The following is a 50,754-nucleotide window of genomic DNA, read 5'->3' as shown; positions in this document are numbered from 1 at the left end:
GCCACCGCCCGGTCGCCGGTATTCACCGACGAATTCGGCGCGGCAGCCCTGGGTAACCCAGACTCCGTAGCGGGACTGGCCCCAGGTCTCACCTTCCACACAGGGGGAGCCGGACAACTGGCGGATCATGCGCGCGCGCCCTTCCAGCCGGCACTCGTTGCTGCGGTTCTTGATCGATTCGCAGCGCACGATGCCATTGCCGCCACGATCATCGTAGCGATCGTCGTAGCCATAGTTCTGCGCCTGCACGCCGCCAGCGGCAGCCATCATCGGCAACAGGGTGCACGCCACGGTGCGCCAAGTGAGTCCCTTGCCCATCCCTCGTCTCCAGGTGAATACGGTGGAGGCAAGCATCGGGGATTCTCGGCGTGGCGCACAGAGGGAGCTGCGACGGCGGTTTTTCCCCCATTCAACCAACCCAACCGCAACTGACTGCGGCTGCGGCTGCGGCGACTCAGCGGCCGAAGTGCAGCGCGTCGACCGCCGCGCCGAGTGCTTCAACGCGCACGGTGCTGTGCTGGCCGGTACGGCGGTGGTGCTCGCTGGCCCGCGAGGCAGCGGCGTCGAAGGCGGCCGCACCGGTGCTGAACTCTTCGGTCGCGCGTGTCTGTGGATCCAGGACGGACCAGCGCTGGGCGGTGCATTGGACAGTGATGACCATGGTGGGCTCCTGCGTTTCTGGGGAATCCGGAACCGGCGCAAGGCCGATCTCCGATACCCGACCAGCCTAGCCAGCGCCTCGGGGAAGACCTATCGGATTTATCCGAAAACTCCCTGCCGGCACCTCAGAAAGCGCCCTCCATCACATCCCTGAGGCCATTTAGGGAACTCATTCCGTGACCCTTGTCACGGAGTCAGCGGCGCTTCACACTATCGTCATCAACAGGGGCCCCTTCCACATGCGCACCTCGCTTCCACTGCAGCGTTCGACGCTGCTGAAGTTCTATTTCGCCGCCAGCTACGTGATACTGATCGAGGAACTGGTCCGCGCATCGCTGAGTTGAGGATTGGCCAGCAATGCTTGCCGGTGCTGCGGGGACCGAACAAACTGTCGGTTTACGGCACGGAGCCGCATCCATGAAAGTCCTGTTCCTGATCCCGTTGCTGGCCCTGGCCGCCTGTGCCAGCCCGGAAAAACCGGTCACCCATGACACCATCCCACCTGTGGTCGGTGGTGACCGCGATGCGCACGGTTGCATCGGTTCGGCCGGCTATCAGTGGTGCGAGCACAGCCAGCGCTGCGAGCGTCCGTGGGAACTGGCACAGGCACAGGGCCTTGCCAACACCGCCGAAGCCATCGATGCCTACTGCGCTACCCCGGCAACGCCGGCGCGCAGGTAACGGGTGCTGCCAATGACTGACCTGACCCCACTGCCCGCGCTGACACCTGGCCGCTACCGCCACTTCAAAGGTGGCGAGTACGAGGTGATCGACATCGTCCGCAGCAGTGAAACGCTGCAGCCGATGGTGCTCTATCGCGCCCTGTACGGTGAAGGCGGATTGTGGGTGCGTCCCTATCCGATGTTCATTGAACAGGTGTCCGGCGAGCACGGCCCGCAGGCACGCTTCGCCCGCATCAGCGACTGAGCGGCGCGGCTCACGCCGTGCGCACGGTATCGCCGCGCATGCTGGAGCATCACTGCGAGACGGAGCCCGCATGCGCCACGCCCTGTTGATCGTCCTGTCGCTGGCCAGCACCCCGGTGCTGGCCGCAGAACCTCCAAGCTTCGACCGTCCCGGCATCGGCTTCGGCATTGACACGGTGCCGCGTGGCGGCCTTGCCGTCGAAGTGGGCCTGCCCAGCTATCAACGCGATCGTGATCGCGACGGCCTGCGTACGACATCGCTGTCCAGCGACCTGTTGCTGCGCACCGGGTTGGCGCCGGGCTGGGAACTGCAGCTGGCGTCCACGCCGTGGCAGCGCCAGCGCGAACGCGGCCCTGGCATGCCACGCACGCAGCAGCGCGGCGCCGGCGACAGCACCGTCGGAGTGAAATGGGCAGGGCCCGGCAGTACCGAACGCACGGCTTGGGCACTGCTGGCCAGCGGTGTGATCGCGCGTGGCGATGCCGCCTTCAGCGACGGCCGCCAGTACGCGCTGGCCGCCAGCGTCGATCACACCTTCAACAACCGCTGGAGCGGTGCGCTGTATGGCAGCCACCAGCGCGGCGCAGGCCAGCGCAGCACAACCTGGTCGCCAAGTCTCGCGCTGAGCGTGACCGAGCGGCTGGGCACCTATCTCGAAGTCGGCTTCACCCACGCCAAGCAGCAACCCGACCAGGCCATCGCCGGTGCAGGCCTGACCTGGATGCTGCGGCCGAACGTGCAGTTGGACGCCTCTTTCGATCTCGGCCTCAATCGCAACAGCCCTGACCTGCAGCTCGGCACCGGCATCGCGTTCTATCTGCAGTGACCTGCTGAACCGATCGTGCGCGTCGGCGCATCGCCCCCGCGCTACAATCCATACCGCCCAGTCGGTTTCGTCCCCCCATGCCAGAATCCCCTCCCCGCTCCCGCCGCAAGGCGCCTGACAGCGTGCGCCAGGCGCTGCTGCACGCGACCGCCCATACCATCGGCCAGAATGGGCTGGCGGCCCTCACCGTGCAGGACGTCGCCGACGCGGCCGGTGTCAGCAAGGGCGCGCTGTTCCATCATTTCGGCAGCAAGCAGGACCTGATCGAGGCGACGCTGACCTCGCTCATTGCCGACTTCGAGGACAGGGTCCGCGAGGTGCTGCGGCAGTCCGCGCCGCGCCATGGCGGCTTCAGCCGTGCTTACGTGCAGGTGAATTTCGAACATCTGCTGCAGCAGGAACAGATCAACGACATCGGGCTCACCATGGGCAACATGCTGGAGCCAGCGCTGCTGGTGTACTGGCGCACATGGCTGCGCGGCATGCTGGCCGAGTTTCCGGATGAAGCCTGCGATCCGCGCCTGTACGCCGCGCGTTGCGTTGCCGATGGGTACTGGGCCACCGCCTATGGGCGGCCCTTGGATGAAAACGAACGCCAGAACGCCCAGGCCATGGCCCTGGAGGCACTGAAGCTGTGCGAACCGGCATGAGCGGGAGACTCCGATGAACCCCTATTTCTACCTGGCCGGCGCGATCGTGCTGGAAGTGATCGCCACCTCCCTGCTCAAGGCGTCGGAAGGCATGACCCGCCTCGGTCCCACGCTGGGCGCGCTCGCCGGTTACGGTGTGTGCTTCTACCTGCTGTCGCTGACGATGAAGTCGATCCCCACCGGCATTGCCTATGCCATCTGGTCCGGCGTCGGCATCGTGCTGATCTCGCTGATCGGCCTGCTGGTGTTCAAGCAGCGCCTGGATGCACCAGCACTGATCGGCATCGGCCTGATCTGTGCCGGCGTGCTGGTCATCAACCTGTTCTCTCACAGCAGCGCGCATTGAGCGCGCCGCTGCACGACCTGCCGGGCTAGGCAACCTTCTTCGCGACGGTCATGCCGAGCACGAAAAGCACGACGGCAATGATGATGCCGGCCCAGAACAGGAACTTGGCGATGCCCACCGCGGCGCCGGCAATACCGCCGAAACCCAGCGCGCCGGCGATCAGGCCGATGATCGCGAAAATGATGGCCCACTTGATCATGTCGATCCTCTCCCTGACGGGAATACTGAAGGTGCGATCAGGTTAGGCAGGCCGCGATGCCACACGCGTGAACAGGTCGCAGGCGCGGCGTGAAACGATCCGGCTCAGCGCGGCCGGAAGCGCAGCAGCGCCACGGCGAAGGCGAGAAACACGCTGCCGACCAGGCGTTCGAACCAGCGTTGCGCAAAGGGCTTTGCCAGCCAACGGCGCAGCCCATGTCCACCCGCCGCGTACATCACGTACCAGAACAGTTCGCAGGTAGCGAAGGTGGCCACCAGCACCGTGTACTGCACGGCCTGGCCACGCGCGGGGTCGACGAACTGCGGCAGGAACGCGGCGGCGAACAGCAGCAGCTTGGGATTGCTCAGCCCCACCAGCAGACCACCACGGAACACTGCCCAGGCACCATGCACCGGCGCCAGCGCTGCATCGACGTCTGTCGCCACCGGCGCCTGCCGGCAGCTGTCCCGCCAGGCCTTGATGCCCAACCAGGCCAGGTAGGCCACACCCAGATAGCGCAGCACATCGAACAGCATCGGCGACGAGCGCAGCACCGCGCTCAGGCCGGCCGCGGACGCCGCAAGCACCAGCAGCATCGCCAGCAGGCAACCGGCCATGGCGGGCACGCTGCGACGGAAGCCCAGGCCGACGCTGCGCCCCAGGATGTGCAGCATGTTCGGACCCGGCGTGCCGCACAGCACGAACACTGTCGCCAGGAACCACCACCAGGTATGCAGGGCCATCACTTCGTCCACCGGAATAATCCCTGCAAGGATAGTGCGCAGCGGCTGTCACCACCATGCACAGTCCAGGGTCGATTCGACGGTTACAGCTGCTGCGGCTCAGCCGCTGGCAACGCGCGACGCACGCAGCTCGGCCATCGCGATGCGCAGCACCCGCAGCGCCGAGCGCAGGAACACGACCAGCAGTGCGACCGCGACCAGCAGGTCCGGCCAACCGGCACCGAACAGCGCCACCAGCCCCGCCGCCAGCACCACCGAAATGCCCTCGAAGATATCGTTGCGCGCGCATTCCCAGGCCGATGCCAGGTTCACGTCGTCATTGCGATAGGGCGTCAGCAACCACAGGCAGAAACCGTTCGCGGCCAGGTTCAGCAGCGCGGCCAGGCCCATGCTTTCGAACAGGGGAACCTGCGGATGCGCCAGCCGCCATCCGATCTGTACCGCCACTGCCACCGCCGCCGCCAGGATCAGCACGCCCTTGAACAGCGCTACCCGCGCCTTGGCCGCCACGCCGGCACCCACCACCAGGAGGCTCAGCAGGTAGGTGGCCGCGTCACCCAGGTTGTCCAGCGCACCGGAGAGCAGCGAGGACGAGTGGCTGTACCACGACGCGCCGACCATCATCAGGAAGGTCGCCAGGTTGATCAGCAGCACGATCCACAGCACCCGCCGGTGGCGCGCCTGCATGGCTGCCACATCCAGCGTCTTGCCGCAGCCACAGCATTCGCCCATCGCCCTGCCCTCTGCCTGTCGTGGCCTATTATCGCGCCGATCAGGCGTGTCGGCAGCGGTTGCGACGGGCCCATCTGCAATTGTGCGCCCCGGCCAAGCTCGCACGCAGCAGCCTGGCCCCGGTTGTGCTGCAATGGCCCTCCCCGGCACGGAGACACGCATGAAGACGCTTGGCCTGATCGGTGGCATGAGCTGGGAAAGTTCGGCGCAGTACTACCGCCTCATCAATGAAGAGGTACGCGCGCGGCTGGGCGGCGCGCACTCGGCGCAGCTGCTGATGTGGTCGCTGGATTTCGCCCGCATCAAGCAGCTTCAGCACGACGGCGACTGGGAGGCCCTGGGCAACGGGATGGTCGATGCGGCCCAGCGGCTGCAGGCCGGTGGCGCCGAACTGCTGCTGATCTGTACCAACACCATGCACAAGCTCGCTGGTGAGATCGAGGCGGCCTGCCCGCTGCCCCTGCTGCACATCGCCGACCCGACCGCCACGGCGATCGTGCAGGCCGGTCTGCAGCGTGTGGGCCTGCTCGGCACGGCCTTCACCATGGAGGAAGACTTCTACCGCGGCAGGCTGAGCGAGCGCTTCGGCCTGGACGTACTGGTTCCGGAGGCCGACGACCGCCGCGATGTGCACGCGATCATCTACCAGGAGTTGATCGCCGGCGTGGTCAGCGAGCGATCACGGCAGGTGTACGTCGAGGTGATCGAACGCCTGGTTGCCCGCGGTGCCGAAGCGATCATCCTGGGCTGTACCGAGATCATGCTGCTGGTACGTACCGAAGACAGCCCGGTGCCGCTGTTCGACACCACGACCCTGCATGCGCGCGCGGCGGTGGACGCGGCGTTGGCATGACGCACATCGCCGTGCACCCGGTCACGCAGTCGGTTCGGGCTGCACTTCCAGCGAAGTGACCAGCCATTCCACCACCGCTGGCGAATCGCACAGGAAGAACACGGCGTCGCCGCTGCGGGCTTCGGTCAGCATCCGGTAGACGCTGATCGCCACGCCAAATTGGCTGGCGATGAAAATCTCACTGCTGCGCGGTCCGTCGGCCTGGCGGGAAACCAGCCGCAGGGCACGCCGGGCCGCGGCCGTATCTTCCGGCTCGGCTTCGCGGGTCAATTCCAGGCCACGCAGGCCCCAGGCAACAAAAACACGCTTGCCCTTGAACGTCGTGTCCAGGACCTGCACTTCGACCGCGCCCGTGCCGGCCGACCGATGAATGACGATACTGCTGATCAACGCAACCCCCTGTGGTCGTCGTGGTCCGCACATCCTTGTCCGCACCCGCGCCAGCAGCCACGGGCGAGGCCCGAAGGTCGCATTCGAAAGCGCTGGAACGTGTAAAAAACTGTAAACCGATGCAATCGGATGTGCCGGGGATGATACGGGATGTAACGCCCTGCATGCGCTGCCGGACACTTATAAATCCGTCCTGAGCCAGCGCGGGCCCCGGTCGTCGCAGAGCGCCGCACGTGCGCCATTCTTGCGTCCCATTCCCAACCCGAGGTTTCAATGAGCCTTCGCCTGCTGCTGCCCCTGGGCGGTTCTGCGCTTGCCCTGCTGCTGGCCGCAACCACCGTCTCGGCCCAGGATTACGACAGCGAGTCATCGCCGCGCACGACCTGCGAATCACATTTCAACAAGACCCAGCAGTGCCCGTTCGAAGGACGCGCGCGACTGGCGCGGCAGCTGTCGGTGACGCGATGCGTGGAAGACGACAACTGGGGACAGCGCCGCGGCATGCTGTGGGTTACCGATGGCTGTCGCGCCGAATTCGTCGCCGAAGAGCGTGGGCGAGGCCGTTGGCCCGGGCGTGACCGGGACCGTGATCGCGATGGCGAGCGCCTGGTCTGCGAATCCTACGAAAACAAGGAGAAACAGTGCCGCATCCGCGTCCGTCATGACGTGCGGCTGGTCAAGCAGAAGTCGGTCACCACCTGCACCGAGGACCGCAACTGGGGCTGGGACCGACGCGGCGTATGGGTCAGCGACGGCTGCCGCGCCGAATTCCGCGTCTACTGAGTGCGCTGGCTGCGCACCCATCCTCGCTAGAATGAGGCTCTCACAGCAGGAAACACCGCATGGAACGCTGGTATCGGGCAACGATGATGTCCTTGCTGCTGCGCAGCCGTCCGCGATGACCCGGCAGGCTCCAGCACTTCGGATACGCGCGGCCGAGTGCACGGATCTTCCGGCACTGATCGCCCTCGATAGCATTGCGGCCGATGACCCACGCCGTGCCGCGCAGATCGGCCAGTGGCTGGCGGACGGCCACATGCACGTTGCCGAGCTCGATGGCACGCTGGCCGGCTACCGGGTCCAACATCGGCACTTCTTCGGTGAGGCCTTCATCGAGATGCTGATGGTGGCCCCGCCGCTGCGCAGACACGGCATCGGCCGTGCGTTGCTTCTGCATGCCACGTCGATCAGCGCGGGCACCCGGCTTTTCACCTCGACCAACCAGTCCAATGCCAGCATGCAGCGGCTGCTGACAGCCACTGGCTTCGTGCAGTGCGGGATCGTGCACGGCCTCGACGAAGGCGACCCGGAGCTCATCTACCGCTTCGCCACTGACGATGTGAGGTAAGGCGCGACCTTCGCTTCCAGCAGCGCCATCAACGCCGGAGCCATGCAGCGATAGTCGTCGGGGATATCCAGGCAGTGCAGCGGCGTATGTTCAAGCAGGCGCGCGAAATTCGCCTGCAACCGGTGCTGGTGCTTGGGCTCCATCACGAAGATGACATCAGCCCAGCGGATATCCGCTGGGCTGATCGGCCGGCGCGCGTGCGGGCTGGTGCCGGCCGAGCGCGCACTGATACCAGGCCGGCGCTGCCACATCGCTTCGGCGGTGGGGCTGCGCAGCTGGTTGCGGCTGCAGACAAACAACAGGTTCAACATTCCTGATCCAGCAGTTGCCGCGGGCTGAGGACCGGATAGGTGAAACCCAGCTGGCGCGCCCGCAGCAGCTTGTCGCCACGCGTATACATCAGCTTCCAGTTCTTTTCCGGCTTGAAGATCGGCACGGGTGCCGTGTGGTCGCCGCCGTGATGGCGCGACTGCGAGCGCCTCCAGGCGCGGTTCCTTTGCGTTTCCATGATCGTGTTCTCGTGGGTACCGGGTTCAGCAGCCGCGGTAGTACGAGTGCGCGCAGGATACAACGCCGCAACAAAAAAGCCCACGCATCGCTGCGCAGGCTTGTCTGTTACATCACAGTGGTCGGGACGGCCGGATTCGAACCGACGACCCTCTGCCCCCCAGGCAGATGCGCTACCAGGCTGCGCTACGCCCCGACTGATGCTGCGATGTTCCCGCCAGTGCGGCGGGCCGTGAAGTATAGCGGATTACGGCGGAAATGGGTCAGCGACGCAGCAGTTGCAGCACTTCTTCCAGTTCCATCCGCACCTGCTTGATGATCTGGTTGCTCAAGGCCGATTCCTCGCGCGCATCCGGACCATCCAGGCGCAGGCGCGCGCCACCGATGGTGTAGCCCTGTTCGTACAACAGGCTGCGGATCTGCCGCACCATCAGCACGTCGTGGCGCTGGTAGTAACGACGGTTGCCACGGCGCTTGGCCGGCTCGAGACTGGGAAACTCGGTTTCCCAGTAGCGCAGCACGTGCGGCTTGACGTCGCACAGTTCGCTGACTTCACCGATGGTGAAGTAGCGCTTGGCCGGAATCGGCGGAAGTTCGCGGTTACTGCCCGGATCCAGCATAAGCTTCCACCCTCTCCTTGAGCTTCTGGCCCGGACGGAAGGTAACCACCGTACGGGCGGAAATCGGAATTTCCTCGCCGGTCTTGGGGTTGCGACCCGGGCGCTGGTTCTTGCGCCGCAGGTCGAAATTGCCAAAGCCCGACAGCTTCACCTGACGTCCCTGTTCCAATGCTTCACGCAGCACATCGAAGAACGCGTCGACGAATTCCTTGGCTTCCCGCTTGTTCAGACCGACTTCGTCGAACAGCTTTTCCGCCATCTCCGCCTTGGTCAATGCCATTGCCTGCTACCCCCGAGTGCTGCCCGCTCAGCCGCGGATCCGGGCGTGGTGTTCACGCTCGATGGCAGTGACCGCCTCGGCCACTACCGCTTCCACGTCGCGGTCCGTCAGAGTGCGCGACTTGTCCTGCAAAATCAAGCCCATAGCGAGACTCTTGAATCCCGGCTCGACGCCCTGGCCAACATAGCGGTCGAACAGGTTCAGCTCGCGCAGCAGCGGGCCGGCAGCCTGGCGGATGGTCGCGGCCAGGTCACTCCAGGCGACCTGTTCAGGCACCAGGAAGGCCAGGTCGCGGCGCACCGCCGGGTAGCGCGACAGTTCACCGGCGCGCGGCAGCGCACGGGCGGACAGCGCTTCAAGATCCAGCTCGAAGGCGTACACGTCCACATCGATGTCCATCGCCTTGGCCAGGCGCGGGTGGATCTGACCGATCCAGCCGATCGCCAGGCCGTCGCGGAACACCTCGGCCGAACGCACCGGATGGCCGTAGGCACGGCTGGACGGGCGGAACTCCAGCACCGCGCCACTGGCCGCGGCCAGCGATTCCAGGTCGCCCTTCAGGTCATGGAAATCGACCTTGCGGGTCGGCAGGCCCCACTGCACCGCCTGCGCGTCACCGCAGACCGCAGCGGCCACGCGCGAGGTTTCCAGCGGCGCCGGTCGGCTTTCGCCGAGCGACGCGTCTCCGGCCTGCTGGGCGAACACGCGGCCGATTTCGAACAGGCGCACGCGGCCCAGCTGGCGGGCGGCATTGCGGCCCAAGGTGGCGACCAGGCCCGGCAGCAGCGCCGGACGCATCACTGCCAGCTCGGCCGACAGCGGGTTGGCCAGCGGCACCAGGTTGTCGCGCAGCTGCCACTGGCTCAGCAGTGCATCGTCGACGAAGGCGAAGTTGACGGTTTCCTGCAGGTCGCGGGCAACCAGCTGGCGGCGCACGCTGAGCGTGTCCAACTGCGTCTCGGTCGGCATCGCAACACGCGAAGCACCACCCGGCAGCGTGGTCGGGATCTGCTCGTAACCGTGGATCCGGGCCAGCTCCTCGATCAGGTCTTCTTCGATGGCGATGTCGAACCGGCGGCTCGGTGCAGTGACCTGCCAGCCTTCGCCAGCGATCGCCACCTGCATGCCCAGCGCGCGCAGGATGCGCTCGACTTCGGCGTCTTCGATGGTGATGCCCAGCACGCGGGTGATGCGTGCGCGGCGCAGCAGGATCGTGGCCGGCTGCGGCAGGTCGGCCGCGTTCACCGCCTCGGTCACCGGCGCCGGGGTACCACCGGCCAGGTCCAGCACCAGGCGGGTGGCGTATTCGATGGCGGTACGCGGCAGCGCCGGGTCGACGCCACGCTCGAAGCGGTGGCCGGCATCGGTATGCAGGCCCAGCTTGCGGCCGCGGCCCATGATCGCGGCCGGCGCAAAGTGCGCCGCTTCCAGGAACACGGCAGTGGTGGCATCGGTAACGCGCGTATCGAAGCCGCCCATCAGGCCGGCCAGGCCGACGGCCCGATCAGCATCGGTGACCACCAGGAAACTGTCGTCCAACGCGGCATCACGACCGTCCAGCAGCTTCAGGCTTTCACCGGTGCGCGAACGACGCACACCGATCGTGCCGTGCAGCGTGCCCAGATCGTAGGCGTGCATCGGCTGGCCCAGCTCCAGCATCACGTACTGGGTGATGTCGACCAGCAGCGATACCGGGCGCACGCCACTGCGGCGCAGGCGCTCGGCCATCCACAACGGAGTCTTCGCCGCGGCGTTGACACCTTCGATGACACGACCGAGATAGCGCGGTGCTTCGGCACCGGCATCGAGCTGGATTGCCAGCTCGCGGCTGCCGTGGGCAGCGATCGGCTCTGCGATGAAATCCAGTACTTCGCTGCGCGTGGCTGCAGCAACGTCATAGGCGATGCCGCGGATGCTGAAGCAGTCGGCGCGGTTGGGGGTCAGCTTGATCTCGATGCTGGCGTCCGGGAGGCCGAGGTACTCCACCAGGGTCTGCCCGACCGGCGCGTCGTCCGGCAGTTCCAGCAGGCCGGAGGCATCGTTGTCCAGGCCCAGCTCCTTGGCCGAGCACAGCATGCCGTTGGATTCGACGCCGCGCAGCTTGGCCGGCTTGATCTTCAATTCACCGATCTGCGCACCGACCATCGCCAGCGGCGCGACCAGGCCCGGGCGCGCATTCGGCGCACCACAGACGATCTGCAGCAGCTCGGCCTGCCCCGCATCAACCTTGCACACCTGCAGGCGGTCGGCTTCGGGATGGCGTTCGGCTTCGACGATACGCGCGACGACCACCTGCTGCAGGCCATCGCCAAGCGCGGTCACCTCTTCCACTTCCAAGCCGATGGCGGTCAGCACCGCGCTCAGCTCGTCGCGCGAGGCAGTGGTGGGAACGTGGCTGCGCAGCCAGTTTTCGGAGAATTTCATGGGGTCACCCTGGTGGGCCCGGCGCATGCGCCTGGGCTACGGATTCAAGTGCAGCCGGGCTTGGCCCGGCACGACATGGTTGTGGCTTATGCGAACTGCTTCAGGAACCGCACGTCGTTCTCGAAGAACGCGCGCAGGTCGTTGACGCCGTAGCGCAGCATCGCAAAACGTTCCACGCCCAGGCCGAAGGCAAAGCCGGTGTAGCGCTCCGGATCGATGCCGACGTTGCGCAGCACGTTCGGGTGAACCATGCCGCAGCCAAGCACTTCCAGCCAGCGGGTGCTGCCATCGGGCTGCTGCCAGGCGATGTCCACTTCCGCGCCGGGTTCGACGAAGGGGAAGTAGCTGGGGCGGAAACGCATCTCGAAATCACGCTCGAAGAACGCGCGCACGAACTCGGACAACGTGCCCTTCAGATCGGCAAAGGTCGAGTGCTCGTCAACCAGCAGGCCTTCGACCTGGTGGAACATCGGCGAATGGGTCTGGTCGCTGTCGCTGCGATAGACCTTGCCGGCGGCGATCATGCGCAGCGGCGGCTGGTGTTCGCCCATGTAGCGCACCTGCACACCGGAGGTATGCGTGCGCAGCAGGCGACCGTCACCGAAGTAGAAGGTGTCATGCATGGCGCGCGCCGGATGGTGCGGCGGGAAGTTCAGCGCCTCGAAGTTGTGCCAGTCGTCCTCGATCTCCGGCCCTTCGGACAACTCATAGCCCAGCCGGCCGAAGATGCCGGTGATGCGCTCGAGGGTGCGGGTGATCGGGTGCAGGCCGGCGCGTTCGCCGCTGCGGCCCGGCAGCGTGATGTCGATCGCCTCGGCGGACAGGCGCGCGTCCAGCGCAGCGTCTTCCAGCACCGCCTTGCGCTCGCCCAGCGCGCTGCTCAGCGCATCGCGGGCCTGGTTGATGGCCTCACCGGCCGCCTTGCGTTCGTCGGCCGGCAGCGCACCGAGCTGCTTGAGCTGCGAGGTGATGCTGCCGCTCTTGCCAAGCAGGGCCACGCGCAGCTGTTCCAGCGCGTCCGGGCTCTGCGCGGCGGCCACATCGGCCAGCGCCTGGGAAGTGAGGGATTGGATGTCGCTCATGGGTAGCCGGAACTCCAGTCGGTCTGCCATCGCGATGCACGAAGGGCCGCGCCGTCGCAACCGCTTGCCGGTCGCCCGCCTTCTGCACGGCTGCGCCCGGCACAAAAAAGAATGGGGAAGGACTTGCGCCCTTCCCCATGCATTGCCTCTACCTGACACCGTTCTCCGTGAACGGCAACGGCATCGGGAAGGACTTATGCCGCCAGTGCGCCCTTGGCCTTTTCGGCCAGTGCAGCAAAGCCAGCTGCGTCGTGCACGGCGATGTCAGCCAGAACCTTGCGGTCCAGGGTGATGCCAGCCTTCAGCAGGCCGTTCATGAAACGGCTGTAGCTCAGGCCGTTGATGCGGGCAGCCGCGTTGATGCGGGTGATCCACAGCGAACGGAAGTTGCGCTTCTTCTGCTTACGGCCGATGTAGGCGTACTGCTGTGCCTTGATGACCGCCTGCTTGGCGACGCGGAAGACCTTGCGACGGGCATTGTAGTAGCCCTTCGCCAGATCAAGGATTTTCTTGTGGCGGCGACGCGCCTGTACGCCACGCTTAACTCGTGCCATTTTTCAGTTCCTCAGAGGTAAGGGAGCATGCGGTCCAGACGGCCTGCGTCTTCTGCGCGGACGTGATTCGTCTGACGCAGGTTACGCTTACGCTTGGTCGCTTTCTTCGTGAGGATGTGGCTACGGTTGGCGTGGCCGCACTTGTACTTGCCCGAGGCGGTCTTGCGGAAACGCTTGGCCGCCGCCCGGTTGGTCTTGATCTTGGGCATTGCAATGTCCTTGATGGGATATGACCCTGGTTTCTGACTGATCTGGCGGCGGCCTGGGCCGCTCTTTCCGTCCTGCCATGATCGGCGTACGACCCGTCCTGGGTGGGTCGAGCCGGGCATGATACAGGCAAAACCGCCCTGTAACCAGCCCCCATACAGCTTTTCATCCGTAACCCGGCTGTGCCGGACCCGGAAAAGCAAAAGGACGCCAGCGGCGCCCCTTCACCTTCATCCATTCAGCCGCCAGGCGCCCCGCGAGGCAGCCCGTCAGGCCTCAGGTCTTCTTCTTCGGCGCGATCATCATCACCATCTGACGCCCTTCCAGGCGCGGACGGGATTCGATGACGATGTCCTCGCCCAGATCACCCTCGATCCGGCTGGCCATCTCGCGACCCAGTTCCTGGTGGCTCATTTCACGGCCACGGAAACGGATGTTGACCTTGATCTTATCGCCTTCCTCAAGGAAACCGCGCATCTTGCGCAGCTTGATCTGGTAGTCGCCCTCGTCCGTAACCGGACGGAACTTCACTTCCTTGATCTCGACCTGCTTGGTCTTCTTCTTGGCCTCGCTGGCCTTCTTCTGGGCTTCGAACTTGAACTTGCCGAAGTCCATGATCTTGCACACCGGCGGGTCGGCCTGCGGCTGGATCTCGACCAGGTCCAGGCCTTCATCTTCGGCCATGGACAACGCTTCGTCTCGCGTCAACACGCCGATCATTTCTCCGTCACTGCCGATCACGCGGACGCGCGGCACACGGATTTCCTGATTCTTGCGGTTCTGTTTGTTGTCAGGGGTACTGATATTGCGATCTCCCAAGGGTGTCGAACCCGGCCCGGGCGCCAATGCGCACGGGCCGGACCTTTGTTTACGCGCCCTCGGCCTGGAGCCGCTCGGTGAAGGCCTGAAGGCTCATGCTGCCGAGATCTTCGCCAGAACGCGTACGCACCGCCACAGCGCCGTTTTCCTTCTCGCGGTCACCAATGACCAGCAGGTACGGCACGCGCTGCAGCGTGTGCTCGCGAATCTTATAGCCGATCTTCTCGTTACGCAAATCAGCGCTGACGCGGAAGCCTTGATCCGCAAGGCTTTTGGTCACGGCAGAGACGTATTCAGCCTGCGCATCGGTGATATTGGCCACCACCACCTGGGTCGGCGCCAGCCAGGCCGGGAACTGGCCGGCATGGTGCTCGATCAGGATGCCCAGGAAACGCTCCATCGAGCCGACGATGGCCCGGTGCAGCATCACCGGATGCTTCTTCTGGCTGTTTTCGTCCACGTATTCAGCGCCCAGACGGCCAGGCATCATGAAATCGACCTGCATGGTGCCCAGCTGCCAGGTGCGGCCGATGGCGTCCTTCAGGTGGTACTCGATCTTCGGGCCATAGAAGGCGCCCTCGCCCGGCAGCTCCTGCCATTCCACCCCGCAGCTGGACAGTGCCGAGCGCAGCGCGCCCTCCGCCTTGTCCCAGGTGGCGTCATCGCCCAGGCGCGATTCCGGGCGCAGCGCGATCTTGACCTGGATCTCCTCGAAGCCGAAGTGCTGGTACACCGCCAGCGCCTGCTGGTGGAACGCGGTCACTTCCGCCTCGACCTGGTCTTCGGTGCAGAACACGTGACCGTCGTCCTGGGTGAAGCCACGCACGCGCAGGATGCCGTGCAGCGCGCCGGAGGGCTCGTTGCGGTGGCAGGCGCCAAACTCACCATAGCGGATCGGCAGGTCGCGGTAGCTGTGCAGCCCCTGGTTGAACACCTGCACGTGGCCCGGGCAGTTCATCGGCTTGAGCGCGTAGGTACGCTTCTCCGACTCGGTGAAGAACATCGCGTCCTGGTAGTTGTCCCAGTGGCCCGACTTCTGCCACAGCGACACGTCCAGGATCTGCGGGCAGCGCACTTCACCGTAGCCGGTGCTGCGGTACACCTTGCGCATGTACTGCTCGACCACCTGCCACAGCGCCCAGCCCTTCGGGTGCCAGAACACCAGGCCCGGCGCCTCTTCCTGCAGGTGGAACAGGTCCTGCTGCTTGCCGATGCGACGGTGGTCGCGCATCTCCGCTTCTTCGATGCGCTTGATGTACGCATCGAGCTGCTTCTTGTCGGCCCAGGCGGTGCCGTAGACGCGCTGCAGCTGCTCGTTCTGCGCGTCGCCGCGCCAGTAGGCGCCGGAAATGCGGGTCAGCTTGAAGGCCTTCAGGAAGCGCGTGTTCGGCACGTGCGGACCGCGACACATGTCCACGTATTCCTGGTGGTAGTACATGCCCATCGCCTGGATGTCAGGCGACATGTCCTCGATCAGGCGCAGCTTGTAGTCCTCGCCACGGGCCTTGAAGATCTCGATGACTTCCGCACGCGGCGTCACTTTCTTGATGACGTCGTAGTCCTGCGCGATCAGCTCGCCCATGCGCTTTTCGATCGCCGCCATGTCTTCGGGGGTGAACGGGCGCTCGGAATAGATGTCGTAGTAGAAGCCCTCGGCGATCACCGGGCCGATGACCATCTTCACGTCCGGATAGAGCTGCTTGACCGCGTGGCCGACCAGGTGGGCGCTGGAGTGGCGGATGATTTCCACGCCCTCCTCGTCCTTGGCGGTGATGATGCGCAGGGAGGCATCGTGGTCGATGACGTCACTGGCATCGACCAGCACGCCATCCACCGAACCGGCGATGGTGGCCTTGGCCAGGCCAGCGCCGATCGACTGGGCGACGTCCATGACGCTGACGGGATGTTCGAATTCGCGGCGGCTGCCGTCGGGAAGGGTAATCGTGATCATTGCAATGGCTTCATGCGGGGCCCGCCGGGCGGGCTGGAAAGCGCTCCCGGGCCAACGCCCGGGCAATAAAAAAGCGCCACGAGGGCGCCTGGAATGCAGGGCCTTCGGGGCAGGTCAACAGTGGGCGGTGGTAGTGCTCATGTCGCACGCTCGGCCGGCGCAGTGCGCGGGCCACCTTGGTTTCCAGGATGTGGTTGCCCACGATCTTAAACCAGTGGCCGACAAAGCCCAAGCGGCGCCTGAATGGCGCTGGCTGGCGGCGTGAAAACGCAATGATTACCATGTGCGCGCAGCCAGCCTCAGTGCCGACCTGCCCGCTTCCCCCAGGACCCTGCAATGCGCCACCCGCCCCGACCGGCGCCTGCCGGTCCCGCCCGTGCCCCGCGTTCACCGGCCGTATGCCGGGCTCGGAGCCCGCAATGATCACCGTTGGCCTGTCGACCCTGGGCTTCTGCAGCCTCGGCATGCTGTCGGCGATGTTCTCCGCGCTGGCCTTCTATGCCGCCTCCCCGCATTGCCGCTGGCCGCGGCTGCGCCGTGCCGGGCGCCTGGGCCGGCAGATCGGCCTGGTCGCTGCCGTGGCCGCACTGTGGCTGTGGATGGCCGAACTGGGCTTTGCCGCCGGCCTGGTGGCGATGCTGTGCACCTGGATGCTGGCCGCCATGCTGCTGCCGGCACTGGCCGCGTGGCACCGCCCCGATGTGGAGCCGCGCTGATGTGGTCGCGCGCACTGGCCGGCATCGTCGCCGGCTTCTTCCTTGCCGCTGCGGCGACCGGCCTGGTCGCCTGGCTGCCGCCGGGCCCCTGGCAGAAGGCCCTGGTGCCGAGCCTGATCGCGTTCGTCCCGTTGTGGATGCTGGCGGCGCTGTGGGCCTTCAGTTTCCGCAGCCCGTTGCGCGCCTGGCTGACCCTGGCCGGTTGCGCGGCCCTTGGCTTCGCCGCACTCGGCCTGCTGCGCCTGACCGGCGCGGTGCAATGAGATCGACCGCATGAAATTCAGTTCCCAGACCCTGCGTACGTTCACCACCCTGCACACCTGGGTCGGCCTGGTCGCCGGCTTCGGGCTGTTCGTGGCGTTCTATGCCGGCGCGCTGACCCTGTTCCACCACGATCTCCCGCTGTGGCAGACGCCTGGCGCGGCAACCGCATTGCCCGCCGGCCTGGATGACGCGCAGTACCTGCTCGACGACGTGCTGGCCACGCACGCGGAGGCGCGTCGCCACGTCGGCATGACCTTCCCGGGCGCCGATCATCCGCAGCCGCTGGCCTACTGGCAGGCCGAGGACGGCAGCTGGCGCTATGCATGGCCCGGACAGATCGGCGGCAGCCCGACGCCACCGCAGACCGGGCTGGCCGAACTGGTCAACGAACTGCATTACAGCCTGGGCCTGCCGGTGGCCGGCATCTATGTGATGGGCATCGTCAGCCTGCTGTACGGCATGGCCCTGCTCAGCGGCCTGGTGATCCACCTGCCCAAGCTGCTGGGCGATCTGTTCGCGCTGCGCCCGGGCCGCAATCTGAAGCAGCAGTGGCAGGACGCGCACAACGTGATCGGCGTGCTCAGCCTGCCGTTCCATCTGATGTTCGCGGTGACCGGCGCCCTGCTCTGCCTGGTGTTCATGCAGATGGCCGTACTCAATCCCCTGATCTACGACGGCAAGGCGCTGCAGGCGGTACCGACGGCGATGGATACCGCGCCGCTGCGCGAGGCCAGTGGCATCCCTGCTGCACCGGGTAGTCTGCGCGAACTGCACGCACGGGCGCTGGAAGTGGCGCGCGCGCAGGGCGTGGCCAACTTTGAACCGGCCTACCTGAAACTGGCCAATGGCGGTGATGCCAACGCGACCATCGAGATCACCGGCGAGGCCAGCGGCACGCTTGGCCCGCTCGGTGCTGTCGCGCTGGATGTCGAAAGCGGCCGCGTGCTGGCCAGCCAGCTGCCCGGCCAACGCGATGCCAACCACGCCACGCTCAGTGCCGCCTATGCCCTGCACTTCGGCGAGTTCGGCAACGGTGTGGTGGTCTGGCTGTACTTCCTGCTCGGCCTCGGCGGCGCCTTCCTGTTCTATTCGGGCAACCTGCTGTGGATCGAGTCGCGCCGCAAGCGCCGTCAGCCGCAGCAGTCACGCGCGGCCGTCAACATGGCGCGGGCCACGGTGGGTGTCTGCATCGGCCTGTGCGTGGCGATCTCGGTGGCCTTCGTAGCCGCGCTGGTGCTGGAGCGGGTCGCCCCTGCCCAGGTCGACCACGGCATCCGCTGGGCCTGCTTCGTGACCTGGGCCGCGTGTGCGCTGTGGGCAGCCCTGCGCCGCCCGGCACAGGCGGCGCGCGAGCTGCTGTGGGCCGCAGCGATCAGCACCGCGCTGGTGCCGGTCGCGCACGGCGCCCTCAACGGTGACTGGCTGTGGTTGGCCGCGGCACGCGGCCACTGGCCGTTGTTCTGGATCGATGCGATGGCACTGGCGATGGCCTTCGGCTTTGCCCGCCTGGCATATGCCAGCCAGCGGCGGGCCCGCAACGGTGACCCCAACAGCGTGTGGGCAAACTGACCAGGTCTGCGCGCAGCCTGCGCGGTTACGTGGCGTCCACGTAGCGGGCAACTTCGATCAGGTTCCCATCCGGATCACGGAAGTACACCGACTCGATCGGCCCAAGCGCTCCCGTACGCGGCACCGGCCCTTCTTCAACCGTCACCTGCTCTGCCTGCAGGTGGGCCAGCACCGCCTGCACGCCCATCCGAGTGATCAGGCAGAGATCGGCACTGCCGCGGGTAGGCTGCAACGCGTGGGGCTGCAGCGGCGCGCTGGCCGGGTGCAGGTTGATCTTCTGCTGGCCGAACTGCAGGGCGACGCGACCGGCGCCGAAGCGCACGACCTGCATGCCCAGCACGCGCTGGTAGAAGTTGCAGCTGCGTTCGATGTCGGCAACGGTAAGAACCAGATGGTCCAAGCGGTCGATGATGATCATGCACGCAGCTTAGCGCTGCGTGCGTGGCGCAGATGTGCGGTTTCGGGCCGCAGGCCGTGCCTGGAACCGCCGAACCCGGACTGGCTCGAACATGTTGAAGCGGTCAGTCGCCGACGCGGGCCTTCTGCCATGGCGCGAGCATGGCGTTGAGCAGGCTGGCCTGCTCGTCGTCACCGGTCAGCTCCCACATGAAGACACCGGCCAGACCCTGCTCGCGCGCGAACTGCGCCCGCAACCCGATCGAACGCGGGTCTTCATAGCTGATGAAAATCTTCTCGGTCGGGTTGTACAACCACGGGCTCTGCGCCTGCGGCTGCCAGTGCTTGTTCCAGCCCGGCTGGTCGAGATAGCGTGCCTTGATCACCCGCCAGTCACCGGCATCGGCCGGAGCGCTGTAGGCCTGGTACAAGCCATCTGCCGACTCGCCGGTGACCTTGAAACCGCGCCCATAGAACGGCACGCCCAGCACCAGCTTGCTCGCCGGTACGCCGTGCTCGCGATAGTACTGCACGGCACCGGCGACGTTGTTCCAGCGCCGCAGTTCCGGCGCCAACGGATCGGCAGGCACTTCATGCAGGGGGGCATTGAAGGTCGACACGGAGGAGAAGCCGGTGCCCATGTCGTAGCTCATCAGATTGATGAAATCGAACACCTTGGCCAACGCCGGCAGATCGTAGCTGGCGGCGGGATCGTACGGACCGTCGGTCTGCAGGCGACCAGCCGCCAGTGCCGCGGTCAGCAGCATCGGCTGCCCCGCCTTTTTACCGCGGGCATCCAGCGCCACGCGGAAGGCCTGCGCAAGCTTGGTCAGGTTGGCACGGTCCTGCGGACGGTGCGCCAGTTCCTTCGGGCCACCGCTGACCGGGAACTCCCAGTCGATATCCACACCATCGAAGCTGCCGGCATGACGCTCGAAGAACAACGCCATGCACGAGTCGACCAGGCGCCTGCGGCTGGCCTCGGTCAGCGCAGCGTCGGAGAATCCGCCCGCGCCCCAGCCACCGATCGAAATCAACGTGCGCAGATGCGGATGACGGCGCTTGAGCTCGGCCAATGCGGCGAAGTTGGCCGGCGCCTCGGCTCCGATCGCACAGCGCCCGTCCTCGATGGTGGAAAACGCATAGAACAGATGGGTGAGCCGTTCGGCCGGGATGCTCGATACCGGATAGCGCTCGGCCGAACCGCCGGGGTAGTACGCACCGAAGATCGGCGTTTGCGCGGGTTGCTCCTGCGCGGCAATGGGCAGGGTACCGGCGATCAGCACTGCAAGTACGGCCAAGCTCTGGCGGAACATGGAAACTCCCGGGTCGAAGGCGCAGCCACGTTAGCAAACAGATCGGCCCAGGGTGCGGATGTCCGTGCAAGTCGTCCGCTGGACAGTGGCAGGCCACTGGAAGCTGACACGGACGTGGCTGCGCAAGGTCGAAAGCACTTCGCTGCAGGACAACACACGACCTGCCTGAGCTAAGGTGGCGCTGGAATTTCACTGGCACACGGACATGACCACAGACCACGACGCAGACGGCACACTGCTCGACGACGAGACCCTGGAGAAGCTGCAGGCACTGGAGGCAAGTGCCTACGCTGCCTTCGACGAAGGCGAACTGGCTGATGCAGCGGCCCTGTTCGGCCAACTCGTCGAATGGACGCCCGACATCCCCCACCTGCACTACATGCGCGGGCTGGCGCACAAGTACCTGCGTGACTGGCCCGCGTCGCTGCAGGACAACCTGCGCTCGGAACAGCTGCGCGACGCATTCGACGAGGCCACCGCATGGAATGCCGGGATTGCCGCCACCGGCGCCGGTGACTGGGCCGAGGCGCGCCGGCAATGGACCCGTTGCGGCATCACACTGCCCGAAGGCGAAGGCCCGATCGACGGCAATTTCGGCGTTGCCTGTGTCCGCCTGAATCCGTGGTCCGGCGGCGAGACCGTGTACATGCGCCGGTTGGATCCGGTACGCGCACGGCTGGAGAACGTACCGCTGCCTGAGAGCGGATTCCGCTTCGGTGACATCGTCCTGCACGACGGCGCATCCACCGGGCGTCGCGCCTACGGCGAGCGCGATGTACCCGTGTTCAATGCCATGCAGCGCCTGCAGCAGTCGGACATGGCGACCTACGCGGTGTTCGTGCAATGCGATTCGCAGGACGACATCACCGCGCTGCGGGCGCTCACATTGCCCGCCATCGGCCTGGTCGAAGACTGGACCCGTTCGGTGCGTCACCTGTGCCTGCGCTGCAGCTATGGGGCACCTCACCAGCACGATGACGACAGCCCTGATGATGACCAGGGCTGGGCGCGCGAACGCAATCTCGGCATTGCCGCGCAGGGTCGCGCCGCGGTGGAGAAGCTGATGGCGGTATGGACGGCAGCCGGCAGGGGGCGCGTGCTGGAGGCGATTGAACAGCGCGAGCATCCACTTCCGGACCCGGAGCCCGGTCAGGTGTGGTGGCTGGGGCACGAAGAAGAACAGCCCGTGTAGCGCCGAGCCTTGCAGCGCAAGGCTTTCAGAATTCTTCAGGGGAATTTCCAGCACTTCAGCCGGTGCTCTGGCCCAATCGGGCTCCTTTCGATGGAGCCCGATCATGCGTTCACTCCTGGCCCTTTCCGGCCTGTTGGCATCGCTTCCCAGCCTGCCCTGCACTGCCGCCCCACCCGACCCTGCGCGCCTGCAGGCACTGGAACACGCCATTGCCAGCGATGAACTGAAGCAGATCCGCAGCGTGCTGCTGCAGGTGGACGGCAGGGTCGTCTACGAGGGCTACTTCAACGGTGCCGATGCGCAGACCCTGCACGACGTGCGTTCGGCCAGCAAGAGCGTGACCGCCCTGCTGGTGGGAGCCGCCATCGGCGAGGGCAAGCTGCCGGGCGTACAGGCGCGCGTCTATGACTACTTCCCCGCCTACACCGCGCTCCATGCGGTGGACCCACGGCTGCGCCAGACCACCGTGGAAGACCTGCTGACCATGAGTTCCCTGTGGGAGTGTGATGACGAGAATGCGTTCTCGGCAGGCAACGAAGAGCGCATGTACGTGACCGAACGCTGGCTCGATTTCACCCTGGGGTTGCCGGTCAAAGGATTTGCACCGTGGATGCAGCGCCCGGCGGACAGCCCGCACGGGCGCGCTTTCGCTTACTGCACCGCCAATTCCTTCGTGCTCGGCGCGGTGCTGGAAAAGGCGACCGGTCAGCCGCTGGCAGACTACGCCGCGCGCGTGCTGGAGCGACCGCTGGGGATCACGGCAAGTCACTGGAACCGGTCGCCCGAGGGCATCGGCATGGGCGGTGGCGGGACGCGCTACCGCAGCCGCGATCTGGCCAGGCTGGGCCAACTGGTACTCGATGGCGGCCGCTGGCAGGGCCGACAACTTCTGCCGCCCGACTACATCGCCGCCTTGATCCAACCGCAGGCACAGGCCGGCGATGGCAGTGACTACGGTTATCAATGGTGGGGATTGAAACTGGCGGTCGACGGCAAACCACAGACGGTGTGGGCAATGTCCGGCAATGGTGGCAACTATGTCTTCGTGCTGCCGCAGCATCGCGCCGTGGCCGTGGTTACCAGTCAGGCCTACAACCGCAGCCTGGCCCACCCACAGTCGCGACGGATTCTCACCGAGTTCCTGTTGCCGGCGCTGCGCTGAGGCCCGAGAGATCGGCGGGACGCCAGTCGGCAGCCAGTACCCGGCTGCGTTGGCGCGCGATGTCGGCATCGATGCGCGCCAGCAGTGGCATCCATTCCGAAGTGTTGTGCAAGGGCGCGAACAGCGGCGTGGCGCGCAGCCACGCCGCATCGCGGAAGCCATCATTGACCGCCTGCTGCAGCGCCGCCATCGCCGCAGCGGTGTTGCCTGACGCCTGCAGCAGCAGGGCCCGCTCCAAAGCAGCATCGGACCAGCCATCACCGGCCTGTGCCTGCAGCGACGTGAGGCGGTTGCCAATCCATTCCGGTGGCGGGCCCGGCACTGCGTACAGCATGGCCAGGGTCTGCCCGAACGACTGCTGCGGACGCAGTTGGCGCCCCTGCTCGAAGGCAGCGGCGGCGGCGGCGCGATCCCCGGCCTGCAGCGCCAATTCGCCCTGCAGCCGCAGCAGTTGTGGATGCGGTGTGCCGCGCGACAGCGCTTCGGACAGCGCCTGTCTGGCTGGCCCGGATGCACCGGCTGCAAACAGGCTGCGCGGCCAGGCGATGTTGGCAAAGACGTTGTCGGGGTACAGCTGGAAGTTCCGCGCGTGACGTTGTGCCGCCGCTTGGGTGAAGCCCAGCAGCTCCAGTTCACGTGCCACCTGCACGTCGCGGAAACGCAGGCGCTCGGGCGCCTTCAATGCGAGATTGTCGCGCAGCGCAAGAACAAGATGGCCCTGCTCCTGGTGAAGATAGGCCAGCGATGCGCGCGTGCGCTCATCAGCGGGATCCAGCTGGATGGCGCGCTGGTAATCGGCAATGGCATCGCCCATCCGCCCCAGGCAGTCGTAGGCATAGCCGCGCAATGCGTGCGCCGCACCGTCATCGAAAGCGCGACGGAGTTCGGCGTCCGCCAGGGCAAGGGCTTCGTCCATCTGCGCAGCCGAGCCATTGAACAGGCAGCCCTGCGCGGACAAGGCACGTGACAGCCCGCGTCGTGCGCTGCTGGATTCGGGATCCACCTGCAGTGCCTGCCGGTACAGGGCAATGGCACGCTCGTTGTTGCCGGCCTGGCCGATGCTGGCGTAGTACTCGGCGCGCTGCAGCAAGGCCTGTGCGGCCGGCGGCGATGGCGTAGCGGGCCACAGTAGAACAGTGGCCAGTACGGCAACGGCGGCGGCACCGCCGGCCAGCCAAGGCCACTTGCGGCGTGCAGCTGGCGGCGAGGTCCGCTCCAGCGCGACCGGCGCAGCGCACAGCTGGTAGCCACGCCCACGTACCGAGCGGATATAGCGCGGGCGGCGGCTGTCGTCGCCCAGCGCCTTGCGCAGCAGCTTCACCCGCTGGCTGATCGCATCTTCGCCGACGACCGCTGGTGCCCAGACCTGTTCGGCCAAGGTGTCGAAATCGACGATGTCGGTACCACGCTCCAGCAGCACTTCGAACAGGCGCCAGCTCAGGCCATGGAGCGGCAACGCCACACCTGCGCGGGTGACACGCTGTGCAGGGCAATCGATCTCAAGGTCGAGCAGACGCAGGCTGTCCATGCGCGAAGCATAGCGGCCGGTGCGGCCTGCGGGACGACAGGCAAAGAAAAAGCGGGCCGAAGCCCGCTTTTTCATTTCGGCGTGTCAACCAAGGTTGACACCTACCGGAATCGAGGCGTGTCAACCAAGGTTGACACCCACCGTCGATTACTCGGCGGTGGCGCCTTCGCCTTCCTCGACGGCCTTCATCGACAGGCGGATACGGCCCTGCTTGTCGACTTCCAGCACCTTGACCTTGACCACGTCGCCTTCCTTCAGCACGTCGCCGACCTTCTCGACGCGGTCGCTGGAGATCTGCGACACGTGCACCAGGCCGTCCTTGCCCGGCAGGATGGTGACGAACGCACCGAAGTCCATGATCTTGGCGACCTTGCCTTCGTAGATGCGGCCCGGCTCGACGTCCGAGGTGATCTGCTCGATGCGGGCCTTGGCAGCCTGCGCAGCGATGGCATTGACCGACGCGATGACGATGGTGCCGTCATCCTGGATGTCGATCTGGGTGCCGGTTTCCTTGGTGATGGCCTGGATGGTCGAACCACCCTTGCCGATCACTTCGCGGATCTTGTCCGGGTGGATCTTGATGGTCAGCAGACGCGGCGCGTAGTCCGACAGCTCTTCGCGCGGAGCGGTCAGGCCGTGGGCCATTTCGCCCAGGATGTGCAGACGGCCAGCCTTGGCCTGCTGCAGAGCCTGCTTCATGATCTCTTCGGTGATGCCTTCGATCTTGATGTCCATCTGCAGGGCGGAGATGCCCTCAGCGGTACCGGCAACCTTGAAGTCCATGTCGCCCAGGTGATCTTCGTCACCCAGGATGTCGGACAGGACGACGAAGCGATCGCCTTCCTTGACCAGACCCATGGCGATACCGGCAACCGGTGCCTTCACCGGCACGCCGGCGTCCATCAGGGCCAGCGACGAGCCGCAGACCGATGCCATCGACGAGGAACCGTTCGACTCGGTGATTTCCGACACGACACGGATGGTGTACGGGAAGGATTCCAGCGACGGCATCACTGCCAGTACGCCGCGCTTGGCCAGACGGCCGTGACCGATCTCGCGACGCTTCGGGCCCATCATGCGGCCGGTCTCACCCACCGAGTAGGGGGGGAAGTTGTAATGGAACAGGAAGTTCTCTTTGTACTCACCGGAGACGGCATCGATGACCTGGCCATCACGGGCGGTGCCCAGGGTGATGGTCACGATGGCCTGCGTTTCACCGCGGGTGAACAGCGAGGAACCGTGGGTACGCGGCAGGATGCCGGTCTTCACTGCGATCGGGCGGACGGTGTCCAGCGCACGGCCGTCGATGCGGACCTTGGTGTCCAGCACCGAGTTGCGCATGGTGCTGTATTCCAGCTCGCCGAATTCCTTCGACAGCTCGGCCGGGTTCCAGCCTTCAGCGGCCACGCGGCCAGCCAGCGACTCGACCACGTCCTTCTTGATCGCCGAGATGGCGTCGCGGCGCTGCAGCTTGTCGCGCACCTGGAAGGCTTCGCCCAGACGCGGGCCGATGGCTTCCTGCAGGGCGCTGATCAGCACGTCGTTCTTGGCCGGGGCGACCCAGGTCGACGGCTTGGTGCCGGCTTCCACGGTCAGCTCGTTGATCGCGTTGATGACCTTCTGCATTTCGCGGTGACCGAAGGTCACGGCGCCCAGCATCACGTCTTCGGACAGCAGCGCGGCTTCGGATTCCACCATCAGCACAGCGTTGGCGGTACCGGCAACGACCAGCTCCAGCTCCGAATCCTTCAGTTCGGTCACGGTCGGGTTGAGGATGTACTCACCGTTCTTGTAACCGACCTTGGCGGCGGCGATCGGACCCTTGAACGGGGTGCCGGCCAGCGACAGCGCAGCCGAGGCACCGATCAGCGCCGGGATGTCACCGTCGATGTCCGGGTTCAGCGACATCACCGTGGCGATGATCTGCACTTCGTTCTTGTAGTCTTCCGGGAACAGCGGGCGGATCGGACGATCGATCAGACGCGAGATCAGGGTTTCCTTCTCGGTCGCGCGGCCTTCGCGCTTGAAGAAGCCACCCGGGATACGGCCACCGGCGTAGAACTTCTCCTGGTAGTCACAGGTCAGGGGGAAGAAGTCCTGGCCCTCACGCGCGCTCTTGGCGGCAACGGCGGAGACCAGCAGCACGGTATCGTCGAACTTGACGATGACGGCGCCACCGGCCTGGCGGGCGATTTCGCCGGTCTCAAGCGTGACGGTGTGCTTGCCGTACTGGAAGGTTTTGGTGATTTTTGCCACGGGGGTGTCCTTGGGGATGCTGTCTGCGAATGGACCGGGGGCGACCCTTGCCGCCAACGGATGACCGGTCGTTCCGGTCTGAAAAAGGTATTGCGGTGCTACAAAACAAAACCGCGGCGCATCGCTGCGCCGCGGGGGATTCGTTGCTTAGCGACGCAGGCCAAGCTTCTCGATCAGGGCCTTGTAACGCTCGACGTCCTTCTTCTTCAGGTAGTCGAGCAGGCTGCGGCGGCGGTTGACCATCTGCAGCAGACCACGGCGGCTGTGGTGATCCTTCTTGTGGGTCTTGAAGTGGCCGGTCAGCAGTTCGATGCGGGCGGTCAGCAGTGCAACCTGGACTTCCGGGGAGCCGGTGTCAGCCGAGCTGCGCTTGTTGTCTTCAATGACCTTCTGGGTGTCGATCGACATGTCTTTTTTCTCTGTGATGCGTGGCCGGCAGGAACGCGCTTTCGCGCACCGCCTGGCTCGCCATGAACCAACAAATGGATGAAACCCGCCTTCGGCAGGCTGCCGTAAAACGGCCGCGGAATTGTAACGGCCAGGGGGCTTTGGAACAAGGTCCGGGGCTGAACCGGGCTTCCCCGTTCAGAGGTTGAAGCGGCGCTGCGGGGCCAGCAGACCGCTATCGTCGACCTGGCCCAGGCCCTGCGCCGCCGATCCGGGACCGAACACGGCCACCAGGCCGCGCGGCCAGGAAGGGTCGCGCTGGCGCTGGCCCACGCAGAAACGCTGGGTCTGCTCGGCGTCCAGGTCGACCCGGGGATACTCGGACAGACCGGCTGCAAGCGGCAGCAGCAGCGCGTCCATGGCGGTCTCGTCCTGCGCTTCCACCAGGGCCCTCAGCTGCTCCAGGGTGACCATCGCCGGTTCGTGGAACGGCTCCACCCACAAGCGACGCAGGGCACTGATGTGCGCCCCGCAGCCCAGCGTTTCACCCAGGTCACGGGCCAGACTGCGGATATAGGTGCCCGAGCCGCAGGTGACCCGCAGCCGCAGCCGCTCGGGCTGCTGCTCCAGTATCTCGATGGCATGGACCTTGACCTGGCGCTCGGGCGCCTCGATGGCGTCGCCTCGGCGGGCCTTCACATAAAGCGGTTCCCCGCCCTGCTTGAGCGCGGAATAGATCGGCGCACGCTGCAGGATGTCGCCCAGCAGCGGCGCGATCGCCGCCTGCAGGGTCTCGGGACTGATCGCAGGCACCGGCCGCTCGAGCAGCACCTGGCCCTCGGCATCATCGGTATCGGTGGTCTGGCCCAGCACGATCTCGGCGTCGTAGGCCTTGGCCGAGCCCAGCAGCAGGCCGGCGATCTTGGTGGCCTCGCCGAAGCACAGCGGCAACAGCCCGGTGGCCAGCGGGTCAAGGCTGCCGGTGTGGCCGCCCTTTTCCGCACGGAACAGGCGACGGGCGACCTGCAGCGCGGCGTTGGAGCTCATGCCGGTCGGCTTGTCGAGCAGCAGGATGCCATCCAGGCGGCGGAACTGAATTCGGGTCATGACAGGTACGGGTAGCGCCGGGCCATGCCCGGCGAGCGCGCAGCGCGGTCTGCATCAGACATCGCGCAGCCGGAATGCAACAACGCCGGGCATGCCCGGCGTCGCGCGGTTATTCTTCGTCGCCTTCGCGACGCTTTTCGGCGGCCACGGTATCGGGCAGGTCGCGCAGCAGGTTGTCGATGCGCTCGCCACGATCGACCGAGTCGTCGTAATGGAAATGCAGCTCCGGCACATGCCGCAGCTTCATCGCGCGCGCCAGCTCCATGCGCAGGCCCCAGGCCAGTTCCTTCAGGCCCTTCATGGCTTCAACCGAACGTTCCGGCATCAGCGCGGTGACGAACACCTTGGCGTGGGCCATGTCGCGGGTGATTTCCACGTCGGACACGCTCACCGAGGGCAACCCGTGCTCGCGCACGGCGTTGTGCACCAGGGTGCCGAGTTCACGGCGCAGCTGGGCGGAGACACGGTCGGTTCGGTGGAAAGTCTTGGGCACGCGGCAGGCTCTTGATTCGATTGTGGCCCGACCAAGGTCAGGCACTACAGTTTACGGGATGAAACGAGACCGGCCCGTGAGGGCCGGTCCGTTGCAGCATTACAGGGTGCGCGGCACTTCGATACGCTCGAAGCACTCGATCTGGTCACCCGGCTTGACGTCGTTGTAGGCCTTCACCGCGATACCACACTCGGTACCGTTGCGGACTTCCTCGACGTTTTCCTTGAAGCGGCGCAGCGATTCCAGCTCGCCTTCGAAGATCACCACGCTGTCGCGCAGGACGCGGATCGGCTTGTTGCGCTTGACCACACCCTCGATGACCATGCTGCCGGCGACGGCACCCAGCTTGGAGCTGCGGAAGACGTCGCGGACCTCGGCGATACCGATGATCTCTTCGCGGATCTCCACGCCCAGCAGACCGGAGGCCACCTGCTTCACCTGATCGATCACGTCATAGATGATCGAGAAGTAACGCAGGTCCACGCCGTTGGATTCGATGATGCGACGGGCCGAAGCATCCGCACGCACGTTGAAGCCGATGACGGTGGCCTTCGAAGCGGCGGCCGAATTGGCGTCCGACTCGGTGATGCCGCCCACGCCGGAGTGGATCACGTTGATGCGGATGTCGTCGTTGGACAGCGCCACCAGGGCCTGGCTCAACGCCTGCACCGAACCCTGCACGTCGGCCTTGATGACCAGGTTGAGGACCTGCTGGCCCTCGCCCTTGCCCAGGGTCGCCATGATGTCTTCCATGCGGCTGCCAGCGGTGGCGACCAGGCGCGATTCACGGCGCTTGGTCTCACGCTGCTGGGCAACGTCCTTGGCCAGACGCTCGTCGTCGACGACGACGAAGTCGTCACCGGCTTCCGGCACGCCGGACAGGCCCAGGACCTGCACCGGAATGGACGGGCCAGCGAACTCCGGCTGCTTGCCGGTTTCGTCGAACAGCGCACGCACGCGGCCGTACTGGATACCGCACACCAGGTAATCGCCCTTCTTCAGGCGGCCCTGCTGCACCAGCACCGTGGCGATCGGGCCACGGCCCTTGTCCAGCGACGATTCGATGACCACGCCGTTGGCACGACCCTCGTCGACCGCCTTCAGTTCCAGCAGCTCAGCCTGGACCGAAACAGCTTCCAGCAGGTCGTCGATGCCCAGGCCGGTCTTGGCCGAGATCTCCACCATCTGGGTGTCGCCACCGAAGTCTTCGGCCACGACCTGCTCGGAGAGCAGCTCGTTCTTGACCCGCATCGGGTCGGCGCCGGACTTGTCGATCTTGTTGATCGCCACGATCAGCGGCACACCCGCCGAACGGGCGTGCTGGATCGCTTCCTTGGTCTGCGGCATGACGCCATCATCGGCCGCCACGACCAGCACCACGATGTCGGTCAGCTTGGCACCGCGGGCGCGCATCGAGGTGAACGCGGCGTGGCCCGGGGTATCCAGGAAGCTGATGACGCCCTTCGGCGTTTCAACGTGGTACGCACCGATGTGCTGGGTGATGCCGCCGGCTTCGCCGGTGGCGACCTTGGTGCGACGGATGTAATCCAGCAGCGAGGTCTTGCCGTGGTCGACGTGGCCCATGATGGTGACCACCGGCGGACGCTGCACGGCCTCGCCCTTGTTCTCACCCGCCGATGCCAACAGCGCGTCTTCGGCGTCGTTGTCGCTGGCGCGGATCGCCTTGTGGCCGAGCTCTTCGGTGACCAGTGCCGCGGTGTCGTGGTCGATGGACTGGGTGATGGTGGCCATCACGCCCATCTTGAACAGCGCCTTCACCACCTCGCCGCCCTTCAGCGCGAGCTTCTGCGCCAGGTCGGCCACGGTGATGGTGTCGCCGATCGCCACTTCACGCACGACCGGTGCGGTCGGACGCTCGAAGGCGTGCGGGCCGGAGTTGCCACCGCCGCGCGACATGTCGCGACGGCCGGACGTCGGACGGCTGCCCGGGCGACCACGGTTGTTGCTGTTGTTGCTGTTGCCACGGCGCGCACGATCGGCAGCGGACAGGTGCATCTGACCGGCAAAGCGGTCACCCGGTCCACGCTCGTTGCGCGGCGCGTTGCGGTTGTTGCGGTCGTCGCTGCGCGGCGGCGCTGCACTACGCGGAGCAGCCGGGGCTGCGGCCGGAGCGCGCGGCGGGCGCGGCGCGGTTTCGTCGATCGGAGCACGCACCTTGGGCTTGCTGGCAGCCAGGGCCTCGGCAGCCTTGGCGGCAACCGCAGCTTCCTCGGCCGCCTTCTTCTCGGCCTCGGCACGCTCCTTGGCAGCGACCTCTTCCTCGCGTGCACGGACGATGGCCTCGTCACGCAGGCGGTCCTTCTCGGCCAGGGCCTGCTGCTCGGCAAGGTTGCGTGCGCGCGACTCTTCCAGCTTGCGCAGGATGTCGGCACGCTCTTCGTCCGGGGTCATCGCACGCGCACCATCCTTGACGTAGGTGCGCTTCTGGCGCACTTCCACGTTCACGGTTGTCTTGCTGCGACCGGAACTGACCGTCACTTCCTGTTGCTTGCGACGGTTGAGGGTGATCTTCTTGGCAGACTGATCAGTCTCTTCCGGGGCCTGCTCGGGCTTGCCGTGCGAGCGACGAAGGAAGCCCAGGAGCTTCACTTTCTCGGAGCTGGTCACGACCTGGTCGGGACCGCTGAACTTCATGCCGGCACCAGCCAGCTGTTCCAGCAGTTTTTCGACCGGTGTATTGACCAGTTCAGCAAGCTTGCGGATGGTGGTTTGCTGCGACATTCGGATCCTATGATCTTGTGGGCGCCCCCCCGCATCTGGAGGTGGCGCGGATTCTACGCCCTGATCGGCTCAGGGCCCTGTTCATTGCCGGCTCATTCGCCGCGTTCCAGTCGGGCGATTTCCTCGGCACGCGCGGCCAGGATCAGCGCCGCGGCGCGCTCCTGGTCCAGCCCTTCAATGCCGAAGTCCATGACCTCGTCGGCGGCCAGGTCGGACAAGTCCTCGCTGGTACGCACGCCGTGGCCGGCCAACGCATATGCGGTGGCTTCGTCCATGCCCTTCAGGGACAGCAGATCCTGCGCCGGCTGGCCGTCCTCCAGGCCTTCCTCGACTGCCAGGGCCTCATTGAGCAGCGCATCGCGGGCACGTGCGCGCAGCTCTTCGACGATGTCTTCGTCGAAACCTTCCACGGCCAGCAGTTCGCCGACCGGTACGTATGCAATTTCCTCGACCGTGCCGAAGCCTTCGCTGACCAGGATGCCAGCGATTTCCTCGTCCACTTCCAGCTTGTCCATGAACAGCTGGCGGGCCGAAGCCTGCTCGGCTTCCGACTTGGCGGTCACCTGGTCCTGGGTCATCACGTTGAGCTGCCAGCCGGTCAGGCGGCTGGCCAGGCGCACGTTCTGGCCGCCCTTGCCGATCGCCTGGGCCAGGCGGTCTTCAGCAACGGCCAGGTCCATCGAATGCTTGTCTTCATCGACGATGATCGACTGCACTTCGGCCGGCGCCATCGCATTGATGACGAAGTTGGCCGGGTTCTCGTTCCACAGGACGATGTCCACGCGCTCGCCATTGAGCTCGTTGGACACGGCCTGCACGCGCGAACCACGCATGCCGATGCAGGCGCCGATCGGATCGGTGCGCTGGTCGTGGGCGAGCACGGCGATCTTGGCGCGGTCGCCCGGATCGCGGGCACAGGCCTTGATTTCCACCAGGCCCTGGCCGACTTCCGGCACTTCCAGCTTGAACAGCTCGATCATGAATTCCGGTGCGGCGCGGCTGATGAACAACTGCGGGCCACGCGGTTCCGAACGCACTTCGGCCAGGTACCCGCGGACGCGGTCGCCGGCACGCAGGACATCACGCGGAATGCCCTTGTCCTTCGGAATGAAACCTTCAGCGTTGCCGCCAAGGTCGACATAGATGTTGCCGCGCTCGGCGCGCTTGACCACACCGGTGATCAGCTCGCCCACACGATCGGCCCACGCATCGACAACCTGCTGGCGCTCGGCTTCGCGCACGCGCTGCACGATCACCTGCTTGGCGGCCTGGGCGGCGATGCGACCGAAGTCGGGGTTCTCGATCTGCTCTTCGATGTAATCGCCGACGTCCACGCCTTCGGCTTCGTCGATCGCGTCCATCAGGCGGATCTGGCGATCCGGCGATTCCATCACCACGTCATCGGCCACCACTTCCCAGCGGCGGTAGGTTTCGTAGTTGCCATCCTTGTGGTCGATGACCACGCGGGTCAGCACTTCCTCGTCGGGATAGCGCTTCTTCGCTGCCGAGGCCAGCGCGGCCTCGATGGCATCGAAGATTACTTCACGCGGCACGCCCTTCTCGTTGGCGACCGCGTCCACTACCAGCAACAGTTCCTTGCTCATTGGCTCACTCCGCGCGCGGCTTCTTTGCCGCCGGCTCGTTGGAAGAAGAATTCTTGTTCGGCTTCGGACGCTTCGGTGCCGGACCGGTCGGCTTGCTCGGGGCCAGCCCCAGCGCCACCCAGTCAGGCATGATCCGCGCCTTGTCGATGTTGTCGGCCGACACCACCAGTGCGGTGTTGTCGACGATGAAAGTGATGCTGCCCTGCGCCTCGTCGATCGCGTCGATGCGACCCTGCAGGCGACGGCGGTTTTCCTGCGGCAGCTTCAGGGTGACCTTGGCCGATTCGCCGAGGTGACGACCGAACTGCTCCAGGTTGAACAGCGGGCGATCCACGCCCGGCGAAGACACTTCCAGCGTGTAATTGCCGCTGATCGGGTCCTCGACGTCCATCTGTGCGGAGACTTCGCGGCTTACCCGCTCACAGTCGTCCACATTGATGATGCGCTCGGGCTGTTCCGCCAGCGGCACGTCGATGTAAAGGCGAAGGGTCGCACCGCCGGGGGCCGGCAGATACTCAACGCCCAGCAGCTCCAGGCCCAGCGACACAACGGTCGGGGCGAGCAGATTCGCGATGTCGGTTGCCTTGTCGCTCACAGCCTGCCTTGATCTCTTGGTTGGGTGCCGGCCGTGGCCAGCATGGAAACATGACGCCCCGAAAACGACGAAGGGCCCGCTGGGCCCCTTTTCCGGAAAGACTCCGGTGACTGGATTCCGGTTGCAACGCGCTGAACAAGCGCGTTGCGGCCCTCCTTCCGGGTGGATCTCCAATGGGGAGCGCCGCCGTCAGGGGTACTTCTAGGCCGCTGATGATAGCCCCTGCACCGCGCTGGTGCAAGGCTGCGGCCGTGCTGAAACCTCCGCAGCGCTCGCCGGGCATGGCCCGGCGGATCGGCGGAAGCCAAAAAGAAAAACGCCCTCGAAGCAGAGCTTCGAAGGCGCATTCTTTACTTGGTAGCGGGGGCAGGATTTGAACCTGCGACCTTCGGGTTATGAGCCCGACGAGCTGCCAGACTGCTCCACCCCGCATCAGAAGCGGAATTATGAGGGATAACTTCAAAACCTGCAAGCTTTTCCTCATTCATCGAACTGGTTGGCGCCGATTCGATGTGTTGGTAGCGGGGGCAGGATTTGAACCTGCGACCTTCGGGTTATGAGCCCGACGAGCTGCCAGACTGCTCCACCCCGCACCGGAAGTGTTTGAACCGCTGCCCCACTCTGGCGAGGGAGGCGCTCCGCAACGATGTTCTGGCTGAACCGCTGCAGTGACAACTCAAGCTGCGTATATTACACGAATCGCGCAGCTTTGTGTCAACTTTTATGCAAGATGCGCAAATGCCTGCTGGCACCAGACCATGATCGGGTTCCAGGCCAGGCCCAGCGCCAGCAACGCCAGGGCGTTCACGCCCAGCACCACACCCAGCACGCGGTCCTTGCTGCGCGGCATGGCCTCGCCCACCGGCTCATCGAAGTACATGACCTTGATGACGCGCAGGTAGTAGAAGCAGCCGACCACGGCACACAGCACGCCCAGGATCGCCAGCCACAGCAGGCCACCGTTGACGGCGGCGCCGAGCACGGCCAGCTTGGTCCAGAAACCGAGGAACGGCGGGATGCCTGCCAGCGACGCCATGATGCACAGCACCAGGCCGGCCATCCACGGGTTGCGGGCGTTCAGGCCCTTGAAGTCCTCGATGTTCTCGGCCTCGAAGCCGGCACGCGACAGCGCGATGATCGCGCCGAAGGCCGCGGTCGACATGATCGCGTAGGCCAGAGCGTAGAACAGCGCCGCCGCATAACCCTGCGAACCGCCACCGGCGATGCCCATCAGCAGGAAGCCGATGTGCGACACGGTGGAGAACGCCAGCATGCGCTTGAGGTTGCTCTGTGCGATGGCCATCAGGTTGCCGATCACCAGCGACAACGCGGCAAGGCCGGCAATCATCAGCTGCAGTTCGGTCGACAGCGGGCCGACGCCCATTTCGAGCAGGCGATAGGCCATGCCGAAGGCGGCCAGCTTCGGTGCCGAGCTGATGAACAGCGCGATCGGTGCCGGAGCACCCTGGTACACGTCCGGCAGCCACATGTGGAACGGTGCGGCACCCAGCTTGAAGGCAACACCGGCAATCATGAATACCGCGCCGGTGATCAGCAGCACGCGCTCTTCCGAGTGCGGGATGGCGGCCTGGATGGCATCCAGGTGCAGGCTGCCGGTAGCGCCGTAGATCAGCGACATGCCGTACAGCAACAGGCCCGAAGCCAGCGAGCCGAGGACGATGTACTTCATCGCCGCTTCCGAGGCCAGGCCGCTTTCGCGGTTGCTGGCGACCAGCGCGTAGGAGCACAGGGCCAGCAGTTCCAGGCCCAGGTACACCATCAGCAGGCTGCCGGCGGAGACCAGGATCATCATGCCGGCGGTACCGAACAGGATCAGCACCGGGATCTCACCCTGGAACAGCTTGCGCTCGCGCAGGTAGCCCCAGCCGTAGATCAGGGTCAGGCCGCTGAGCAGCACGATTCCGGTCTTCATCACGTCCGCGGCGGTATCGCGCACGAACATGCCATGGAAGACCTCCCCCTGCCCGCCCACGCCGGTGGCCAGCATGAACAGCACCACGGCCAGTGCGGCGACCGAGAACAGGTGGGTGACGATCTTGTTCCGTTCGCTGACGAACAGGTCGAGGATCATCAGGGCGAAGGCGCTGCCGATCAGCACCAGCTCGGGAGCGAGCGGTGGCAGGTCAGCGGCGGTCAGTGGCAGCAGCGGCGAGGTGGTCATCATCAAATCCTGGAATTACAGCAACTTGCTGGATGCGATCTGCATCGCCAGCTTTGCGATCGAGGGCTCCATCAGGTCGGTCAGCGGCTTGGGGTAGATGCCCAGGGCCAGCACGCCAACGGCGAACACGCCCAGCACCAGCCATTCGCGGCCGTTGATGTCCTTCAGTTCGGCGACGTGGCTGTTGGCCACCTCGCCGAAGAAGACGCGCTTGTACAGCCACAGGGTGTAGGCCGCGCCGATGATCAGGGTGGTGGCTGCGCCCAGGGCGATCCACGGGTTCCGCTGGAACGCCGCGAGGATGACCATGAACTCGCCGACGAAACCGCTGGTACCCGGCAGGCCCGCATTGGCCATGAAGAACAGCATGGCGAAGGTGGCGAACCAGGGCATCACGTTGACCACGCCGCCGTAATCGGCGATGCGGCGGCTGTGCATGCGGTCGTACAGCACGCCGACGCAGGAGAACATCGCGCCGGACACGAAGCCGTGCGAGATCATCTGCACCATGGCGCCCTGCAGGCCCAGGCGGGCCGCATCGACGTTGCCGGCTTCACGCACCAGCCACAGGGCAATGAAGGTGCCCAGGGTGACGAAGCCCATGTGCGCGATCGACGAATAGGCGATCAGCTTCTTCATGTCGTCCTGCACCAGGGCGACCAGGCCGACGTAGATCACCGCGATCAGCGACAGCGCGATGACCAGCCATGCCCATTCCTGCGACGCATCGGGGACGATCGGCAGGTTGAAGCGCAGGAAGCCGTAGCCACCGATCTTCAGTGCGATGGCGGCCAGGATCACCGAACCGGCGGTCGGCGCTTCCACGTGCGCGTCCGGCAGCCAGGTGTGCACCGGGAACATCGGCACCTTGACCGCGAACGCGATCAGGAAGGCGAAGAAGATCCAGGTCTGTTCCTTGCCCGACAGCTGCAGTGCGTAGAGGTCGGCCAGCTGGAAGCTGCCGCCCTTCATGTACAGGTAGATCAGCGCCACCAGCATCAGCACCGAGCCGAGGAAGGTGTACAGGAAGAACTTCAGCGCGGCGTAGATGCGGCGCGGGCCGCCCCAGACACCGATGATCAGGAACATCGGGATCAGCATCGCCTCGAAGAACACGTAGAACAGCATCGCGTCCGTGGCCGAGAAGATACCGACGGTGACACCTTCCAGGATCAGGAAGGCAGCCACGTACTGGTTCACGCGCTTGTCGATCGCGCTCCAGGCACCGATCAGGGCGAGCACGCTGACCAGCGTGGTCAGCAGGATCAGCGCTACGGCGATGCCGTCCACGCCCAGGTTGTAGCCGATGTTGTAGGTCGGGATCCAGGCGTGGGTCTCGACGAACTGCAGCGCGTCGATGCCCGGGTTGTAGCCGCCCAGCAGCGAGAGGCTCGCAACGAAGGTCAGCACCGCGACGCCCAGCGACGCCCAACGGGCGGTCTGCGCATCACGGATCGCAAGGATCAGGGCACCGCCGAGGATCGGCAGCCAGATGAGGACACTGAGTAGAGGCCAGTTCGACACGTCTTCTTATTCCGTACAGGTCATCAACGCAGGTAATGCATCAGCACGCCCAGGAGGGCAATCAGGCCGATGATCATCGCGAAGGCGTAGTGATAGAGGAAACCGGATTGGGTACGGCGCAGCACGCTGGCTGCGACGTCCACAACACGTGCCGAGAGATTGACCACACCGTCGACGATGTTGCTGTCGATCCAGCGCGAGACCTTGCCCAGCTTGACGCTGCCACCGGCGAGGCCATCGATCCACAGCTTGTCGAAGCCGTACTTGTTTTCCAGCACGGACACCACCGGGGCGAAGGTCTTGCGCGCCTTGCCCGACAGGTCCGGCTTCCACAGGTAGAACAACGCAGCCAGCAGGAAGCCTGCCAGGGTCAGCCAGAACGGCGGCAGCATCATGCCGTGCAGCGCGAACGCCACCGGACCATGGAACTCCTCGCCCAGGAAGGCCACGGTGTTCTTGGCCGGATCGTAGAAATCGACGATGCCGGTGAAGAACGTGTTGACCTGGCCCTTGATCGCCGCATGGGCGTGGTGACCGGCCCAGTCGGTGCCATGCAGCATCGGACCGATGCTGAAGAAACCGATGGCGATGGACGGGATGGCCAGCAGGATCAGCGGCAGCGTCACCACCCACGGCGTTTCATGCGGCTCATGCGGACCATGGCCATGGCCGTGGTCGTCATGCGCGTCGGCATGGTGTGCATCGGCGGCATGGTGGTCGTCATGACCATGGCCGTGATCATCGTGTGCATCGCGGAAGCGTTCCTTGCCATGGAAGGTCAGGAACAGCAGACGGAAGCTGTAGAAGCTGGTCACCAGCACGCCACCCAGCACCGCCCAGTAGCCATAAGTGGCCACCCAGCTGTTCTGCATGTGGGCGTGGATCTCGGCAGCCTCGATGATGGTGTCCTTCGAGTAGAAGCCGGAGAAGAACGGCGTACCAACCAGGGCCAGGGTACCGATCCACATGGTGATGAAGGTGATCGGCATGTACTTGCGCAGGCCGCCCATCTTGCGCATGTCCTGCTCATGGTGCATCGCGATGATGACCGAGCCGGCACCCAGGAACAGCAGCGCCTTGAAGAAGGCGTGGGTCATCAGGTGGAACACGGCAGCGGAGTACGCCGACACGCCCAGGGCGACGGTCATGTAACCCAGCTGGGACAGCGTGGAGTACGCGACGACGCGCTTGATGTCGTTCTGCACGATGCCGATCAGGCCGGTGAAGAACGCAGTGGTGGCACCGATGAACAGGATGAAGTTCAACGCAGTCTGCGACAGCTCGAACAACGGCGACATGCGGGTGACCATGAAGATACCGGCGGTCACCATCGTCGCGGCGTGGATCAGTGCCGAGATCGGGGTCGGGCCTTCCATCGAGTCAGGCAGCCACACGTGCAGCGGAACCTGCGCCGACTTGCCCATGGCGCCGATGAACAGGCCGATGCAGATCACGGTGGCGATCGACCAGATCACCGGCTCGTTGAGCAGCTGCATGCCGAACATGGTGCCGTCCCAGACCTGCAGCTGGGCGCGCGGGTCGGCGAGCATGCCGGCCTGCGAGAACACCTGCGAGTAATCCAGGGTACCGAACACCCACAACACACCGGCGATGCCCAGCAGGAAGCCGAAGTCACCGACGCGGTTGACCAGGAACGCCTTCATGTTGGCGAAGATCGCGGTCGGGCGCTTGAACCAGAAGCCGATCAGCAGGTACGACACCAGGCCCACCGCTTCCCAGCCGAAGAACAGCTGCAGGAAGTTGTTGCTCATCACCAGGGTGAGCATCGAGAAGGTGAACAGCGAGATGTAGCTGAAGAAACGCTGGTAACCCGGATCGTCCTGCATGTAGCCGATCGTGTAGATGTGGACCAGCAGCGACACGAAGGTCACCACCACCATCATCATCGCGGTCAGCTTGTCGACCATGAAGCCGACATGAGCCGAGTACTGGCCGACTTCGAAGAACGTGTACAGGTTCTCGTTGAACGGCTGCGCCCCGCCCCACAGCAGCTGGTAGAGCGTGTGCATCGACAGGCCGCAGGCAACCGCGACACCGAGGATCGTGATGGTCTGCGCGCCGAAGCGCTTGACCTGGCGACCGAACAGGCCGGCGATGATGCTGCCGAACAGCGGTGCAAGCACCACTGCGATCAACAGACTCTTGGAGAGAGTGATTTCCATCTGTGGATCAGCCCTTCAACGAATCGACTTCGCCGACATTGATCGTTCGGCGTGTACGGAACAGGGTCACCAGGATCGCCAGGCCGATGGCGGCCTCGGCAGCGGCGACGGTCAGGATGAAGAACACGAACAGCTGGCCGGACGGATCACCCAACTGACGCGAGAACGCGACGAAATTGACGTTCACCGACAGCAGCATCAGTTCGATCGACATCAGCAGGACGATGACGTTCTTCCGGTTGAGGAAGATACCGGCCAGGCTGATGGCGAACAGCACCGCGCCGAGCGCAAGCATGTGGCCAAGGGTAATCACGGCTGGGTCTCCTCGCCGGCAACCGGCTTGCTGTTGCTGTGCACGACCGGCACTTCGGCGCCCATCTTGACCATGCGCAGGCGATCGCTCGCCTTGACCATGGTCTGTTCACCCGGGTTCTGGCTCTTCACACCGGTACGGCGACGCAGGGTCAGCATTACCGCGGCCACAACAGCCACAGTCAGGATGACGGCAGCGAACTCGAACGGCAGCAGGTATTCAGTGAACAGCGTGCGGGCCAGCCAGGTGACGTTGGAACTGTCGGCGGCGAGCGCGGCGGCGTTGTCGGCCGGGAACGGGTTGACCGTCCTGCCCTTCACGCCGATCAGGATCAGCATCTGCACCAGCATCGCCACGGCCACGATCAGGCCGACCGGCAGGTAGCGCACCCAGCCTTCACGCATCTTCGTAGGATCGATGTCGAGCATCATCACCACAAACAGGAACAGCACCATCACCGCGCCGACGTAGACCAGCACCAGCGCAACACCGAGGAACTCGGCGCCGACCAGCAGCCACACGCAGGCGATGGAGAAGAAGGTCAGCACCAGGCACAGGACAGCATGCACGGGGTTGCGCACGCTGATCACCGCAGCGGCCGAAACCGTTGCCGCGATGGCGAAGACCCAGAAAGCGATATTTACCCAATCCATCTTTCGACCTCAGCGGTAAGCGGCATCGGCGGCACGACGCTCGGCGATCTCGGATTCGAGACGGTCGCCCAGGGCCAGCAGCTGCGGCTTGGTAACGATGTTTTCGCCACGATTCTCGAAGTGGTACTCGAGGATGTGGGTCTCGACGATCGAGTCCACCGGGCAGCTTTCCTCACAGAAGCCGCAGAAGATGCACTTGAACAGGTCGATGTCGTAGCGCGTGGTACGGCGGGTGCCGTCCTCGCGCTTGGCCGAATCGATGGTGATGGCCAATGCCGGGCACACCGCTTCGCACAGCTTGCAGGCGATGCAGCGCTCTTCACCGTTGGGATAACGGCGCAGGGCGTGCAGGCCACGGAAGCGCGGCGACTGCGGGAACTTCTCCATCGGGTACATCATCGTGTACTTCGGCTTGAAGCTGTACTTCAGCGTCAGCCAGAGACCGGCCAGCAGTTCGAGCAGCAGCAGGCTCTTGAAGTAATGGGTAATCCTGTTCATCACTTAGACGCCCTTTTGAATCACGCCGAAGAACACCATGACGGCGGTAACCGCAATCCACAGAATGGCCAGCGGGATGAAGACCTTCCAGCCCAGGCGCATGATCTGGTCATAGCGGAAGCGCGGGAAGCTGGCACGGAACCAGATGTAGGCACTGGCGAAGAAGAACACCTTGACGAACAGCCACGGTGCACCGCCCTTCCAGATCCAGTCGACCAGCGGCGAGATATCGCCCGGGTTGACCCAGCCCTGGATCGGGCTCAGCCAGCCGCCGAGGAAGAAGATCGAGATCAGGAAGCTGATCAGGATCATGTTCGCGTATTCGGCCAGGAAGAACAGCGCGAACGCACCGCCCGAGTACTCGACCATGTGACCGGCGACGATTTCCGACTCACCTTCCACCACGTCGAACGGCGCGCGGTTGGTTTCGGCAACGCCCGACACCCAGTAGATGACGAACAGCGGGAACAGCGGCAGCAGGAACCAGTCGAAGAAACCGGAATTGCCGGCCTGCGCCATCACGATGTTGCTCAGATTCAGGCTGCCCGCAGCGATCATCACGCCGACCAGGGCGAAGCCCATGGCGATTTCGTAGCTGATCATCTGCGCCGAGGCGCGCATCGCACCCAGGAACGCATACTTCGAGTTGGATGCCCAACCGGCCAGGATGATGCCGTAGATGCCGAGCGAGGTCATCGCCAACAGATACAGCAGGCCGGCGTTGGCGTTGGACAGCACGATCTGCGAATCGAAGGGCACCACCGACCAGGCCGCGAAGGCCGGAGCCAGGGTGATCAGCGGCGCCAGCAGGAAGATCGCCTTGTTGGCGCTGCTCGGCTGCAGGACTTCCTTGAACAGCAGCTTGAAGACGTCGGCGAAGGCCTGGAAGATGCCCATGCCCACATACATCGGGCCGTGGCGGACGTGCATCCAGCCGATCAGCTTGCGTTCCCAGACCACGTAGAAGGCCACCGAGACGATCACCGGAACGGTGATCACCAGGATCTTCAGGATGATCCAGATCAGCGCGCCGATGTCACCGAGGCCAAGCAGCCACTGGTGCAGCGGATCGACCGCGTTAATCAGCAATTCGTTCATGCAGCCACCACCGAAACACGAGCGGCACCCAGCGGCGCGGTTGCGCCGTGGCCCGATTCAATCCAGACCGAACCCGCAGCGACGCGGGCGTCGACCACCACCGGCAGGGTGGCCTTGCCGGCATCGGTGCCGACCTTGGCCATCTGCCCTTCCTGCAGCTGCAGGCGGGCGGCATCGTCAGCGTTGAGCACGATGCGCGGGGCGTTGTTGAGCGGATGCAACTGCAGCGCCGGCGCGCGACGGACCACCGCATCGGTGCGGTAGATCGCAGCGGTCGAGGCCACTTCCAGGCCTTCGCCGGCAAGGGCCGGCTGGGCCGAGGCAGCGACGGCAACAGTCACCGGTGCCAGGCTGGCGCGCAGGCCGGCCAGGTCGATGAACTCGAAACCGGCCACGGCCAAGTCACCACCGAGCGCACGCAGCACGCGCCAGCCCTCGCGAGCCTCGCCCGGCAGCTTGCCGCCGGCACGGGCCGACTGCTCGCGACCATCGAGGTTGGTCAGGGTGGCATCGATTTCCGGCAGCGCACCGATCGGCAGGATCACGTCGGCGACGTCGCGGGTCGAGGCGCAGGCGAACTGGCTGAAGGCCACCACCTGCGCGCCGAGCAGCGCCTTGCGCGCGGCCGGAGCATCAGCGAAGTCCAGGCCCGGTTCCAGGCCGTAGACAACGTAGGCCTTGCGCGGATCGGCCAGCATCGCGGCGACGTCCTTGCCGGCCGGCAGCACACCGGCGCGGGTCAGGCCGATCGCGTTGGCGCCCTGCGGGATGCGGCACAGCTTGGCACCGGTGGCGGCGGCGAAGTCACGCGCAGCGGCACGGATCGCGGCAGCCTGCGGATGATTCTCGGCGATGCCACCAACGATCAGCACCGTGTTGGTACCGCCCTGCACCGCCGAACGCAGCTCGGCGTTGGCCAGCGCATCGGCGAACTTCGACGGAGCCACGATCTGCTTGCCGGCAACGCTGAACGCGAAGTCGAAGTCGACCGGGTTGACCACGTGGATCTTCGCGCCGTTGGTCGTCTGCGCCTTGCGCAGGCGGGCGTGCAGCAGCGGCAACTCGTGGCGGATGTTGCTGCCGAGCACGACGATGCGGTCCGCGCCTTCGATCTCGGCCAGCGGCAGGCCGAACACTTCGGCGGTGGCGGCGTCGGAGAAGTCGCGGTTGTTGATGCGGTGGTCGATGTTGCTCGAACCCAGGCCCGTGGCCAGGCGGGCCAGCAGTGCGCCCTCTTCGTTCGAGGTCGACGGGTGCACCAGCACGCCCAGGTTGTCGCCCTGGTTGGCCTTGAGGATTTCGGCGGCCGCGGCCAGGCCTTCAGCCCAGCTCACTTCCTTCCACTCACCATTGACCTTGCGCAGCGGCTTGACCGCACGGTCTTCGCTGTACAGGCCCTGGTGCGAATAACGGTCACGATCGGACAGCCAGCACTCGTTGACCGACTCGTTGTCGCGCGGCACGGTACGCAGCACTTCGCCGCGACGCACGTGCAGGAACAGGTTCGAGCCCATCGCGTCGTGGTAGCCCAGCGATTCGCGCGCGGTCAGTTCCCACGGACGGGCGCGGAACTGGAACACCTTGTTGGTCAGCGCACCGACCGGGCACACGTCAACCACATTGCCCGAAAGCTCGGTGGTCAGCGGCTTGCCGTCGTAGGTACCGATCTGCAGGTTTTCACCGCGGTACATGCCACCCAGTTCGTAGGTACCGGCAACGTCGGCGGTGAAGCGGACGCAGCGGGTGCACTGGATGCAGCGGGTCATCTCGGTGGCGACCAGCGGCCCCATGTCCTCGTCGGCCACCACGCGCTTGCGCTCGTTGAAGCGGCTGACCGAACGGCCGTAACCCAGCGACACGTCCTGCAGTTCGCACTCGCCGCCCTGATCGCAGATCGGGCAATCCAGCGGGTGGTTGATCAGCAGGAACTCCATCACCGAGCGCTGGAACTTCAGCGCCTTCTCACTGCGGGTGGCGACCTTCATGCCATCCATCACCGGCGTGGCACAGGCCGGCGCCGGCTTCGGCGACTTTTCCACGTCGACCAGGCACATGCGGCAGTTGGCAGCGATCGGCAGCTTCTCGTGGTAGCAGAAGCGCGGAATCGAAATGCCCGCCTTGTCGGCGGCCTGGATGATCATCGAACCCTTGGGCACCACCAGGGCCTTGCCATCGATCTCGATGGTGACGTGATCCGGTGGCACGCTGGGGGTCACTCCAGGATTATTGGGTTGCGCGCTCATGCAGCGGCTGCCTCCACCTTCTTGCCGTCAACCATCGAATGACCGTTGACGATGTAGTACTCGAATTCGTCCCAGAACTGGCGCAGGAAGCCCTGGATGGGCCACGCCGCCGCTTCGCCGAACGCACAGATGGTGTGGCCTTCGATCTGACCGGCCACGGTCTTCAACTGGTGCAGGTCTTCCATCGTGGCCTCGCCGGCGACGATGCGCTCCAGCACGCGGTGCATCCAGCCGGTACCTTCGCGGCACGGGGTGCACTGGCCACAGGATTCCTTGTGGAAGAACTGGCTGATGCGGCAAGCGAACTTGACGCAGCAGACGCTGTCATCCAGCACCACGACCGCACCGGAACCCAGGCCGGAGCCCAGCGCACGGATGGTGTCGTAGTCCATCGGCAGGCCCTTCAGCTCGGCCGCGGTCAGCACCGGCATGGACACGCCGCCCGGGATCGCGCCCTTGAGCTTGCGGCCCGGCTTGAGGCCGCCAGCCATTTCCAGCAGGTCGTCGAAGGTGGTACCGAGCGGCACTTCGAAGTTGCCGCCCTTCTGCACGCAGCCGGACACCGAGAAGCACTTCGGGCCGCCATTGGCGGTCAGGCTCAGGCCCTTGAACCACTCGGGACCATTGCGGATGATCGCCGGCACCGAACCATAGGTTTCGGTGTTGTTGATCGTCGACGGCTTGCCATACAGGCCGAAGTTGGCCGGGAACGGCGGCTTGTAGCGCGGCTGGCCCTTCTTGCCTTCCAGCGATTCCATCAGTGCGGTTTCTTCACCGCAGATGTAGGCGCCGGCACCGAGGGCGCCGTAGATGTCGATATCCACGCCCGAGCCCAGCACGTTCTTGCCCAGCCAGCCGTTTGCATAGGCATCGGCCAGGGCCTGCTCGAAGTGCTCGAACGGCTCGTGGTGGAACTCACCGCGGAGGTAGTTGTAACCCACGGTCGAACCGGTGGCGTAGCAGGCGATCGCCATGCCTTCCACCACCGAATGCGGGTTGTAACGCAGGATGTCGCGATCCTTGCAGGTGCCCGGCTCGGATTCATCCGAGTTGCAGAGGATGTACTTCTGCACGTTGCCCTTGGGCATGAAGGACCACTTCAGGCCGGTCGGGAAACCTGCGCCGCCACGGCCGCGCAGGCCCGAGGCCTTGACCATTTCGATGACCTGCTCCGGCGGGATCTTCTCTTCGAGGATCTTGCGCAGGGCAGCGTAGCCACCGGTCTTCAGATAGCTTTCGTACGACCACGGGGTGTCGTAATGCAGGGTGGTGTAGACCACCTGGTGCGGCAGCGGCGCGGGGCCGACCGGACCCTTGGATTCGTGGTGATGTGCCATGCCCTTACTCCAGCCCGTCCAGAAGCTCGTCGACCTTTTCCAGGGTCAGACGCTCATGGTAGTGACCATTGATGACCATCATCGGTGCACCCGCGCAGCCGGCCAGGCACTCTTCCTCACGCTTGAGGTAGACGCGGCCGTCAGCGGTCGACTGACCGTTCTTGATGCCCAGCTTCTTCTCGCAATGGCGCACGATGTCTTCGGCGCCATTGAGCCAGCAGCTGATGTTCGTGCAGATGGCCACGTTGTTGCGACCCACCTTCTCGGTCTCGAACATCGAGTAGAAGCTGGCAACCTCGTAGGCCCACACCGGCGGCAGGTCCAGGTACTTGGCCACGCCGGCGATCAGCTCGTCGGTCAGCCAGCCCTGGTTCTGCTCCTGGGCAGCATGCAGACCCTGCAGCACGGCAGAGCGCTTGCGGTCCGGCGGGAACTTGGACAGCCAGTGATCGATGTGAGCGCGGGTTTTGTCGCTCAACACCACCATCGGGTCGACGTCGCGCGCCGCCTCGAAATTACCTGTCGCCTTCATCGGCCGACCTCAGCGAAATGCATAACGTGAAATTGCAGAAACTGCGGCGCCGGCTTGCGCCGGCTGCCTGCAGCGGGCGTTGGCGTGGCGGACGGCATTACCGGTCAACCTCGCCGAACACCAGATCGTAGGTACCGATCATCGCCACCACGTCGGCCAGCATGTGGCCGCGCACGATCGAATCGATCGAGGACAGGTGGGCGAAGCCCGGCGCACGGAGGTGTACGCGGAACGGCTTGTTGGCGCCGTCGGAAACCAGGTAGCAGCCGAACTCGCCCTTGGGCGCTTCAACCGCGGCGTAGGTCTCGCCGGCCGGCACGCAATAGCCTTCACTGAACAGCTTGAAGTGGTGGATCAGCGCTTCCATGTCGTCCTTCATGTCCTCGCGCTTGGGCGGAGCGACCTTGAAGTTCTTGACCATGACCGGGCCTGGGTTGGCCTTCAGCCACGCCACGCACTGCTTGATGATGCGGTTGGACTCGCGCATTTCGGCCACCCGGCACAGGTAGCGATCGTAGCAATCGCCTTCCTTGCCCAGCGGGATGTCGAAATCGACGGCATCATACTTCGCGTACGGACGCTTCTTGCGCAGATCCCAGGCGATGCCCGAACCACGCAGCATCACGCCGGTCATGCCCCACTGGTGGGCCAGCTCCGGGGTGACCACGCCGATGCCAACGGTACGCTGCTTCCAGATGCGGTTGTCGGTCAGCAGGGTCTCGTATTCGTCGACACGACCCGGGAACTCATTGGTGAAGTTTTCCAGGAAGTCCAGCAGCGAACCTTCGCGCGAGGCGTTGAGGTTCTTCAGGGCCTTGCCCTTGTGCCAGCGCGATTCCTTGTACTTCGGCATGTGGTCCGGCAGATCGCGGTAAACGCCGCCCGGACGGTAGTACGCCGCGTGCATGCGCGCGCCGGAGACCGCTTCGTAGCAGTCCATCAGCTCTTCGCGCTCGCGGAAGGCGTACAGCATCACCGCCATCGCACCCAGGTCGAGTGCGTTGGAGCCCAGCCACATCAGGTGGTTCAGGATGCGGGTGATCTCGTCGAACATCGTGCGGATGTACTGCGCACGCTCCGGTGCCTCGATCCCCATCAGGGTCTCGATCGAGCGCACGTAGGCGTGCTCGTTGCACATCATCGACACGTAATCCAGGCGATCCATGTAGCCGATCGACTGGTTGAACGGCTTGGACTCGGCCAGCTTCTCGGTGCCCCGGTGCAGCAGACCCACGTGCGGGTCGGCACGCATGATGGTCTCGCCGTCCATCTCCAGGATCAGGCGCAGCACACCGTGCGCGGCCGGATGCTGCGGGCCGAAGTTCATGGTGTAGTTGCGGATTTCCTGCCGGCTTTCGGCAGCATTGCTGGCGAAAGCTTCGCCGGCCTGGTGTACGTGACTCACTTCACTGCCTCCTGCGAGCGCTCGCCGGCAGCGGTCTGCAGGCGGGCGTCGTCGCGGATCACGCGCGGCACGCCGACACGCGGCTCCACCGAGGTGACCGGTTCGTAGATGACGCGCTTCTTTTCTTCGTCGTAGCGGACTTCGACGTTGCCGATCAGCGGGAAGTCCTTGCGGAACGGATGGCCGACAAAACCGTAGTCGGTCAGGATCCGGCGCAGGTCCGGGTGACCTTCGAAGATCACGCCATACAGGTCGAACGCTTCGCGCTCGAACCAGTTCAGGCCAGGCCAGATGCTGGTCAGCGAGGACACCACCGGCAGCGCTTCGTCAGGCGCGAAGCAGCGCAGGTGCAACATCAGGTTGTGCTGGTACGAACGCAGCTGTGCGACCACGGCAAAGCGCTGGGTCGGCATGTGCTGCGGGCGGGCACCGTCGGCGCTCTCTTCGCTGGGGAATTCGCCCCAGGCGAATCGGCCCTGGGCCTTGCCTTCGACACCGCGGCTGAAGCCCTGCGAGGACACGTCGGCGGTGTCCCACTCATCGGAGCCGTAACCGAGGTAATCGACGCCGCAGAGGTCCACGGCCTGCTCGAAACCAAACTCGTCACGCAGCGCGAGGGCGGTGGCGTGCCACTCAGCGGCAGGCACTTCCAGCGTCACTTCGCCGCGGGGTTCGACCACGATGACCTTCGCACCTGCGAAACGTGCGGAGAGTCGGTCGATGAAGGATGCTTGCTCTGCCATGGGGGCTTGGCGCGCTCTTGTCAGGTGAAGGGGTCAGCGGGCGATGGTCTGTGTACGCCAGATCTTCTTCTGCAGCTGCAGGATCCCGTACACCAGCGCCTCGGCGGTCGGCGGGCAGCCCGGGACATAGATGTCCACCGGCACCACGCGATCACAGCCGCGCACCACAGAATAGGAGTAGTGGTAGTAACCACCGCCGTTGGCGCAGCTGCCCATGGAGATCACCCACTTGGGGTCGGGCATCTGGTCATAGACCTTGCGCAGCGCCGGGGCCATCTTGTTGACCAGGGTGCCGGCGACGATCATCACGTCGGACTGACGCGGCGACGGGCGGAACACCACACCGTAGCGGTCAAGGTCCAGGCGCGCCGCACCTGCGTGCATCATTTCGACCGCACAGCAGGCCAGACCGAAGGTCATGGGCCACATCGAGCCGGTACGTGCCCAGTTCAGCAGCGCATCGACGCTGGTGGTGACAAAGCCCTTTTCCAACAGGGGGTTGTCGCCTTCCGGCCGCAGGATGTCATCAACCCGCCCTTCCGGGACAGGATTGGTCATCAGGCCATCGAGAGTCTGAATCACTCCCATTCCAGCGCTCCCTTCTTCCAGACATAAATGAAACCGAGGAACAGCATGCCGACGAACAGACCCATGGTGACGAGCGAACGCGCGCCAAGCTCCATGAAGACCTGCGTCCACGGCACGATGAAGATGATTTCCAGGTCGAAGACGATGAACTGGATCGCGATCAGGTAGTAGCGCACGTCGAACTTCATGCGTGCGTCTTCGAAGGCTTCGAAGCCGCACTCGTACGGCGACAGCTTTTCCAGATCGGGGCGGCGGGGACCGAGGAATCGACCAACCAGCATCAGCGTAATGCCGATACCGGTGGCAACGATCAGAAACAGCAGAGACGGCAAATATTCGGCCAGCACAGCGATTCTCTCTTGCCTCTGCCGCTGCGCCTGCAGGCGCTTTGGCATGGGGGAGTGGACGGGAATCTGCCTGGCGCCTTGCGCGCCAGACGAACCCGCTTTACTTACTAAATGGTGCCCAAGAGGGGACTCGAACCCCTACGACCTAAGTCGCTACCACCTCAAGGTAGTGCGTCTACCAATTCCGCCACCTGGGCAAACGATCACATCAGACTATCTTCCCGATGCGCCGCGTATTGTAACCGGCTTCAGTCTTTCTGGGAGCCTTCCGAAGGCTTTTCTTCACCAGAAACCGAAGATTCCGCCTGAGCCGGCACAGTTGCGGCCGGAACCGGGGCGGCCGGGACCGCATCGGCCTTCGGAACAGCCGGCAATTCGCCCGCCGGAGCGGCCGGAGCACTGGCCGCCGGGGCGGACATCAGGCCGAGATCCTGATCGGCGGCCGGGCGGTTGCCATGGCCGGCGTACCAGGCCATGAAGAGGCTGATGCCGAAGAACACCACGGCCAGCCACTTGGTCGACTTGGACAGGAAGTTGGACGCGCCACGCGCACCGAACACGGTCCCCGAGGCGCCAGCGCCAAAGCCCGAACCTGCCGCCGCACCCGAGCCACGCTGCATCAGGATCAGCGCGACCATGGCTACGGCAACCAGCACGTAGACGACATTGAGGATCAACATCAGCATTGGAAATCCGCCCTCGGACTAGAGTGCCGGCGGCTAGCCGGCAACCGTAACTAATTGTTTGCCGCCGCCTCTGCGATGGCCAGGAAGTCGGCGGCCACCAGGGAGGCACCACCAACCAGCCCACCATCGACATCCGGCTGCGCGAACAGTTCCCCGGCATTGTCGGGCTTCACGCTACCGCCGTAAACAATGGGCAGTGAATCAGCAATTCTAGCATCGATGCGCGCGACTTCGCCACGAATGAACGCGTGCACCTGCTGCGCCTGTTCCTTGGTAGCGGTACGACCGGTTCCGATCGCCCAGACCGGCTCGTAGGCGACCACGGCATTGGCGAAGCCTTGCGCCCCGACAAGCTCCAGCACCGGGGCCAGCTGGCTGGCGATGACCGCCTCGGTCTGCCCGGCCTCGCGCTGCTCAAGGGTTTCACCGACGCACAGCACCGGCACCAGGCCGGCATGCAGGGCGGCAGCGAACTTGCGCGCGACCAGCTCACTGCTCTCGTTGTGGTACTGGCGGCGCTCGGAGTGGCCGACCAGGCCGTAGCGGGCACCGACCTCGTGCAGCATGGCCGCGCACACCTCGCCGGTGTAGGCGCCCTTCTCGTTGCTGCTGACGTCCTGTGCACCAAAGGCCAGGCCAGTCCCGCCGAAGTCCTCGACCAGCTCACCCAGGTAGGGCATCGGCGGCAGGATCACCACCTCCACCCCGCGCTTCGGCAGCCCGGCAGCGACCTGCCCCAGCAGTTCGGTGGCGAATTGACGGCTACCGTGCAGCTTCCAGTTTCCAGCGACGATCTTGCGGCGCATGAGCGGGTGGCTCCTGTATGAACTCAGCCGACCATGATACCTGCTGTGGCAAAAAACCGTTTCTTTGTAAGCGGTTACATGGATTTTCAGCCAACGGCGCAGCCCCTCGTGGCGGGGTTTGGGCTGGGTTGGTCGCGGAAAGCCCGGTGGGATCTGGGGGTTGGCCGGGCG

At 65.1% G+C, this 50,754-nt stretch carries 56 protein-coding genes and 4 tRNA genes; 13 read left to right on the top strand and 47 right to left on the bottom strand.

The window, feature by feature from the left end; translation table 11 throughout:
• A partial coding sequence (locus GIW57_RS16350; RefSeq protein ID WP_230116083.1) for a DUF3011 domain-containing protein occupies positions 1–318 on the bottom strand: 318 nt, incomplete at its 3' end.
• A 136-nt stretch (positions 319–454) separates the two neighbouring features.
• Complete coding sequence (locus GIW57_RS16345) at positions 455–661, bottom strand: hypothetical protein (RefSeq protein WP_100460879.1); 207 nt, start codon at positions 659–661, stop codon at positions 455–457.
• Positions 662–1,077: 416 nt separating this feature from the next.
• Here GIW57_RS16345 and GIW57_RS16340 point away from each other — a divergent pair, with 416 nt between their 5' ends.
• From GIW57_RS16340 to GIW57_RS16320, 5 genes are all read left to right on the top strand, one after another.
• Complete coding sequence (locus GIW57_RS16340) at positions 1,078–1,341, top strand: hypothetical protein (protein WP_236511950.1); 264 nt, start codon at positions 1,078–1,080, stop codon at positions 1,339–1,341.
• Between the two features lie 12 nt (positions 1,342–1,353).
• A complete protein-coding gene (locus GIW57_RS16335) occupies positions 1,354–1,587 on the top strand; it encodes a DUF1653 domain-containing protein (RefSeq protein WP_100460883.1) in 234 nt (77 codons plus the stop codon).
• A 70-nt stretch (positions 1,588–1,657) separates the two neighbouring features.
• Positions 1,658–2,413 (top strand): transporter, encoded by a 756-nt coding sequence (locus GIW57_RS16330; protein WP_100460885.1) that lies wholly within the window; start codon positions 1,658–1,660, stop codon positions 2,411–2,413.
• 77 nt (positions 2,414–2,490) lie between these two features.
• Complete coding sequence (locus tag GIW57_RS16325) at positions 2,491–3,063, top strand: TetR/AcrR family transcriptional regulator (RefSeq protein ID WP_100460887.1); 573 nt, start codon at positions 2,491–2,493, stop codon at positions 3,061–3,063.
• A gap of 13 nt (positions 3,064–3,076) precedes the next feature.
• A complete protein-coding gene (locus GIW57_RS16320; protein WP_089236273.1) occupies positions 3,077–3,409 on the top strand; it encodes an SMR family transporter in 333 nt (110 codons plus the stop codon).
• A gap of 25 nt (positions 3,410–3,434) precedes the next feature.
• Here GIW57_RS16320 and GIW57_RS16315 read toward each other — a convergent pair whose 3' ends face one another.
• The 3 genes from GIW57_RS16315 to GIW57_RS16305 all read right to left on the bottom strand — a co-directional run bounded on the left by GIW57_RS16315 (position 3,435) and on the right by GIW57_RS16305 (position 5,083).
• Complete coding sequence (locus GIW57_RS16315; RefSeq protein WP_025876319.1) at positions 3,435–3,608, bottom strand: DUF1328 domain-containing protein; 174 nt, start codon at positions 3,606–3,608, stop codon at positions 3,435–3,437.
• A 104-nt stretch (positions 3,609–3,712) separates the two neighbouring features.
• Positions 3,713–4,351 carry a LysE family translocator gene (locus GIW57_RS16310; protein ID WP_099819122.1) on the bottom strand — a complete coding sequence of 213 codons (639 nt, stop codon included), beginning with the start codon at positions 4,349–4,351 and terminating at the stop codon, positions 3,713–3,715.
• 99 nt (positions 4,352–4,450) lie between these two features.
• On the bottom strand, positions 4,451–5,083 hold the full coding sequence (locus tag GIW57_RS16305; RefSeq protein WP_100460889.1) for a cation transporter: 633 nt from the start codon (positions 5,081–5,083) through the stop codon (positions 4,451–4,453).
• A gap of 160 nt (positions 5,084–5,243) precedes the next feature.
• Between GIW57_RS16305 and GIW57_RS16300 the strand changes: the two genes are divergently transcribed.
• Positions 5,244–5,936: an aspartate/glutamate racemase family protein gene (locus tag GIW57_RS16300; protein WP_100460891.1), complete on the top strand. Its 693-nt coding sequence runs from the start codon at positions 5,244–5,246 to the stop codon at positions 5,934–5,936.
• Positions 5,937–5,957: 21 nt separating this feature from the next.
• Here GIW57_RS16300 and GIW57_RS16295 read toward each other — a convergent pair whose 3' ends face one another.
• The gene (locus tag GIW57_RS16295) at positions 5,958–6,326 is read right to left on the bottom strand and encodes a hypothetical protein (protein ID WP_236511948.1); all 369 of its coding nucleotides are present in this window, start codon (positions 6,324–6,326) and stop codon (positions 5,958–5,960) included.
• Positions 6,327–6,599: 273 nt separating this feature from the next.
• Here GIW57_RS16295 and GIW57_RS16290 point away from each other — a divergent pair, with 273 nt between their 5' ends.
• Positions 6,600–7,109: a DUF3011 domain-containing protein gene (locus GIW57_RS16290; RefSeq protein ID WP_100460895.1), complete on the top strand. Its 510-nt coding sequence runs from the start codon at positions 6,600–6,602 to the stop codon at positions 7,107–7,109.
• Between the two features lie 40 nt (positions 7,110–7,149).
• Here the strand turns inward: GIW57_RS16290 and GIW57_RS23795 are convergent, their stop codons facing one another.
• Positions 7,150–7,362: a hypothetical protein gene (locus GIW57_RS23795; RefSeq protein WP_236511954.1), complete on the bottom strand. Its 213-nt coding sequence runs from the start codon at positions 7,360–7,362 to the stop codon at positions 7,150–7,152.
• On the opposite strand from GIW57_RS23795, the gene GIW57_RS16280 reads away from it, so the two are divergent.
• Entirely contained in the window at positions 7,285–7,674 is a 390-nt protein-coding gene (locus GIW57_RS16280) for a GNAT family N-acetyltransferase (protein WP_236511952.1), read from the top strand. The two genes, GIW57_RS23795 and GIW57_RS16280, sit on opposite strands and share 78 nt — an antisense overlap.
• On the opposite strand, the gene GIW57_RS16275 is transcribed toward GIW57_RS16280, so the two are convergent.
• The 11 genes from GIW57_RS16275 to thrS all read right to left on the bottom strand — a co-directional run bounded on the left by GIW57_RS16275 (position 7,644) and on the right by thrS (position 16,118).
• Positions 7,644–7,985: a phosphotyrosine protein phosphatase gene (locus GIW57_RS16275; protein WP_236511946.1), complete on the bottom strand. Its 342-nt coding sequence runs from the start codon at positions 7,983–7,985 to the stop codon at positions 7,644–7,646. The genes GIW57_RS16280 and GIW57_RS16275 overlap by 31 nt on opposite strands.
• Positions 7,979–8,182, bottom strand: coding sequence for a hypothetical protein (locus GIW57_RS16270; protein ID WP_100460897.1), 204 nt, complete (start codon positions 8,180–8,182; stop codon positions 7,979–7,981). The genes GIW57_RS16275 and GIW57_RS16270 overlap by 7 nt, the downstream gene beginning before the upstream one ends.
• Before the next feature lie 118 nt (positions 8,183–8,300).
• Positions 8,301–8,377, bottom strand: a tRNA-Pro gene (locus GIW57_RS16265).
• A 67-nt stretch (positions 8,378–8,444) separates the two neighbouring features.
• A complete protein-coding gene (locus GIW57_RS16260; RefSeq protein WP_005410431.1) occupies positions 8,445–8,801 on the bottom strand; it encodes a MerR family transcriptional regulator in 357 nt (118 codons plus the stop codon).
• A complete protein-coding gene (locus GIW57_RS16255) occupies positions 8,782–9,081 on the bottom strand; it encodes an integration host factor subunit alpha (protein WP_005410432.1) in 300 nt (99 codons plus the stop codon). The genes GIW57_RS16260 and GIW57_RS16255 overlap by 20 nt, the downstream gene beginning before the upstream one ends.
• Before the next feature lie 27 nt (positions 9,082–9,108).
• Positions 9,109–11,505: a phenylalanine--tRNA ligase subunit beta gene (gene pheT / locus GIW57_RS16250; protein ID WP_236511944.1), complete on the bottom strand. Its 2,397-nt coding sequence runs from the start codon at positions 11,503–11,505 to the stop codon at positions 9,109–9,111.
• A gap of 86 nt (positions 11,506–11,591) precedes the next feature.
• Positions 11,592–12,587 (bottom strand): phenylalanine--tRNA ligase subunit alpha, encoded by a 996-nt coding sequence (gene pheS / locus GIW57_RS16245; RefSeq protein WP_100460930.1) that lies wholly within the window; start codon positions 12,585–12,587, stop codon positions 11,592–11,594.
• A 194-nt stretch (positions 12,588–12,781) separates the two neighbouring features.
• A complete protein-coding gene (rplT, locus tag GIW57_RS16240) occupies positions 12,782–13,141 on the bottom strand; it encodes a 50S ribosomal protein L20 (RefSeq protein WP_005410435.1) in 360 nt (119 codons plus the stop codon).
• An 11-nt stretch (positions 13,142–13,152) separates the two neighbouring features.
• Complete coding sequence (gene rpmI, locus GIW57_RS16235; protein WP_002811096.1) at positions 13,153–13,350, bottom strand: 50S ribosomal protein L35; 198 nt, start codon at positions 13,348–13,350, stop codon at positions 13,153–13,155.
• A gap of 274 nt (positions 13,351–13,624) precedes the next feature.
• The gene (gene infC / locus GIW57_RS16230; RefSeq protein ID WP_089236282.1) at positions 13,625–14,167 is read right to left on the bottom strand and encodes a translation initiation factor IF-3; all 543 of its coding nucleotides are present in this window, start codon (positions 14,165–14,167) and stop codon (positions 13,625–13,627) included.
• A 49-nt stretch (positions 14,168–14,216) separates the two neighbouring features.
• A complete protein-coding gene (thrS, locus tag GIW57_RS16225; protein WP_089236283.1) occupies positions 14,217–16,118 on the bottom strand; it encodes a threonine--tRNA ligase in 1,902 nt (633 codons plus the stop codon).
• A gap of 419 nt (positions 16,119–16,537) precedes the next feature.
• Here thrS and GIW57_RS16220 point away from each other — a divergent pair, with 419 nt between their 5' ends.
• The 3 genes from GIW57_RS16220 to GIW57_RS16210 are packed head-to-tail and all read left to right on the top strand — an operon-like array spanning position 16,538 to position 18,667.
• Positions 16,538–16,834, top strand: coding sequence for a hypothetical protein (locus GIW57_RS16220; protein WP_025876254.1), 297 nt, complete (start codon positions 16,538–16,540; stop codon positions 16,832–16,834).
• The gene (locus GIW57_RS16215; RefSeq protein ID WP_099819071.1) at positions 16,834–17,097 is read left to right on the top strand and encodes a hypothetical protein; all 264 of its coding nucleotides are present in this window, start codon (positions 16,834–16,836) and stop codon (positions 17,095–17,097) included. Before GIW57_RS16220 ends, GIW57_RS16215 begins: the two co-directional genes overlap by 1 nt.
• A gap of 10 nt (positions 17,098–17,107) precedes the next feature.
• Complete coding sequence (locus GIW57_RS16210; RefSeq protein WP_236511941.1) at positions 17,108–18,667, top strand: PepSY-associated TM helix domain-containing protein; 1,560 nt, start codon at positions 17,108–17,110, stop codon at positions 18,665–18,667.
• 25 nt (positions 18,668–18,692) lie between these two features.
• Here GIW57_RS16210 and GIW57_RS16205 read toward each other — a convergent pair whose 3' ends face one another.
• Both GIW57_RS16205 and GIW57_RS16200 read right to left on the bottom strand, forming a co-directional pair.
• On the bottom strand, positions 18,693–19,085 hold the full coding sequence (locus GIW57_RS16205) for a VOC family protein (RefSeq protein WP_236511939.1): 393 nt from the start codon (positions 19,083–19,085) through the stop codon (positions 18,693–18,695).
• Between the two features lie 103 nt (positions 19,086–19,188).
• Complete coding sequence (locus GIW57_RS16200; RefSeq protein WP_236511937.1) at positions 19,189–20,379, bottom strand: glycoside hydrolase family 18 protein; 1,191 nt, start codon at positions 20,377–20,379, stop codon at positions 19,189–19,191.
• 205 nt (positions 20,380–20,584) lie between these two features.
• On the opposite strand from GIW57_RS16200, the gene GIW57_RS16195 reads away from it, so the two are divergent.
• Together GIW57_RS16195 and GIW57_RS16190 are read left to right on the top strand one after the other, a co-directional pair.
• Entirely contained in the window at positions 20,585–21,571 is a 987-nt protein-coding gene (locus GIW57_RS16195; RefSeq protein WP_236511935.1) for a hypothetical protein, read from the top strand.
• Between the two features lie 103 nt (positions 21,572–21,674).
• Complete coding sequence (locus GIW57_RS16190) at positions 21,675–22,733, top strand: serine hydrolase (protein WP_236511934.1); 1,059 nt, start codon at positions 21,675–21,677, stop codon at positions 22,731–22,733.
• Here GIW57_RS16190 and GIW57_RS16185 read toward each other — a convergent pair.
• The 27 genes from GIW57_RS16185 to tpiA form a co-directional block, all read right to left on the bottom strand.
• Complete coding sequence (locus tag GIW57_RS16185; RefSeq protein WP_236511932.1) at positions 22,702–24,261, bottom strand: winged helix-turn-helix domain-containing protein; 1,560 nt, start codon at positions 24,259–24,261, stop codon at positions 22,702–22,704. The two genes, GIW57_RS16190 and GIW57_RS16185, sit on opposite strands and share 32 nt — an antisense overlap.
• Before the next feature lie 147 nt (positions 24,262–24,408).
• A complete protein-coding gene (gene pnp, locus GIW57_RS16180) occupies positions 24,409–26,517 on the bottom strand; it encodes a polyribonucleotide nucleotidyltransferase (RefSeq protein WP_025876239.1) in 2,109 nt (702 codons plus the stop codon).
• Between the two features lie 147 nt (positions 26,518–26,664).
• Positions 26,665–26,925 (bottom strand): 30S ribosomal protein S15, encoded by a 261-nt coding sequence (gene rpsO, locus GIW57_RS16175; RefSeq protein ID WP_005410445.1) that lies wholly within the window; start codon positions 26,923–26,925, stop codon positions 26,665–26,667.
• A gap of 177 nt (positions 26,926–27,102) precedes the next feature.
• Positions 27,103–28,011, bottom strand: coding sequence for a tRNA pseudouridine(55) synthase TruB (gene truB / locus GIW57_RS16170; protein ID WP_236511930.1), 909 nt, complete (start codon positions 28,009–28,011; stop codon positions 27,103–27,105).
• A gap of 109 nt (positions 28,012–28,120) precedes the next feature.
• The gene (gene rbfA, locus GIW57_RS16165) at positions 28,121–28,504 is read right to left on the bottom strand and encodes a 30S ribosome-binding factor RbfA (RefSeq protein ID WP_089236289.1); all 384 of its coding nucleotides are present in this window, start codon (positions 28,502–28,504) and stop codon (positions 28,121–28,123) included.
• Between the two features lie 99 nt (positions 28,505–28,603).
• On the bottom strand, positions 28,604–31,246 hold the full coding sequence (gene infB / locus GIW57_RS16160; RefSeq protein ID WP_089236290.1) for a translation initiation factor IF-2: 2,643 nt from the start codon (positions 31,244–31,246) through the stop codon (positions 28,604–28,606).
• Positions 31,247–31,338: 92 nt separating this feature from the next.
• A complete protein-coding gene (gene nusA, locus GIW57_RS16155) occupies positions 31,339–32,850 on the bottom strand; it encodes a transcription termination factor NusA (protein ID WP_089236291.1) in 1,512 nt (503 codons plus the stop codon).
• A gap of 4 nt (positions 32,851–32,854) precedes the next feature.
• Positions 32,855–33,445 carry a ribosome maturation factor RimP gene (rimP, locus tag GIW57_RS16150; protein WP_089236292.1) on the bottom strand — a complete coding sequence of 197 codons (591 nt, stop codon included), beginning with the start codon at positions 33,443–33,445 and terminating at the stop codon, positions 32,855–32,857.
• 355 nt (positions 33,446–33,800) lie between these two features.
• A tRNA-Met gene (locus GIW57_RS16145) sits at positions 33,801–33,877 on the bottom strand.
• An 84-nt stretch (positions 33,878–33,961) separates the two neighbouring features.
• Positions 33,962–34,038, bottom strand: a tRNA-Met gene (locus tag GIW57_RS16140).
• 128 nt (positions 34,039–34,166) lie between these two features.
• Positions 34,167–35,627, bottom strand: coding sequence for an NADH-quinone oxidoreductase subunit NuoN (gene nuoN / locus GIW57_RS16135; protein WP_100553092.1), 1,461 nt, complete (start codon positions 35,625–35,627; stop codon positions 34,167–34,169).
• Positions 35,628–35,642: 15 nt separating this feature from the next.
• The gene (locus GIW57_RS16130) at positions 35,643–37,151 is read right to left on the bottom strand and encodes an NADH-quinone oxidoreductase subunit M (protein WP_100460993.1); all 1,509 of its coding nucleotides are present in this window, start codon (positions 37,149–37,151) and stop codon (positions 35,643–35,645) included.
• A 23-nt stretch (positions 37,152–37,174) separates the two neighbouring features.
• Positions 37,175–39,334, bottom strand: a complete 2,160-nt coding sequence (gene nuoL / locus GIW57_RS16125) for an NADH-quinone oxidoreductase subunit L (protein ID WP_100460995.1) — start codon at positions 39,332–39,334, stop codon at positions 37,175–37,177.
• 7 nt (positions 39,335–39,341) lie between these two features.
• Positions 39,342–39,647, bottom strand: coding sequence for an NADH-quinone oxidoreductase subunit NuoK (gene nuoK / locus GIW57_RS16120; RefSeq protein ID WP_006381125.1), 306 nt, complete (start codon positions 39,645–39,647; stop codon positions 39,342–39,344).
• Positions 39,644–40,300 carry an NADH-quinone oxidoreductase subunit J gene (locus GIW57_RS16115; RefSeq protein WP_100460997.1) on the bottom strand — a complete coding sequence of 219 codons (657 nt, stop codon included), beginning with the start codon at positions 40,298–40,300 and terminating at the stop codon, positions 39,644–39,646. Before GIW57_RS16115 ends, nuoK begins: the two co-directional genes overlap by 4 nt.
• A gap of 9 nt (positions 40,301–40,309) precedes the next feature.
• Positions 40,310–40,798 carry an NADH-quinone oxidoreductase subunit NuoI gene (gene nuoI, locus GIW57_RS16110; protein WP_005417924.1) on the bottom strand — a complete coding sequence of 163 codons (489 nt, stop codon included), beginning with the start codon at positions 40,796–40,798 and terminating at the stop codon, positions 40,310–40,312.
• 3 nt (positions 40,799–40,801) lie between these two features.
• Positions 40,802–41,896 (bottom strand): NADH-quinone oxidoreductase subunit NuoH, encoded by a 1,095-nt coding sequence (nuoH, locus tag GIW57_RS16105; protein WP_099819057.1) that lies wholly within the window; start codon positions 41,894–41,896, stop codon positions 40,802–40,804.
• Positions 41,893–44,139, bottom strand: a complete 2,247-nt coding sequence (gene nuoG / locus GIW57_RS16100; RefSeq protein WP_236511927.1) for an NADH-quinone oxidoreductase subunit NuoG — start codon at positions 44,137–44,139, stop codon at positions 41,893–41,895. The genes nuoH and nuoG overlap by 4 nt, the downstream gene beginning before the upstream one ends.
• The gene (gene nuoF, locus GIW57_RS16095) at positions 44,136–45,476 is read right to left on the bottom strand and encodes an NADH-quinone oxidoreductase subunit NuoF (RefSeq protein ID WP_236511925.1); all 1,341 of its coding nucleotides are present in this window, start codon (positions 45,474–45,476) and stop codon (positions 44,136–44,138) included. The genes nuoG and nuoF overlap by 4 nt, the downstream gene beginning before the upstream one ends.
• A gap of 4 nt (positions 45,477–45,480) precedes the next feature.
• Positions 45,481–46,008 (bottom strand): NADH-quinone oxidoreductase subunit NuoE, encoded by a 528-nt coding sequence (gene nuoE, locus GIW57_RS16090; protein WP_025876204.1) that lies wholly within the window; start codon positions 46,006–46,008, stop codon positions 45,481–45,483.
• 97 nt (positions 46,009–46,105) lie between these two features.
• Entirely contained in the window at positions 46,106–47,413 is a 1,308-nt protein-coding gene (locus GIW57_RS16085; RefSeq protein ID WP_089236300.1) for an NADH-quinone oxidoreductase subunit D, read from the bottom strand.
• Positions 47,410–48,156, bottom strand: coding sequence for an NADH-quinone oxidoreductase subunit C (locus GIW57_RS16080; RefSeq protein ID WP_100461001.1), 747 nt, complete (start codon positions 48,154–48,156; stop codon positions 47,410–47,412). Before GIW57_RS16080 ends, GIW57_RS16085 begins: the two co-directional genes overlap by 4 nt.
• A gap of 33 nt (positions 48,157–48,189) precedes the next feature.
• The gene (locus GIW57_RS16075) at positions 48,190–48,744 is read right to left on the bottom strand and encodes an NADH-quinone oxidoreductase subunit B (RefSeq protein WP_089236302.1); all 555 of its coding nucleotides are present in this window, start codon (positions 48,742–48,744) and stop codon (positions 48,190–48,192) included.
• On the bottom strand, positions 48,735–49,091 hold the full coding sequence (locus tag GIW57_RS16070) for an NADH-quinone oxidoreductase subunit A (protein ID WP_005414075.1): 357 nt from the start codon (positions 49,089–49,091) through the stop codon (positions 48,735–48,737). The genes GIW57_RS16075 and GIW57_RS16070 overlap by 10 nt, the downstream gene beginning before the upstream one ends.
• A 112-nt stretch (positions 49,092–49,203) precedes the next feature.
• Positions 49,204–49,288, bottom strand: a tRNA-Leu gene (locus tag GIW57_RS16065).
• 51 nt (positions 49,289–49,339) lie between these two features.
• Entirely contained in the window at positions 49,340–49,777 is a 438-nt protein-coding gene (gene secG / locus GIW57_RS16060) for a preprotein translocase subunit SecG (RefSeq protein ID WP_025876192.1), read from the bottom strand.
• Between the two features lie 50 nt (positions 49,778–49,827).
• Entirely contained in the window at positions 49,828–50,583 is a 756-nt protein-coding gene (gene tpiA / locus GIW57_RS16055; RefSeq protein WP_236511923.1) for a triose-phosphate isomerase, read from the bottom strand.
• Positions 50,584–50,754: the final 171 nt, after the last annotated feature.

The sequence above is a fragment of the Stenotrophomonas sp. PA-6-5C genome, from assembly GCF_021605635.1.
GTDB classification, from domain to species: Bacteria; Pseudomonadota; Gammaproteobacteria; order Xanthomonadales; family Xanthomonadaceae; genus Stenotrophomonas; species Stenotrophomonas lactitubi.
Note: the sequence above shows the minus strand (reverse complement) of the source record. Positions and strands in the feature narration are given on the sequence as shown.

Bases quoted from the DNA above. Each gene is read 5' to 3' on its own strand.
- GIW57_RS16335 (WP_100460883.1), top strand. From the start codon at position 1,354: ATGACTGACCTGACCCCACTGCCCGCGCTGACACCTGGCCGCTACCGC.
- GIW57_RS16305 (WP_100460889.1), bottom strand. From the start codon at position 5,083: ATGGGCGAATGCTGTGGCTGCGGCAAGACGCTGGATGTGGCAGCCATG.
- nuoF (WP_236511925.1), bottom strand. From the start codon at position 45,476: ATGGCACATCACCACGAATCCAAGGGTCCGGTCGGCCCCGCGCCGCTG.
- rplT (WP_005410435.1), bottom strand. From the start codon at position 13,141: ATGGCACGAGTTAAGCGTGGCGTACAGGCGCGTCGCCGCCACAAGAAA.
- GIW57_RS16220 (WP_025876254.1), top strand. From the start codon at position 16,538: ATGATCACCGTTGGCCTGTCGACCCTGGGCTTCTGCAGCCTCGGCATG.
- GIW57_RS16340 (WP_236511950.1), top strand. From the start codon at position 1,078: ATGAAAGTCCTGTTCCTGATCCCGTTGCTGGCCCTGGCCGCCTGTGCC.
- nusA (WP_089236291.1), bottom strand. From the start codon at position 32,850: ATGAGCAAGGAACTGTTGCTGGTAGTGGACGCGGTCGCCAACGAGAAG.
- GIW57_RS16115 (WP_100460997.1), bottom strand. From the start codon at position 40,300: ATGGATTGGGTAAATATCGCTTTCTGGGTCTTCGCCATCGCGGCAACG.
- nuoE (WP_025876204.1), bottom strand. From the start codon at position 46,008: ATGAAGGCGACAGGTAATTTCGAGGCGGCGCGCGACGTCGACCCGATG.
- GIW57_RS16325 (WP_100460887.1), top strand. From the start codon at position 2,491: ATGCCAGAATCCCCTCCCCGCTCCCGCCGCAAGGCGCCTGACAGCGTG.
- GIW57_RS16215 (WP_099819071.1), top strand. From the start codon at position 16,834: ATGTGGTCGCGCGCACTGGCCGGCATCGTCGCCGGCTTCTTCCTTGCC.
- GIW57_RS16300 (WP_100460891.1), top strand. From the start codon at position 5,244: ATGAAGACGCTTGGCCTGATCGGTGGCATGAGCTGGGAAAGTTCGGCG.
- GIW57_RS16260 (WP_005410431.1), bottom strand. From the start codon at position 8,801: ATGCTGGATCCGGGCAGTAACCGCGAACTTCCGCCGATTCCGGCCAAG.
- GIW57_RS16210 (WP_236511941.1), top strand. From the start codon at position 17,108: ATGAAATTCAGTTCCCAGACCCTGCGTACGTTCACCACCCTGCACACC.
- nuoN (WP_100553092.1), bottom strand. From the start codon at position 35,627: ATGACCACCTCGCCGCTGCTGCCACTGACCGCCGCTGACCTGCCACCG.
- GIW57_RS16200 (WP_236511937.1), bottom strand. From the start codon at position 20,379: ATGTTCCGCCAGAGCTTGGCCGTACTTGCAGTGCTGATCGCCGGTACC.
- infB (WP_089236290.1), bottom strand. From the start codon at position 31,246: ATGTCGCAGCAAACCACCATCCGCAAGCTTGCTGAACTGGTCAATACA.
- GIW57_RS16080 (WP_100461001.1), bottom strand. From the start codon at position 48,156: ATGGCAGAGCAAGCATCCTTCATCGACCGACTCTCCGCACGTTTCGCA.
- truB (WP_236511930.1), bottom strand. From the start codon at position 28,011: ATGACCCGAATTCAGTTCCGCCGCCTGGATGGCATCCTGCTGCTCGAC.
- GIW57_RS16310 (WP_099819122.1), bottom strand. From the start codon at position 4,351: ATGGCCCTGCATACCTGGTGGTGGTTCCTGGCGACAGTGTTCGTGCTG.
- GIW57_RS16075 (WP_089236302.1), bottom strand. From the start codon at position 48,744: ATGGGAGTGATTCAGACTCTCGATGGCCTGATGACCAATCCTGTCCCG.
- GIW57_RS16190 (WP_236511934.1), top strand. From the start codon at position 21,675: ATGCGTTCACTCCTGGCCCTTTCCGGCCTGTTGGCATCGCTTCCCAGC.
- nuoL (WP_100460995.1), bottom strand. From the start codon at position 39,334: ATGGAAATCACTCTCTCCAAGAGTCTGTTGATCGCAGTGGTGCTTGCA.
- GIW57_RS16345 (WP_100460879.1), bottom strand. From the start codon at position 661: ATGGTCATCACTGTCCAATGCACCGCCCAGCGCTGGTCCGTCCTGGAT.
- GIW57_RS16255 (WP_005410432.1), bottom strand. From the start codon at position 9,081: ATGGCATTGACCAAGGCGGAGATGGCGGAAAAGCTGTTCGACGAAGTC.
- tpiA (WP_236511923.1), bottom strand. From the start codon at position 50,583: ATGCGCCGCAAGATCGTCGCTGGAAACTGGAAGCTGCACGGTAGCCGT.
- rpsO (WP_005410445.1), bottom strand. From the start codon at position 26,925: ATGTCGATCGACACCCAGAAGGTCATTGAAGACAACAAGCGCAGCTCG.
- pheT (WP_236511944.1), bottom strand. From the start codon at position 11,505: ATGAAATTCTCCGAAAACTGGCTGCGCAGCCACGTTCCCACCACTGCC.
- nuoI (WP_005417924.1), bottom strand. From the start codon at position 40,798: ATGAACAGGATTACCCATTACTTCAAGAGCCTGCTGCTGCTCGAACTG.
- GIW57_RS16275 (WP_236511946.1), bottom strand. From the start codon at position 7,985: ATGTTGAACCTGTTGTTTGTCTGCAGCCGCAACCAGCTGCGCAGCCCC.
- thrS (WP_089236283.1), bottom strand. From the start codon at position 16,118: ATGATCACGATTACCCTTCCCGACGGCAGCCGCCGCGAATTCGAACAT.
- secG (WP_025876192.1), bottom strand. From the start codon at position 49,777: ATGCTGATGTTGATCCTCAATGTCGTCTACGTGCTGGTTGCCGTAGCC.
- GIW57_RS16185 (WP_236511932.1), bottom strand. From the start codon at position 24,261: ATGGACAGCCTGCGTCTGCTCGACCTTGAGATCGATTGCCCTGCACAG.
- nuoH (WP_099819057.1), bottom strand. From the start codon at position 41,896: ATGAACGAATTGCTGATTAACGCGGTCGATCCGCTGCACCAGTGGCTG.
- GIW57_RS16195 (WP_236511935.1), top strand. From the start codon at position 20,585: ATGACCACAGACCACGACGCAGACGGCACACTGCTCGACGACGAGACC.
- GIW57_RS16320 (WP_089236273.1), top strand. From the start codon at position 3,077: ATGAACCCCTATTTCTACCTGGCCGGCGCGATCGTGCTGGAAGTGATC.
- rpmI (WP_002811096.1), bottom strand. From the start codon at position 13,350: ATGCCCAAGATCAAGACCAACCGGGCGGCGGCCAAGCGTTTCCGCAAG.
- nuoG (WP_236511927.1), bottom strand. From the start codon at position 44,139: ATGAGCGCGCAACCCAATAATCCTGGAGTGACCCCCAGCGTGCCACCG.
- GIW57_RS16205 (WP_236511939.1), bottom strand. From the start codon at position 19,085: ATGATCATCATCGACCGCTTGGACCATCTGGTTCTTACCGTTGCCGAC.
- pheS (WP_100460930.1), bottom strand. From the start codon at position 12,587: ATGAGCGACATCCAATCCCTCACTTCCCAGGCGCTGGCCGATGTGGCC.
- GIW57_RS16315 (WP_025876319.1), bottom strand. From the start codon at position 3,608: ATGATCAAGTGGGCCATCATTTTCGCGATCATCGGCCTGATCGCCGGC.
- GIW57_RS16290 (WP_100460895.1), top strand. From the start codon at position 6,600: ATGAGCCTTCGCCTGCTGCTGCCCCTGGGCGGTTCTGCGCTTGCCCTG.
- GIW57_RS16270 (WP_100460897.1), bottom strand. From the start codon at position 8,182: ATGGAAACGCAAAGGAACCGCGCCTGGAGGCGCTCGCAGTCGCGCCAT.
- GIW57_RS16330 (WP_100460885.1), top strand. From the start codon at position 1,658: ATGCGCCACGCCCTGTTGATCGTCCTGTCGCTGGCCAGCACCCCGGTG.